Here is a 51,131-nt window from a genome sequence, read left to right on the forward strand (position 1 = left end):
GCGCAAGGCACAGGTGGACGCCGAGTTCGAGCAACTGTCCGAGGAGCCGACGGCCGGTGGCTTCCCTGTGCCGCCGCTCGACCTGCCGCACTACCACGGCGTCCGTCCGGGCGGCTGACGCCGCGAGACTGGCACTGCGAGCCTGACGCTACGAGCCTGCACCTGGCAGGTGTACCTCCGGCAGGGCGCTGGCAGCCGCGCCGGCGCGGGCGCACGCTGGTCGCCATGACTGCGGAGACCTTGCGGAACGCGGCCCGGCTGGGCTCGCGCGGCCGGCTCGTCCTGTTCACCTTGTGCGGCGCGACGTTCATGACCGGCCTGGACTATTCGATCATCACGGTGGCGCTGCCGGAGATCGGCCGGGACCTGGGCTTCGCGAGCGCGGCGGCCCTGCAGTGGGTGGCCACCGCGTGCCTGCTGCCGACCGCCGCGCTGATGCCGCTGTTCGGGCGGGTCTGCGACCTGGTGGGCAGACGCCGGCTGTTCGTCGCCGGGGTGGCGCTGTTCACCGCGTTCTCGCTGCTGGCCGGGCTGGTGCCGAGCCCCGGGCTGCTGGTGGCGGCGCGCGCCGGGCAGGGCGTCGCGGCGGCGATGATCGGCCCGGCCGCGCTGGCGTTGCTGACGAGCGCGTTCCCCGAGGGGCCGCGGCGCACCCGGGCACTGGGGGTCAACGGGGCGCTGCTGTCGCTGGGGTTCGTCGCCGGGACGATCGGCGGCGGCCTCATCACCAGCGGGCTGAACTGGCGGTGGACCATGCTCCTGCTGGCCCTCATCGGCGTCCTGGTGCTGCTCGGCGCGCTGACGGTGGTCCGCGAGCCGGGCGGCCGGACCCGGACCCGGCTGGACGTGCCCGGCGCGCTGCTGGCCGGCGGCGGCCTGTTCGCCCTGGTCTACGGCATCTCGACCGGCGACCAGGCGGGCTGGGCCAGTGGGCCCACCCTCGTGACGCTGTCGGCGGCGGCGCTGCTCCTCGGCGCGTTCCTCGCCGTCGAGACGCGGCATCCGGTGCCGCTCGTCCCGCCGCGTCTGCTGCGCCGGCCGAGCGTCGCGTGGGGCATGGCGGTGGGGGTGGTCACGTTCGGGATGTGCGGCGGGGCGACGCTGCTGCTCAGCATCCACATGCAGGACGTCCTGGGGTTCACGCCGCTGCAGACCGGGCTCGCCTTCCTCGGCGAGGGCGTCGCGGCCCTGGTCGCCGGGACGCTCGCGGCGCGGCTGATCGGCGCCCGGGGCCTGGTGACGGCCATCGTGACCGGCCTGACCGTGCAGGGCGCGGGCACCGCCGCGATGGTGCTCCTGCCCGCCGAGGGCGGGCTGGGCCTGCTGCTGGCGACGTCGGGCGCGATGGGCTTCGGGCACGTCCTGGCGGTGGTGGCGGCCGTCGCCACGATCACCTCCGGCCTGCCGGAGGCCGATCAGGGCGTCGCCGCCGGTCTGGCCCAGTTGCCCACGTTCATCGGCGCGATCGGGGTGGCCGGGCTCAGCGCGGTCGCCGCCGCGCGGAGCGGGGCGCTCGCTGTCACCGGGGTCGCCGAGGCGACGCTGGGCGGGTTGCACTCCGCCTTCCTGATGGCCGGGGCGGTCGCGCTGGCCGGTGCGGTCGCCGCGGGGGTGCTGCTGCGCCGGACGACGGGGTTCTCCCCCGCCGCCTGATCCTCAGGTGACCGCGGAGAGACCCGCCAGCCGTCGCAGGCGGTCATGCGACGGCGAGCCCGTCTCGGCCTGGAAGACCGTCACCCCCTGGCCCTCGTCGTCGGGGGTGCGCAGGAACTCGGCGGTGAGCGTCAGCAGGCCGACGTCCGGATGCCGGTAGTCGCGCGTGATGGACGCGCAGTTGCTCACCGGATGCTCGGCCCACAGCGTGCGGAACTCGGGGCTGAGCGCCGAGAGCTCATCGATCAGCGCGCTCAGCCCTTCGTCGCCGGGGAAGCGGCTCAGCGACCCGGCGAGATAGGCGATGTCGTCGCGGGCCTTGCGCTCCCAGTCGGGGTAGAGCGCGCGGGAGAAGCCCGGTTCGAGGAAGTCGAGGCGGACGAAGTTCGGCCTCCTGACGCCGTCGAAGGGCCAGTGGGGGGCGAGCAGGGCGTGCCCCAGCCGGTTCCACGCCAGGATGTCGCCGCGCCGGCCCACCGCGATGGCGGGCGCCTCGGCGAAGGAGGCGACCATCACGCCGATGCCGGGACGCAGCCGTTCGGGCCGCGCCCGCCGCCGGGCCCGCACGGCGCGCGCCAGCCGGTGCAGGTGGGCCACCTCGTCGTCGTCCAGCCGCAGGACGCGGGCGACGGCGTCGAGCACCTCGTCGGAGACGTTGGGGCTCTGCCCCTGCTCCATCCGCGTGTAGTAGCCGACGCTGACCCCGGCCAGCGGCGCCACCTCCTCCCTGCGCAGCCCGGCCACCCGCCGGTGCCGGACGCCGGAGCTGAGCCCGAGGTCCTCGGGGCGCAGCCGGGCCCTGCGGGATCGGAGGAACTCGCCGAGGGCGGAAGCGGGATACATGCCGTCCAGCCTGCCAGGCCCCCGCCACTGCCGTGGCCGGGGGCCGGGCGCGGCGGGCTATGCGAGGACGGGGAAGTTGGCCCGCAGGACGCCGCGCGGGTCGCGCACCCGCTTGACCTCCCGCAGCCGGGCGAGGTCGGACTCGGTGAAGGCCGCCGCGGCCCGCTCGCCGCGCCCCAGCATCGTGTACGGCTTACGCCCGCTGACCAGCCCGCCCAGCTCGGCCGCGAACCGCTCCTGCCGCTCGCCCACGGCCGCCGACAGCTCGGGGGTGACCGCGAGACCCAGCAGGTAGAGCAGGTACGGCTCGGTCACCGGCCCGCTCGGCCCCGCGTCCGGGCGGGCCGCGGCCAGCGCCCCGCCCAGGTGCCTGAGCTGCAGGGCGAGCACGGGCTCCAGCGGCGTGTCGAGCAGCACCTTCGCCGCCTGGTCGTCGAGGCCGGTGAGCAGTTCGGCGCGGGAGCGGCCGGCGGACGGGTCGGTCGGCTCGTCGGCGATGGAGCCCAGGTCGGCGACGGCCACCGGGCCCCGCTTGTCGGCGATCACGTCGTCGATCGTGTCGAGCTTGGCCAGCAGCGTGCGCGCGTCGCCCTCCTCGCCGAGGAAGGCGACGTCGAGGCCGACCATGGGCGGCGCCTGCGGGAACTGGAACCGGTTGAACCACACCGCCAGCTCGTCGGGCGCCTCCGCGGTGATCTCGCGGAAGGCCTCGAACACCTCGCGGGTGCGGTGCCCCGGCCAGATCATCCGGCCCCCGAACAGGGCGGGCGCCGGATGCAGGTCGAACTCGACGGCCGTGACCAGCGCGAAGTCACCGCCGCCGCCGCGCAGCGCCCAGAACAGGTCGGGGTCGGAGCTCGCGCTCACCGTGGCCTGCTCGCCGTCGGCGCGCACCACGTCGAAGGAGCGCACGCTGTCGGCCGCGAAGCCGTACCGGCGGCTGAACCAGCTCAGGCCGCCCCCGAGGGTGTAGCCGGTCACGCTCACGATCGGGCTGCTGCCCGCCAGCCCGGTCAGGCCGAGCGGCCCGGTCTCGGCCAGCAGCTCGCCCCACTTCACGCCGGCGCCCACCTTGGCCACCCGCTCCGCACCGCGCACCCGCAGCTCACGCAGCCGGCCGGTGCGCAGCAGGATGACGCCCTCGGCGTCGCCGGACGCGCCGTGGCCACCCGCCTGGGCGGTCACCGTCAGGCCCGTGCCGGCCGCGTAGCGGACCAGGGCCGCCACGTCGGCGGCGTCCTCGGCCTCCACCACGGCCGCCACCGGCTGGTGCACCGACACGTTCCACGGCGTGGCCGCCTGCTCGAACCCGGCGTCGCCGGGCAGCAGCACCGGGCCGCGCACCGCGGCGCGCAGATCCGTGTTCGTCATGTCGTACTCCCCCATGTGGTCGTTCATCGGCCCCGGGGTCATCCGGGGCCATCGCTATGACGGATCCAACACGACAGGTGTGACAAGAAATCCCTGGGAATCTTTCCCTTTGCCGCGGTGACCGCCGATGGGGCATCCTGCACCGAATGGAACGTGACCTGATCAGCCTGCATGCCCACGCCGACCACCCCATCTCCGCCCCCATCACCGAGGACGGCCTCGATCGGCTGCTCCAGCGGGCGAAGCTGCCCGCGCGGGCCCGCGTCCTCGATCTCGGCTGCGGCGAGGCGGTCTGGCTGACCAGGGCGCTGGCCCGCTACCCCGACGCGACGGCCGACGGGGTGGACATCTCGAAGGCCGCGCTGGACGTGGCCGCCGAGCGGGCCGGGCGGCTCGGGCTGTCCGACCGGCTGCGCCTGCACCACGCCCCTGCGGCCGGCTTCACCGCCGCCGAGCCGTACGACCTGGTGCTGTGCGTGGGCGCCACGCACGCCTTCGGCGGCCTCGGGCCGACCCTGGGCGCCGTGCGCGAGCATCTGCGGCCGTCCTCCGGGCTGGCCCTCGTCGGCGAGGGCTTCTGGGAGCGCACCCCGTCGCCCGAACTGCTCACCCGCCTGGGCGCCGAGCCCGGCGAGTACGCCGACCTGGCCGAGACGGTGGCCCGCGTGGAGAGCGCCGGGTACGCCACCGTGCACGCGCACACGAGCACGCTGGCCGAGTGGGACGAGTACGAGTGGTCCTGGACCGGCTCGCTCACCCGCTGGGCCCTCGACCACCCGGGCCCGGACGGCGACGCGGCACTGGCCGCCGCCCGCGAACACCGGGACCTGTGGCTGACCGGTTACCGGGGCGTCCTCGGGTTCGTCACCCTCCTGCTGCGCGGCACCGGGGCGCACGGCTGACCGGTCACCGGGGCCTCCCGGGATCGCGGAGGCGCCGGGTGCGGGCTTCGGCGGTCACCAGGTGACGTGCAGGGCCGCCGGGCCCGCGTCGGCCCCGTCGCGGGTCCAGGCGACGTCGTCCGCCGTGCCGATCAGGCGCAGGCCGGGCAGCCCGCGGGCCAGGGCGGCGAGCGCGGCCCGCACCTCCAGGCGGGCCAGCGGCGCGCCGAGGCAGTAGTGCGGACCGTGCCCGAACACCAGCGACGGCCCGGCGGCGCGCCCCGGCAGGAACGCGTCGGGGTCGGCGAAGCGCCGCGGGTCGCGGTGCGCGGCCTCCAGCCGGACCAGCACCGGGTCACCGGCGGCGATCGCGACCCCGGCGAGGTCGAGGCCGGTCTGCGCGAAGCGCGGGAAGGGCTCGCCGGTCAGCCCCGACTGCAGCCGCAGCGCCTCCTCGACGACGGCGTCGAGCCGTTCCCCGGTGCCGGCGGCCTCGGCGGGCCAGTGCCCGTCCCCTTCGACGAGCAGCCGGAGCACGGCCGTGGAGATCGCGTTGCGGGCCGACAGGTGCCCGGCGGACACGATCGTGGCGGCCAGGGCGGCCAGCTCTCCGTCACCGAGCCGCCCGTCCCCGGTGTCGCGCACCGCGATCAGCGAGCTGAGCAGATCGGCCGCCGGAGCCGCCCGCCTGGCCTCGACCAGCGTGGCCGCGTACGCGGTGAGTTCCTCCCAGGCGCGCGCGGCGCGGGCCGTCTCCTCCTCGTCGCCGAACACGAAGTCGGCGCCCCCGGCTCCCGCCAGGTCCCGGAAGCGCTCGCGGTCGCCGGGATCCACGCCGAGCAGTTCGCCGATGACCGTGATCGAGATCGGCGCGGCCAGCCCGGCCACGAGGTCGGCGGGCGGGCCCGAGCGGGCGAGCGCGGCGACGTGATCGTCCGCGACCCGCTCGGCGCGGGCGCGCAGCGCCTCGATCGCGCGCGGGCCGAACGCCTTCGACACCAGCCGCCGCAGCCGCGCGTGCGCCTCGCCGTCCTGGAACAGCGTCTCGTTCCCCGGGTACGCGCCGCCGGGCGGCGCGAGGCCGAAGCGGCGGTCGGACAGGACGGCGACGGCGGCGTCGTAGGAGGTGACGAGCCAGGCGGGGCGGCCGTCCGGGGTCCGCACCCGGGCGACGGGGGTGTTCTCGCGCAGCCGCGCGTACTCGGGCGGCGGGGTGAGCGGGCCGGGCCGGTCGAACGGCAGGATCATGGGTTTCACACGCCTCTCCGGGTCGGCGGGACGGCGGTCGTCCCGGACCTCCAGTGAAGACGTTGCCGCCGCGTCAAGGTCAAGCCGCCGGCCGCGGCCGGGAAAACCGTTTGCCGCGCACGCCTTCATGGCAAGATCATGTCCTGATGAGCGCGAACGCCGAAGTCCCGGCCGGTCCGGTGCCCGTCCCCGAGGTGATCACCGCGCTGGCCCGCGGCGACGAGATCACCCCCGTGTGGCGCAACGAGCTGGGCGGGCTGACGTTCCGCCTCGACGGGCCGGGCGGCGTCACGAGGTACGCCAAGTGGGTGGCCGCCGGCACGCCCGAGATCGACCTGGTCGGCGAGGCCGAGCGGCTGGCCTGGGCGCAGCGGTGGACGGCGGTGCCGCCGCCGCTGGAGCACGGCGTGGACGCCGTCGGCGCGTGGCTGGTGACGGCCGCCGTGCCCGGCGTCTCCGCGGTGGACGCGCGCTGGGCGGCCGACCCGGCCGTCGCGGCGACCGCGATCGGCCGGGGGCTGCGCCTGCTGCACGACGCGCTGCCCGTCACCGGGTGCCCGTTCGACTGGGGGGTGGCGCGGCGGCTGCGCCGGGCCGACGAGCGCATCGCCGACGGCGAGGGCCCTGAGAACTGGGCCCCCGAGCACCGGCACCTCGGCCTGGCCGGGGCGCGGGCCCGCATCGGCGACCCGCCGCCGATCGACCGGCTGGTCGTCTGCCACGGCGACGCGTGCGTGCCGAACACGCTGCTGCACGACGACGGCACGTTCGCCGCGCACGTCGATCTCGGCTCGCTCGGCCTGGCCGACCGGTGGGCGGATCTCGCGGTCGCGGCCTGGAGCACGGAGGGCGACTACGGGCCCGGATACGACGGCCACGTCTACGAGGGGTACGGCATCAAACCGGACGAGGAGCGCCTCGCCTACTACCGGCTGCTGTGGGACCTCGCCTGACGTGGCCGCCGCTCACCCCTCCGCCGGGGTGATGTTGAAGTTGTCGCGGAAGACGTTGTCCGGGTCGTAGCGGCGCTTGAGCGCGCGCAGCCGTCCCAGCGTGGGCTCGGGGTATGCCTCCAGGAGGCGCTCGGGACGCCGGTCGGTCTCGAAGTTGATGTACTGGCCGGAGAAGTGGCCCAGCATCCCGTCCCACAGCTCGTCGAGCGCGCGCCGGCCGGGGCCGAAGGCCACCAGCGAGAAGTTCGCCGAGCGGCCCGCGTACGCGGTGGCGTCCGGGGGCACGTCGGAGGCGGCGCCGCCCACCGAGCGCACCTGGAAGAAGTACACCCGCCCGCTCGCGACCAGCCGCCCGGCCGCGGCGGACAGTTCCGGCGTGAGATGGTCGGCGAGCCCGGACCTGGTCACCGGCTCGCCCTGGGCGTCGTGGACGGCGTGCGGCACGTGCATGATCGCCTCGTACGGCAGGATCTGGATCGAGTGGTCGAGCAGCGGCGCGGCGGCGGCGATCGGCTGCAGGCGCTCGATGATCGTGCCGGCGTCGCCGGAGTCCACGACGGCCATGATCTGGCCGATGAGCGGCTGCCCCGGGCGGGCCTGCCCGATGATGAGCGAGCTGGTCAGGTCACGCGGGGCGGCCTCCATGGCGGCGCCCCAGCGCTGGAGGAAGCCCGCCGTGTCGGTGGCGTCCACCACGAGCTGGGCGAACCCGATGTCGCCCACCTCGTCGGCCTCGAACTCGAACGCGGTCACGATGCCGAAGTTGGCCCCCGCGCCGCGTACGCCCCAGAACAGCTCGGCGTGCTCCCGCTCGTCGGCGCGCACGCGGCTGCCGTCGGCCAGCACCAGGTCCACGGCGCGCAGGTGGTCGATGGTCAGGCCGTGCTCGCGGACGAACCAGCCGATGCCTCCCGAGGTGGCCAGCCCGCCGACGCCGACGCCGCCGTGGTCGCCGGAGGTGAGCGCCCAGCCGTGCGGGGCGAGCGCGGCGGCGACCTCGCTCCAGCGCGCGCCGGGTTCGACGCGGATGCGGCGGGTGTCCTTGTCGAGCACGTCGATGGCGTTGAGTCGGGACACGTCGATGACGATGCCGCCGTTGTTGGTGGAGCGTCCGCTGATGCCGTGCCCACCGCTGCGTACGGCCAGCTTGACCGGCTGCGTACGGGCGTAGCGGACGGCCTGGCCGACCTCGGCCGGCGTGCCGGGGCGCAGGACCAGTCCGGGGGATCCGCCGCGCAGGTACGTGGAGCGGACGCGCGCGAAGGCGGCGTCCCCCGGCTCGACGGCCGACGCCGCGAGGGCGGCGGGGATGGCGTCGTAGTCGATGCCCTCGCGGCGCTGCCGGCGGACGAACAGGCTGCGCGGCGCACCGGGCCGGGTGGTGGGTAGCGCGGCGCGCAGGGCCGGGGCGACCTCCGTGGCGAAGCGGCGCAGGGTCTCGGGGTCGTCGGTGGCGAGGATGAGGGTGCTGAGGGCCTCATGCCGGACGAGCGGGAGCAGGTCGGCCACCCACTGCTCCGGCGGGCCGGTCAGGAAGCCGCCGGGGGCGGCGGTGAAGCGGCCGGTGAGGTGGGCGAGGCGGCTGATCTCGCGCGGGTCGCGCCCGGCCGCGCGGGCGGCCTCGTCGATCAGGGCGTTGGCCGCCGCCAGCTCGTTCCGGAAGGCCGCCGCATCCCTGGGAACCTCAAGGTCGTCCCTGGGAGCCACCTCCGGAGCGTTCCGGGGAGCCACCGCCGGGGCGTTCCGGGGAGTGGCCGCCGGGGCGTTCCGGGGAGCCACCGCCGGGGCGTGGCGGGGAGCGGCTGTCAGCTCGTCGTTGGGGGCGGCCGCTGTCCCGGGGGTCTGAGTGGTGCTCTCGCCGCCCGGCGCGAGCAGCCAGCCGTCGGCCTTGGCGGCGGCCAGGCGCAGCACGCCGGGGTGGGTGTCGCCGGCGACCCAGATCGGGATGTTGTGCGCCGGGGCCGGGCCGCGTTCGGCGCCCGCGACGCGGTGGTGCTCCCCGTCGTAGCGCAGCGGCGCGCGCTCGTGGGTGGCCCAGATGCCGCGGACGACGTCGATCGCCTCGCCCTGCGCGGACGGCGGGCCGGCGGCCGGGGTCAGCTCGACGCGGCCGTCCGAGAGCAGGTCGAGGGCGGCGGCGGCCCGCGCCGCCACGGCGGGGTTGCCGGCCGCGCCCGCGAGCAGCCGGACGCGGGCGGTCCGCGCGGCGATCCAGCTCAGCGCCGTCCACGGGTCGGCCCCGCCGGGCTCGTCGCGCAGGGACACGACGTCGTAGCCGAGTTCCTCGGCGAGCAGCGCCCGCTCGACCACCGCCTCGGGCGCTTCGCCGCCGGGGGTGAGCAGCACCCCGAACCGAAGCGGACGACCGTACCCGGCCGCGAGCTGCCCGGCCGTGGGCTGCCCGGCCGTGGGCTGCTCAGAAAGCGGCTGCTCGGGCATCTCGCTCATCGCCCGGCCTCCGGCGTGCCGGCCCGCTGGGCGCGTTCCCCGGCCACCAGCTCGCGCACCGCGGGCGCGACCTCCTCGCCGAACGTCCGGATGACCGCGCTCTCGTCGGCCATGAGGATGTAGCCGGACAGGCCGTACTCCAGGGCGAGGACCGCGAGCTGCTCCGCCCACTGCGCGGGCGGGCCGGACAGCAGCCGGTCCCCGGATCCGCCGAAACGCCCGGTGATGTTGAGCAGCCGGCGGATCGCGGCGGGCTCCCGGCCGGCCTCGGCCGCGGCCTCGTCGATGATCGCGTTGCTCTCGGCGATCTGGTCCAGGCTCTGCAGGTACGGCAGCGAGGGCAGCCAGCCGTCGGCCTTCGCGCCGGTCAGGCGGAGCATCCTCGGCTTGTACGCGCCCAGCCAGATCCCGACGTCGTGCGCCGGTGCGGGACCCCGCTTGGCCCCGTCGACCTGGTAGTACGTCCCCTCCAGCCGGAACAGCGACCGGTTGCCCGCGTCCCAGACGCCGCGGATGACGTCGATGGCCTCGCTGAGCGCGTCCACGGCCTGCCCGGGGGTGAGCCGCCGGCCGCCCATGGCCTCGATGGCGTCCCAGAAGCCGCCCGCGCCGAGGCCCAGCTCGAACCGGCCGCCGCTGAGCAGGTCGAGGCTGGCCGCGGCCCTGGCCAGGGTGGCCGGCGGGCGGAGCGGGAGGTTGACGACGTTGCCCGACAGGTGGATGCGCTCGGTCCTGGCGGCGACGTACGACAGCAGCGTCCAGGTGTCGAGGAGGGCGGGCTGGTAGGGGTGGTCCTGGAAGGTCGCCAGGTCCAGTCCGGCGGCCTCGGACTCCTGTGCCAGCGCGACGACCTGTGCGGGTGAGGCGTTCGATGGGGTGATGAAGGACCCGAACAGCAGGTCGTGCCCGTAGTCAGGCATGGTGCGCTCCTCCTCCGCCGAAGCGAGGCAGATATGTTGTGGAGCAGACTATCTCCGCCCCAGACGAGTTGCACAACAGCCGATTGCGTACCTAAATTCCATGCGCGTGCAAGGAATTGCGGCTCAGCGCCCGTCGGAGAGCAGTTCCTCGGCCACGTCACACGGGTCCGTGGCCGGCTCGATGTCGCGCACGGCGCAGGCCACCCGGCGCAGGAGCGTCCTGAAGGTGTCGCGCTCGGCCGCGTCGAGCGCGCCGAGCAGGCCGTCCTCGGCCGCGCGCACCCGCCGCTCCAGCTCCCCGAACGTGCGCGTGCCCGCCCCGGTCGCCACGATCCGGCGCTGGCGGCGATCGGCCGGGTTGAGCCGCCGCTCCACCAGCCCGGCCGCCACCAGGTCGTCGAGCAGGTAGGTCAGCACGGTGCGGTCGATGCCCAGGTGGGCGGCCAGGGCGAGCTGCGTCGGGTGCGCGCCGCCGACCACGGCGGCGAGGGTCTGGTAGCCGCGCGGGCCGTGCGGCAGATCGCCGAGCACGGTGACGACCGTGCCCTGGTAGGCGCGCAGCAGCACGCCGAGCGTCCAGCCGAGATCGTCTCCGGCGGGGACGCCGTCCGGCCGCTCGGTAGTCATGCGGGCATCCTATCCGCGGCCTTCGTCACCTCCCCGCCGGAGCCGTCTCAGCCCGGAGCCGTCTCAGCCGGAGCCGTCTCAGCATGTCGGCAGGCGGTGGTGCAGGGCGCGCACCTCCTCGACGTACCGCGGCACCGGGCCCTCCACCGCGACGCCGGGCGCGACGGCCCGGATGGGCAGGGAGCTGAGCGGGCTCGGCGGCGCGCCGCGCTCCGCGCGCCACTGAGCCAGGTGCTCCCTGGAGGTGGCGTAGACGATGCGGCCGAGACCGACCAGGGCGTGCGCGGCGGCGCACATCGGGCAGTGCTCGGCCGAGGTGTACACGGTCGCCGCGGCGCGCTCCCCCGGCGACAGGTTCGCCGCCGCCCACCGGGCGATCGCGAACTCGGGGTGGCAGGTGCGGTCGATCGTGTTCACCCGGTTGCGCTCCTCGAACAGCACCTCGCCCGAGGGGCCCGTGAGCACCGAGCCGAACGGCTCGTCCCCGGCCTCGAGCGCCTCGGCGGCCAGGTCCACGCAGCGGCGCAACCGCCGCAGGTCCGTCTCAGTGATCAAGAGCGGCCCTTCCCCCGGACCCGCCGCCGGGCGGGCCGGCGAGCAGCGTCTTGGAGACGCGGCAGTGCACGCCCTGGACGATGTCCACGACCTGCGTCAGGGAGAAGTCGCCGGCCCCGCTGAGGTAGAGGTAGGCGTCGTCCGCGCTCATCCCGGCCACCTCCCCCAGCAGGTGGACGGCCTGGCGCACGCACTGGCGCATGGCCTCGCCGAGGTCCTCGTCCAGGCCGAGCGTGATCCACGCGTCCGGCGTCTCCACCAGGGGCCAGAGCGTGCCGCCGGCGGGCGGGCGTTCGACGGACAGGCGCACGGTCGCCCGCAGCGAGCCCTCCAGCGCGGTCAGCGCGACCTCGCCGTTGCCCTGGGCGAAGTGCGGATCGCCCACGTAGAACCCGGCGCCCTCGGTCTGCACCGGCAGGTGCAGCGTGCTGCCCGCGGTCAGCTCGCGCAGGTCGAGGTTGCCGCCGAACGGCCCCGGCGGGATCGTGCCGAGCGCCTCCTCGCCCGCCGGGGTGACGCCGCACAGGCCGAGGAACGGCCGGACCTCGATCAGCGCCTGCCCGCCCCGGTGCGCGAAGACCGCGTGCCGCCCGTCGGGGGTCAGCGAGCAGAACCGGCTGACCAGCGGCTTGCCCGGCAGCTCGCCGGGCAGCGCGCCGCGCCCGTGCCGGCTGGAGATCACCCCGTAGGGCACGCGGGGCCGGAGGTCCAGGAACTCCACCCGCAGCCAGTCCCCCGGCCGCGCCTGCCGCACGTGGACGGGGCCGAGCACGAGATGCGGGCCCAGCACCGGGCCGAGCCCGGAGGCGGCGATCTCGGCCGCCTCGTCGAGCACCCCGGCCTCGGGCACGCCGAACGCGCCGAAGTAGGCGACCGGGTCGCGCCCCTGGTCGGGCATCAGCCCCTCCTGCGACACCGTGTCGAAGACGACCACGTCACCGCTGTCCACCTCCAGGACCGGCGCGCTCCGCCCGGTGGGGAGCGCGCCCCAGGAGACCGTGCCGGGGGCGCAGCCCAGGTGGTGCCTCATCGGACGAGCCGCCCGGCCAGGTACTCCCGCCAGCCGCCCGGCTCGATGATCTCGGTGACGCCCGGCAGGCCCGCCGGGTCCGACCGGCAGACCATGCTGAGCGAGCCCCGGCCGTCCTCCAGCTCGATCACGGACAGCTCCAGCTCGGACGGCTCCCTGGGCAGCAGCCGTTCGCGCAGGTCGGCGTAGGAGATCTCGTACGTCTCGCCGGGCACCCCCCAGCCGCCGGAGCCGGCCGGCAGCAGGCCGGGGAAGGTGTCGTGGAAGGAGTAGAACCGGTAGCGCGGCGCGGTGCGCGCCTTCCCGGTGAAGCGGGCCACGGCCAGGGCGTCGTTCAGCTCACCGCCGCTCATCGCCTGACCGTTGACGAACATGGTGACGTGCTGATCCATCAAGGACGCTCCTCAAGCGTGGAGTTGCCGTGCCCGCGCAGCGCGTGCACGCGGACGGCGGTGACGGCGCGTTCGGCGTCGCCGCTGGACAGGTCGTCGAGCAGGGCCCGGTGCTGCGACACCGGCTCGTGGCCGGGCTGCTGGACGTAGTCGTCGGTGGGGTACAGGAACGCCTGGCGTTCCAGGAAGCCCGAGGTGATCGTGGAGAAGGCCGTCCGGTTGATCGCCATGTGCAGGTCGAGGTGGGCCATGGAGAACTGCGGGCCGCCGACGCCGTGCTCCTCGATCGCCCGCGCCAGCGGGTCCAGCAGGGCGTACAGGGGCGCCCAGTTCACCCGGTCCGCCTTCGCCGCCAGCAGGCCGGCGGCCACCTGGTCGAAGGCCACCCGCAGCAGGTGCATCTCCGCCCTGGCCTCGGCGTCGAGCTCGACCACGGTCAGGTGGCCGCGGCGCACCCGCAGGACGAGGCCGTCGCTGGCCAGCCGCTGCAGCGCCTCGCGGATCGGGGTGCGGCTCACGCCGAGGTCGTCGGCGATCTGCTCCTCGACCAGGCGGAAGCCGCCGGCGTACTGGCCGGTGGTGATGCGCTGGCGGAGGTAGCGGTAGACCCGCTCGCGTACGGTCACCGCAGCGGCGCCTTGGCCCGCGCCCTGACCAGGGCCGCGCGGCAGGCGTTGGTCACCCGCTGCATGTACGTGCCGGACATGACGCTCATCCCGGCGCGCAGCGCCAGGCCCTGCAGCGCGGAGGTGCGGTTGTTCAGGTCGAACAGGCGCCCGCCCGGCGCGGCGATCGCCTCGAACGGGAAGGCGAACGGGTGGCGCTCGGAGTCCTCGGTCTCCCCCCAGGTCGTGGTGTTGACGATCAGGTCGGCCGGACGGTCCAGGTCGGCGGGGGCGACGGCGTCGGCGTCGTACTCCCCCGCCCAGGCTGCCAGGGCGGCGGCGTCGCGCGCGCTGCCCGCCAGCCGCGCCCCGGGCCAGGCCCGGCGTACGGCGTGCGCGACGGACCCGGCCGAACCGCCCGCGCCGAGCACCAGCACGGTGGCGGGCTCCCGCCCGGCGAGCAGGGTGTCCATGGCCGCCCAGGCGGCCCAGCCGTTGGTGTTGACGCCGGTCATGCGCGCGCCGTCCCTGACGATCGTGTCGATCACCCCGGTGGCCGCCGCCCCGGGGGTCACCTCGCTGACGAGCCCGGACACCGCCTTCTTCCAAGGGCTCAGCACGAGGGCGAGGTCCCAGTCGGCGGCGACGAGCTCACCCGGCGACGCGTACGCGCGGGCGGAGGCGACCTCGATCCGCGCCCGTTCCATGGCGTCGCGCAGCAGGCTGCCGGACACGGCGTGCGGGGCGGTGGTGCCGATGCCGGCCAGCGCGGCCGTCACCGGGCCGGGCGCGCCGTGCGCCAGGCCGGCCTCCTCCAGGCAGCTCTCGACCGCCCGGCTCAGGTTGTCAGGCACGTTGTCAGGCACGGGGCCGCACCTGCCGTCCGGCCGGGCCGCCCACGATCCGGCCGCGGTCGAAGACGTGGTGGCCGCGCACGTACGTGCCGACGACCGCGCCGGTGACCTTCCTGCCCTCGTACGGCGTGACGCCGTGGGCGGACTTCAGCTCCGTGCCCGTGACCACGCTCTCGGCCGTGGGGTCCACCAGGACGAGGTCGGCGTCGAATCCGGGCGACACCTGGCCCTTGCCCGGCATCGACCAGCGGCGCGCCGGGCCGTAGGAGGTGAGCCGGACGACGTCCTCGACGCTCAGCGTGCCCTCGGCGGCGGCGGTCAGCAGCAGCGGCAGCATGGTCTCCACGCCGACGAACCCGCCGTGCGCCTTCCACACGTCCGGCTCCGCCTGCTCGGCGGCGGTGTGCGGGGCGTGGTCGGTGGCGATGACGTCCACGTCGCCGCCGGCCACGCCCTTCCACAGCGCCGCCACGTCGGCGGCCGGCCGGATCGGCGGGTTGAGCTTGATGAGGTTGCCGTGCGTGTCGTACGCCGAGTCGTCGAAGTGCAGGTGCGCGACCAGCACCTCGACGCTGACCCGGTGCCCCTGGGCGCGCAGGTCGCGGACCCGCTGCAGCCCCGCCCCGGTGGACAGGTGGTGGATGTGCGCCTTGGTCCCGGCCGCGCTCGCCAGCGTGACGAACCGGGTGATGGCCTCGACCTCGACGAACTCGGGCCGGCTCTCCAGGTGGGCGCGCGGGTCGGTGCGGCCCTCGGCCTTGAGCCGGTCGATGAACAGGCGCAGCAGGTGGTCGTTCTCGGCGTGCGCGCCCACCACCAGGCCCGCCGCGGCGGCGGCCTCCAGGCCCTTGAAGATGGCGGCGTCGTCGGGGCAGCGGTTGTCGCCGGTGGTCTGGCCCATGAACAGCTTGAAGCCCATGGCCCCGAGCTCGGCCATTTCGGTCATCTCCGCCGCGTTGTCGTGGCCGAGCATGCCGTACAGGCCGAAGTCCACGTACGCCTTGCCGGAGACGAGGTCCAGCTTCTCCTGGAAGCCGGCCGCGGTCGCGACGGGCGGCACCGTGTTGGGCATGTCCACGACCGTGGTGACCCCGCCCGCGGCGGCGGCCCGGGTGCCGCTGGCGAAGTCCTCCTTCTCGGTCATGCCGGGCTCGCGGAAGTGCACGTGCACGTCCACGAGGCCGGGCAGGACGAGCAGGCCGGTGGCGTCCACCTCGGGCACGCCGCCGCTCGCGAGGCCCTCGCCGACCGCGGCGATCCGCCCGCCGGAGACCGCGACGTCGTGGCGGTGGCGGCCGTCGTGGGAGACGACGGTCCCGCCCTTGATGACGTAGTCCATGCTGTTGTTGCCTCTCAGTTCTTGACGGTGGCGGCCAGGCCGGGGTCTTCCTGGTAGACCTCGCGGATGGGGCCGAGGTCGAAAAGCTGGTCCGCGGTGAGCTTCAGGCCACCGGCGTTGATCGCCTTGACGTTGTCCTCCGCCTGCTGGTCGGTGAGCGCGATGAGCTGCTGGGTGGGCTGCCCGTCGCGGATGAGCTCGTTGCCCGCCTTGCAGCAGTCGAGGGTGGCGGCGGGGTCGAGCTTGAGGTCCTTGCCGTACTCGTCGACGGTCAGGTCGGTGGCGTACTGAGGGTCGGCGAGCACGTCGCGCCAGCCCTTGATCTCGGCCCGCAGGAACGCCTTGACCTGGTCCCTGTCGTTGTCGAGGTGCTCCTGCGTGGTGATGTACGTCTGGCCCACCAGCGGGAACCCGACGTCGGCCAGCAGCATCGTGGTGATGTCGTGCCCCAGGTGCCGCAGGTCGATGACCTGGCTGTTGATGAAGCCGAGGTAGCCGTCGATCTCCCCCTTGGTCATGCCGATGGGGTTGCCCTGCACCGGCACGGTCTTGATGCGGGACTGGTCCAGCCCGGACGCGGCCAGGAACGTGCGCCAGACGGGCTCGCTGGAGGAGGCGCAGCCGATGGTCTTGCCGTACAGGTCCTCGGGGGTCTTGATCGGCTTGTCGGTCATCGACATGACGCAGCCGGCGTAGCGGGTGTAGACCGCGCCGATGATCTTCAAGGGGGCGCCCTTGGCGACCGCGGAGCCGACGATCGGCACCTGCGAGACCCCGGCGAAGGTGCGGCCCAGCACGTCGGACTCGATCGGCGGCGCGGTGGGCCCGCCGGCCACCAGGTCGGCGCCGCTGAAGCCCTCGGCCCGGTAGTAGCCCTTCTTGTCGGCCACGTAGCTGCCGGCGAACTGGGTGTTCTTGATCCAGGCGAGCCGCTGGGAGACGGTGCCGAACCGGGCTCCGCCGCCGGCGGCGGGCGTCTCCTCGCTCCCGCAGCCGGCCAGCAGGAGGGGGGTCGCGGCGGTGGCCAGCAGGAACCGGCGCCGGGAGAAGGTCATGACGTACTCCTAAGACGGGATTGAACCAGGCCCTCGACGAGGGCGAGAAGCTGGTAGACGGCGACGCAGACCACGGTGAGCACGACGACGGAGGCCCACAGGCGGTCGAACTGGAACTCGTTGGCGTCGCGCATCATCTGGCCGCCCAGCCCGGCCCCGGAGGCCAGCCACTGGGCGAGCAGCGCGCCGACGATCGCGGTGGTGACGGAGATGCGCGCGGCGGTGAACCAGGTCGGCACCGCGTGCGGCAGCGCGACCTTGGTGAACGCGGTCCAGGCGGTGCCGCCGTAGGCCCGGCACAGGTCGAGCCCGGCCACGGGCGCGGAGCGCACGCCGTGCAGCATGGTGAGCAGCGCGGGGACGAGCACGATCGCCGCGCCGATGACGGCGGTGCCGGCCTCCTCCCGTCCGAAGACCAGCACGATGATCGGGGCGACGGTCACCATCGGGATGGCCCGCAGCGCGGCCAGCACCGGCAGGAACATGCGCTCGGCGACGTGGGAGAAGTAGAACAGCAGCGCGACCGCGGTGGAGACGCCGAGGCCGGCGGCGAAGCCGAGGGCGGCGTCGGCGAGCGTGCGCCCGAGCAGCGGCCACATCGCGGCCCGGTTGGCCGCCTCCGTCAGGTACGTCCACACGTCCAGGGGCGTCTTGGCCACGAAGGGGCTGACGTCCACGACGGCGATGAACGCGCTCCACACGACGACCACGGCGACGACGGTCCCGGCCAGGACCAGCAGGCCGCCGGCCGCCTTCCGCACCGCGGGCCTCATCGGGCGGCCCCCGTCCACGGGGTGGCCAGGCGTTCCACGGCGGCGACCGCGAGGAAGGCGGCGACCGTCAGCAGGCTCGACACCAGGGTGATCCCCCAGGTGCGGACCACGTCCGCGGACTGCTGGGCGACCATCAGGGCGGCGCCCAGCCCGCGTTCCTGGCCCATGAACTCGCCGATGATCGTGCCGAGCACGGCGGCCGGGACGGCGATCTTCAACGCGGTCAGCAGGCTCGGCAGCGCCGACAGGAGTTGCACCTTGCGCAGCACGGCCAGCCGCCCGCCGCCGTAGGCGCGGATCAGGTCCTCGCTGGTCCGGTCGGACAGGCGCAGCCCGTTCACCGTGCTGACCAGCGTGGTGAAGAAGACCGACACGCCCGCCATGACCACGCAGGCCGTCGGGCCGTTGAAGACGGCGGCCAGGATCGGCGCGACCGCCACCAGCGGGATGCAGGCGGAGGCGATGCCGATCTGCAGGACGAGCTTCTCCAGCCAGGGCAGCACGATCACCAGGGAAGCGCAGGCGACCGCGGCCAGGTTGCCCCACAGGTAGCCGAGCAGGGCCGAGCCGAGCGTGGCCGGCACGTGCGGGGCGTAGAAGGACGCGCCGTCGGCGAACACCCCGGCGACGATCTCCGTGGGCGGCGCGATCGCCGGGCCGAGCAGCCCGAACCCGCCCAGAACCTGCCAGGTCACCACGATGATCGCGGCTCCGGCGAACCTGACGATCATCTCGGCTCTCCCGCGTGGACCGTCTCGCCGAACAGCAGCGCCGACAGGCGGTCCACGTACGCGTGGAACTCCGGCGTGCGCGACAGCTCCGGCGGGCGCGGCCTGGGCAGGTCGATGGACACGACCTCCGTGACGCGGCCGGGCCGGGCGCTCATCACCACGACCGTGTCCGACAGGAACACCGCCTCGGCGATGCTGTGCGTCACCATGAGGGTCGTGGCCGGCCGCTCGGTCCAGATGCGCAGCAGCTCGCCGTTCAGGTTCTGCCTGGTCATGTCGTCCAGCGCGCCGAACGGCTCGTCCAGCAGCAGCACCTTCGGCCTGACGACCAGGGCGCGGGCGATCGCCACCCGCTGGCGCATGCCGCCGGAGAGCTGGTCGGGCCGCGCGTTCTCGAACCCGGACAGGCCGACCAGGTCGATGAGGTCCTGGACGAATCCGTCGCCGGCCGCGCCGCCGCCGATCTCCAGGGGCAGGCGGATGTTCGTCCGCACCGATCGCCACGGCAGCAGCGCGCTGTCCTGGAAGGCGATGCCCAGGTGGTGGCGCCGGCGCATCTCGGCCGGCGTCTCACCGTGCACCAGCACCCCGCCGGAGGTCGGCTCCTCCAGCCCCGCCAGAATCCGCAGGATGGTGCTCTTCCCGCACCCGGACGGCCCCAGCAGGGAGACGAACTCACCTTCGCCGGAGCTGATGTCCACCCCGTCGAGCGCCACCACGTTCCGGCGGCGTGTCGTGAAGGACTTGGTGAGTTTCTCGATGTGGATGCCGGGCGCTCCCGCTGCGTCCATGCGTGCTCCTCGATCTCCTGGATCCGAACTTGGATCCAAAGGCGTGAGACCGAACGTAGGAGCGAGGTGTTACGCGGGTGGAACGGCCGGGGCGGCGTGCGCGTTACCGCTTGCGCACCGCCCCGGCCGGGCATCGGTCAGACGTCGCACCGGACCGCTTCGCCGGGTGTGCGCGGCTCCGGGGCCGATGTCATCAGGTCAGCCGCGCGGGACCCGGCGGATCAGGCGGAGGGCAGGAGGCAGAACTCGTTGCCGTCGGGGTCGGCCAGCACCACGTGGCCGCTCCGGCCCTGGCCGATGTCGACGCGGGTGGCTCCGAGGGAGAGCAGCCGCTCGACCTCCGCCTGCTGATCGCCGTCCGCGGGCGGGGCGAGGTCGAAGTGCAGCCGGTTCTTGCCGGTCTTCGCCGCCACCGGCGGGCCGCCCCAGGTGATCTTGGGGCCGCCGTGCGGCGAGCGGATCGCGGTCTCCTCGTCCTGGTCCCAGACCAGCGGCCAGCCCAGCGCGGCGCTCCAGAAGTACCCGACCGCCTGCGTGCCGTCGGACGAGACGGCCCCGACGAAGCCGCATTCGGCGAGGAACCTGTTGCCCGCCGCGATCACGCACAGCTCGTTGCCCTCGGGGTCGGCGAGCACCACGTGCCCCTCCTCGGGGCGCTGCCCGACGTCGATGTGCCGCCCGCCGAGCGCGAGCACCCGCTCGACCGTGCGCCGCTGCTCCTCCGGGGCGGAACTCGTCAGATCGAAGTGCATCTGGTTCTGGCCGGTCTTCTTCTCCTCGCTCGGGACGAACCGGAGACGGAACCCGGTGTCGTCGGACGGCAGGAGCGTGCTGCCGCCGCTCGGGTCGTCGGCCGCTTCCCAGCCCAGCACTCCGGCCCAGAACCGGGCCAGGCCGTGGGGGTCATTCGCGTCGAAGCAGAGCGCGACGAGCTGAGCGGGCATCCGATGTCTCCTATGTGCTGACTCACCGGCGCGGAGCGGGGCGAACCCTCCCCGGCATATGACCGGAGCCACGCTAGCCCGTCGAGCGAGCGCGACGCCAACGCTTTAAAACCCGCCCGGCCACGGGTTTAAGTGCGAATTCAGCGAAGCTTCAGACCCTTCCACAAGCATGTCTCCGGCCAGTCGCCGGGGGCGGGTGGGCCCCGGGCACACGACGGGCCCCGTTCGACGCCCCGGCCCGTCCGAATCCACGAAAGAAGAACATGCGTATCGGAAACAAGTCCGCCGCCCTGGCGAGCGCGGTGGCGCTCGCCGCCTGTGTCGCCTCGCTCACCGCCGCTCCGGCCGGGGCGGCGGTCGCGGCCGGGCCGTGCGGCAGCGGCTACAAGCTCGTCGGCACCTACGACATCTCCAAGGGCGGCAAGCAGGGCACCCTGGAGGTCCGGTGGAACGCCGGCACCGGCAAGAACTGCGCGCTGGCCTACGGCACCGGTGCGAACTACGGCCGCACCGCGTACAAGGGGGTGCGGATCAAGGTGCACGGCACGTCGGGCTGGGCCGGTTCCGACGCGGGGCAGTACAAGTACTACGCCGGTCCCGTCTACGTCACCGCCAGGGGCAAGTGCATCAGCGTCGCCGGAGACATCAAGGGCTCACAGGGGATCGCCTTCGCGTTCCAGCAGCGCGTTCACTGCGGGTGAACGGCGGGGGATCGTCGGTGACCGTCCGGTGCGCCGCGGTCCCCGTCCGATCGGGAGGGGTGGCCGCCTCCCCCTCCCGGCAGGACCTTGCTGAGCTGCAGCACGCTCATGGCGAACATCAGCGTCCCCAGCGGGACGTGCAGGACCGTCAACCCCGCGATGCCCAGCGCGACCTGCGCCAGGATGAGCACGAAGAAGACGAGGGCGTGCAGGATGGGCCTGGGTGAGCCGCCGCCCGGCCGCCAGGTCAGCACGGCGGCGAGCAGGTGCACCAGGGACACGGCGAACACGGTGTAGGCGGCGGCGCTGTGCAGCGGCTGTCCGCTGGGGGTGGCCAGCAGCAGCCCGGCCGTGACCGGCGCGGCGAACAGCGCCAGGGTCTGCAGGGCGACGGTGATGCGCAGGAACATGTCGGTCGGCTTCCTGAGGGTGAGGGGAACGGGAGGTCAGTGGCGCGGGCCGGCGGGCCAGGAGCGCAGCTTGTCGGGGTTGCGTACCGCCCAGATACGCGTGATCCGGTCGTCCACGACGTCGAACGCCAGCACCACCACGGTGGCGTCGTCGCGCCGTCCCACCAGGCCGGGCCGGCCGTTGACGGTGCGCTCCAGCAGCGTCATGCCGGGGATCCTGGTCACGATGTCGAGGGCGTAGCGCGCGACCTGCTCGGCGCCCTCGACGGGCCGCAGCACGGCGTCGGCCCGGCCGCCGCCGTCGGCGGTCCCGGTGGCGGCGGGGTCGAGCAGGCCGATGAGGGCGTCGATGTCCCCGGCCTCCCACGCCCGCTTGAAGTCGCCGACGATCCGGGCCTGCCGGGCCACCGGGGCGGGCGGAGCCTGGGTGGCGCGCAGGCGGCGGCGGGCGGAGGTGGCCAGTTGCCGGCAGGCCGCGGGGCTGCGGCCGACGATCTCGGCCACCTCGGGGAACGGGTAGCGGAAGACGTCGTGCAGGATGAAGGCGACGCGCTCGGGCGGGGTCATCGACTCCAGCACCACGAGGAAGGCCATGTTGACCGACTCGTCGAGGGTGACCCGGTCGGCCGGGTCGGGTGGTGACTGGCCGGCCCACTCCGCGCGGTCGGGCAGCGGCTCGGGGATCCACTCGCCCACGTAGCGCTCGCGCCGGGCGCGGGCCGAGCGGAGCTGGTCGAGGCAGATGCGGGCGGCGACCCTCGTCAGCCAGGCGGCGGGCGAGCCGACGGCCTCCTGCTGCGGCCGGGACATGGCGTACCAGCGGGTGTAGGTCTCCTGGACGACGTCCTCGGCGTCGGTGAGCGAGCCGAGCAGCCGGTAGGCGAGGTTGCTCAGGTGGCGCCGCTCGCTCACGATCGCGCTCAGGCCCGGATCGGGCCGCGCGTCCGCCGGCTGTGCTGGGCTGGTCATGTGTGGTCGGCTCCCTCGGTCGCTGGCTGTTCTCATCAGTAAGACGAGACAGCCCGCCGAACTGTGAGGCCGGCGCGCTCCGCGCGCCGCACCCGGCCGCCGCACGGGGACGCGCCGTGCCGGCCGGCACGGCGCGTCCGCACAGCTCAGGAGATACTACGACCCTGTACCGCGTCGAGGACGAGCGGGTTCGGCCCGGCGTCGCCGCGCACGCCGAACCCGTAGCGGTAGCCGGCCCTGACCTCGGGGTCCGACAGCTCCGGCAGGTGCTCCAGCGTGGCGGCGGTGACGAGCTCCCAGCCGGAGCCGGTGTCGGCGTACATGGCGGCCCGGTCGCCCACCATCGACAGCGCGAACCGGCCGCCGTCGGGGATGCTCACCCCCTGCTTGACGCCGAAGACGGCCAGGCCGCCCGGCACCTGCGGCCCGCGCACCTCGAAGCCGGCGAACTTCTGGGTGTTGACGTAGAAGGCGGCCACGTCGGTCTTGCCGTCCTTGACCAGGCCCGTGTAGACGGTGTCCATGTCGGCGGAGTCACCCTGGAACTTCTTGACGGTGATCGCCGTGCTGAACGCCGGGTTGCGCGGGGCCACTCCCGACGACAACATCCCGAACCAGCCCGCCGACGGGTGGGAGGCCGACAGCGCGCCGCCGGCGAGGTTCACCTGCGGCAGCTCCTGGTTCTCCGGCTGCACCCGGTGCGTCTGGTAGTCGCCGGCCTGGTCGAAGCCGTCGTTCAGCTCCAGGTTGGCGAAGGCGTCGGGGGCGGGCGGCACGTACCCGGCCTCCGGCGCCAGCCGGAACGTCACCCGGTGCTCCTGCCCCTGGTGGGCGGCGCACACGACCGGGTACTCCTGGTTCGCGGGCGCGAACGCGGTCAGCGCGGTGTCGAAGGAGCGGGCCGCGCCGGAGGCCAGGCCGGCGGTCCGCAGCGCGGCGGGATCGACGCTCACGCCGTCGCACGCGGTCAGCTTGACGTTGCCGGCCATCGGCAGCACGTCCCGGTTGGTGACGGTGAAGGTGACCGTGGAACCGATCCGGCCGCGCTCGGCGGTGGCCGCGCTCACCTCGACGTTGCGCCGCTCCAGGCTGGGCAGCGTGACCGCGGCCAGGCTGAGCCGGTCGATCTCGTACGAGCCCGCCCAGTCGGAGCCGACCGAGCCGCGCACCCACACCTTGACCCGGGAGATCGCCGAGCGCGGGGCCCAGCGGGACAGGTCGAGCGTGAGCCGGTTCCAGCCGAGGGCCGGGTCGATCGCGCCCACCCCTTCGGCCACCGCGCCGTCGCGCCCGTACGCGCGGACCTTGGCGGTGAAGACGTTGCCCGGCTTGAACGTGTCGTCGGCGCTCTCCGGCACCCTGATCGACACCGAGAGCCGGGGCGTGCGCGAGGCGTCCAGCGCCTTGTCGAACAGCACGTCGGCGCCCTTGTACGACTTGGCGTACTGCGACCAGCCCGGCAGGTCGCGATCGAAGCGGACGCGCAGCGCGTGCCCGCCCTCGACGGCCACCCGCTCCACCGCGGCGGCGTTGTCCGAGGGCCGCCAGCCGCCGGTGTCCGACTCGAAGCCGGAGATCACCTTCTCGGCCACCGGCCGGGCGTCGAGCTGCGTCCCGACCACGGCCGGCGGCTTCCTGACCGCCAGCGCGGCCGGGTCGAAGCCGGGGATGACGTCCTTCCAGTCGGAGATCCCGATGACCTTCTTCGCGAACTCGGTGACCTCCTGCGAGCGCCCGGTGTCGATGGCGTCGAACACCTCGTGCAGCGGCTTGCGCTCGCCGGCGTTGGAGGCGGCGCTGTGCTCCTCGTCCCACGTCCACAGGCCCAGCCTGAGGCCGCCCTCCTGCTTGTGGTCGACGTGCCGGTGCAGGATGAAGGAGTCGATGCCGTCGGCGAAGGCGACCTTGTAGTAGGCGTAGGCGTAGGCCGCGGCCTGCAGCTCCAGCTCCTTGGCCGAGTAGTCCTGCGAGTTCAGGCCCTGTTCGGACAGGATCACCCGCCGCCGCTCGCCGCCGTAGGTCAGATGCTCCTGGGCGAGGTAGCGCGGCAGCAGTTCGATGTTCTTGAACGTGATCCGCATCGTGTCGAAGTCGTCCGTGGCGGTCTTGTCGTTCCAGAACGCCGGGTTGAACAGGTTCTCCGGATACGGGTGGTAGGCGATGTGCCAGTCGAAGTCGCCCTGTCGCTTGGTGAGCGCGTTGAGCCCGTCCACGACGTCGCGGCCCTTGTAGGTGTAGCGGGAGTCGGCGTTGGCCGCGCCCGTCCAGAAGTGGGTCAGCGAGGTGTAGACGCGGGCGGCGGCGTCGGCCTTGCGCACCGACTGCCAGGTCAGCCGCATCGCCCGGGTGTACTGCTCCAGGAAGACGTCGCGGTCCTGCGGGCCCATGTTGTACCAGAACTGCTGGGCGTCGATCTCGTTGCCGACGATCCAGCCCCACGCCCTGCCGTAGCGGCCGTCGGCCTGGCTGTAGCGCTGGGCGAAGAACTCCATCGCGGCGGTGAAGTGCGCCTCGCCCTCGGCGGTCTTGGTGTTGAACGCGTACACCGTGCCCTTGCCCAGCTCCGCCTCGGGGTGGATGAGGGTGCGGGCGGCGGAGTTGGGGGCGGTGCTGTTGTAGACGAGCACGATCAGGTTGACCAGTACGCCGTTGTCCGACAGCGGCTTGACCTGGGCGTCCAGGCCGGCGACGGCGCCGCGGTCGAAGTAGAACGTCCGGCCCTGCGAGACGAACTCGATGGTGTTGTCCGGCGCGCCGGGCCCGGCCGTCATGACGGAGTCGAGGGCGAGGTTGATGCCGGCGTGCTGGACGCCGATCTCCTCGGCGTCATCCGTCATCTGCACCTGCAGACCCTTTTTGCCCGACATTTCGGGGTAAGGGGTTTGGCTGGCGGACGCGAAGCTCAGCTTGTCGGCGTAGTGCACCTCGCCCAGCGGGCCGTCCGCGCCCACCGCGAGGAACTTGTCGTAGAGCCGGTCCTGGTCGCCGTCCATGCGCGGCACCTCGACGCGGAACTCCCCCGCCTCGACGGTCGCGACCGGCTGCTCGCCGGTGTGGCTGTCCTGCCAGGTGTCCAGCGCGTACAACTCGGCCGCCGCGGGGGCCGTGCCGGTGAGCGTGATCGTGCTCTCACCCACCTCGACGCCGCTCACCCCGCCGGTCGCCGCGTACGCGGGCGCGCTGACGTACAACGGCATGGCGAGCGGCACGGCGAGTGCCAGGGCGGTCAATAACCGCATTCTCATGTCTTTCTCTTTCTTCTTGGCCGGGGGTTCCGGCCTACTTGGCCCAGTCCTCGTCGCCCCAGGCGTTCTTCTTGATGCCGGCCTCGATGCCGCGCTCCCACCACTTGGCCAGGTCGGTCAGCTCCTCATCCAGCGAGCGCTTGCCGAGCAGGTAGCCGTCGAACACGTCGCGGAACGAGGTGCCCTCCGGGCCGCCGGGCAGGGCGTTCACCCGGAACGGCTTGCCCCACTCGCCCTCCAGCAGCCCGGCCGTCTCGGCCGACGGCTCGACGCCCTCGACGGCGGGCAGGCCGCCGGTCGCGTCCAGCCAGGGCTTGATCGCGGGCGAGCTCATGTACTGCAGGAACTTGACCGCCGCCGCGTACTTCTCGTCCTTGACGGTCGAGGGGATCATGTAGCTGGTGCCGCCGATCGAGGCGCCGTAACGGGCCGGGGCGTCGGACGACAGCGGCGAGCTGGCCTTGGTGATCGTCGGGAACGGCATCGTGCCGAGCTGGAACTTCGCGTCCGTCTTCAGGGCCTCGACGGCGAAGTCGGTGCCCCACGACATGGCGGCCCGGCCCGTGACGAAGTCGCGGTAGCCCACCGTCGCGCCGCCGTCGGCCACGCCCGTCCAGTTGGGCGTGCCGCAGTCGAAGAACTCCTTGTAGAGCTTCAGCGCCTCGGCCACCTCGGGCGTCTTGGTGGTGAGGGTGCCCTCCTTGATCGCCTTGCTCATCGACTTCTCGGTCACGGTCGGCGCCTTGCCGGGCTTGCCGGTGGCGTCGAAGTGGTTCCAGTCGTCGAAGTACTTGTCGATGAGCTGGGTGCTGACCGACTCCCACGTCCAGCCCGCGGCCAGGCCGCCCTTGTCGAGGGCGACGGGGTCGAAGCCGGCGTCCTTCAGCTTCGTGCACGCGCTCCGGAAGTCCTCCCAGGTGGCGGGGGGCTGGTCGATGCCGGCCTTGGCGAAGGCGTCCTTGTTGTAGAACAGGCCGATCGCCACCAGGTTGAACGGGATGTACTCCAGCTTGCCGCTCTCCTTGCTGAGCGCCTTGGAGACTCCGGGGCCGAAGTAGTCCTTCCTGAACACGTCGATCCAGCGCTGGTTGCCCGGCACGTACGGGTTCGGCTTCTGCAGTTCTTCGTCGAGGGCGTGCACCTCGTGCGCCTTGTGCGGCGGCTGGTTGAAGACCAGTTCGGGCGCGGTGCCGGCGGCGAGCTGGGTGGTGATCGTCTGGGAGAACCCGTCGAGGGGCAGCACCTGGGTCTTGACCTCGATGCCGGGCTCGCGCTTCTCGAAGGAGTCGACGAGCGCCTCCCACGCGGGGCCGAAGCTGCTGCCGCTGGAGTTCCACTGGTTGGGGCCGGCCAGGGTGATCGTGACCTTGCCGTCGGCGTCGGCTCCGGACGTGGTGCCGCCGGTGCCCAGCAGGCCGCAGCCCGTCAGCGCGACCAGCATGGCCGAGACCGCCAGCCCGCTCTTGGGGGGTGTTCGCATGGGATCTGGGCCCTTTCTTGTTGGTTGATACGTTTCAATCACGACGAGCTCACTTGCCGGAGACGATGCCGCCCTGGATGCCCGCCAGGAACCACTTGGACAGGAACGTGAACAGCACCACCAGCGGCAGGCTGGCCAGGACGTAACCCGCGAACAGCGGGCCCCACTGCTGCGCGTTCTGGTTGGCGAAGAAGGCCAGCCCCGCGGGGATCGTCCGGTACGCATCGGTCTGCACCGTGAGCAGCGGCCAGAAGTAGTCGTTCCACACGCCGAGCACCGTCATCAGCGCCACCGTGCCGATGACCGGCCGGGCCAGCGGCAGCATGAACCCGGTGAACAGGCGGATCCCGCCCGCCCCGTCCACCCGCGCCGCCTCGAAGATCTCCTCCGGGATCTGGGCCATGTAGGTGCGCATGACGACGATGCCGAAGACCGTGTTCGCGGTGACGTGCGGGACGATCAGCACCAGCCGGCTGTCCAGGATGCCGAGATCGCGCATCAGCACGAACAGCGGGATCAGGCTCGTGATCGACGGCACCATCAGCAGCGCGGCGACCAGCCCGAACAGCACGTTGCGGCCGGGGAAGCGGTAGCGGGCGAACACGAACGCCGCGGCCGGGGCCAGCACCATCGTGCCGACGATGGCCAGCCCCGCCACCACGAACGAGGTGAACAGGTAGGGGCCGACCTGCTCCCAGGCCGCCGCGTAGTTGTCGAGGTGGACCGGCCAGGCGGGCGACCAGTAGCTGGCGAAGAACTGGTCGTTGTCCTTCACCGAGGCGGCGACCATGAACAGGTACGGGAACAGCCCCGCGAACGCCAGCACCGACAGCACGGCGCCGGAGACCAGGTTGATCCTGCGGGTACGGCTCATGCCCATGCTCAGACCTCCTTCTTCCGGCCGGCCAGCAGCGCCACCACGCTCACCACGAGGGTCATGGCGAACAGCACGGTCCCGAGCGTGGCCGCGTAACCCCAGCTCGTGTCCAGGAAGGCCGCGTCGAGCATGCGCAGCACCGGCACCTGCGTGGCGTTGTCGGGGCCGCCCCCGGTCATGATGTGCGCCTGCATGCCGTACTGGAGCACCGAGATCACCGCCAGCACGAACAGCAGCTTCACGTCGCGGAACATCATCGGCAGGTCGATGCTCCAGAAGCGGCGCAGCCGGCCGGCGCCGTCCACCTCGGCGGCCTGGTAGATCTCCACCGGCACGTTCTGCAGCGCCGAGAGGAACACGAGGAACGGCAGGCTCGCCACCCACGGGAAGCCGATCGTCATGAGCGCGACGAGCGCGGTGCTCGGGTCGCCGATCCAGTTGCCCGCCAGCCCGTCCAGGCCCACCGCGCGCAGCAGGCTGTTGATGACGCCGTCGCGCGGGTCGTACATGAACTGCCACAGCAGCACGTTGACCACGGCGGGGAAGGCCAGCGGGAGGATGAGCAGGGTGCGGAACACGAACCGCAGCCGCTCGCTGGACAGCGACATCACCAGTTCGGCCGCCAGCAGCGGGAACACCCACATGAGCGTGACCGCCCACAGGAAGATGATCCCGATGTTGCGGAACGAGGCCCACCACAGGTCGTCGCCGAGCATCGTGCGGTAGTTCTCGAGGCCGACGAAGGGCGAGGCGAAGCCCGGCCGCCACTCGAAGAACGAGTGCACCATGCCGTTCAGCGCGGGGTAGTAGGCGAACGCCGCGAGCAGGGCGAACGTGGGGAGCAGGACGAGATAGACCCCCCACGGGATCCGGCGGCGCGCCTTTGTGCTGGTCACGATGGAACCGCCTCTCAGCTCGCCGTGCGCTGACGCGCTGTGGGCGTCTCGGGCACGGTGGACGTGCGGAAGGCGTACGAGCCCGAGCCGACCCGGTAGACGGCGGCCCCGTCCTCGGACCGGTCGAAGGCCACGCCGCCGGCCTCGGCCGCCGGGCCGCCGCCCTCGGTCACCCGCTCGGGCGGGCCCGGCACGTGCACCTCGGCGCGGGTGTTGGGCGGCACGACGACGTCGAGCGCGAAGCCGTCTGCGGCCAGCCGCCAGGAGATCTCCACCCCGCCGTGCCGGGTGCGGTGCGCGGTCCGCGCCCAGCCGACGCCCCCGCCCGGACGCGGGCGCACGACGATGTCGGCGTATCCCGGCGAGCCCGGGGCCAGGCCGCCGACCGTCCGGTACATCCAGTCGCCGACCGCGCCGTAGGCGTAGTGGTTGAAGGAGTTCATGCCCGGGTCCTGCAGCCCCCGGTGGTGGCTCCAGGAGTCCCAGCGCTCCCACATGGTGGTGGCGTCGCCGTGCACGACCGGGTAGAGCCAGGACGGGAAGGTGTCCTGCGTCAGCAGCCGGTAGGCCACGTCCAGCCGGCCGGTCGAGGTGAGCGCGTCCAGCAGGAACGGGGTGCCGAGGAAGCCGGTCGACAGGTGGCCGCCGCGGGCCTCGATGTCGGCCGCCAGCCGGGCCGCCGCCCTGGGCAGCTCGTGCTCCTCCAGCAGGCCCGCCGTGATGGCCAGCACGTACGCGGTCTGCGTGCCGCTCGCCAGCACGCCGGGCCCCTCGACGAAGGCCGCGCGGAACGCCCGGCGCACCCGCTCGTACAGGTCGAGGCAGGCGCGCTCGTCGGCGTCGCGGCCGAGCGCGGCGGCGAGCCCGGCGAGCTGCCTGGCCGACAGCGCGAAGACGGCCGTGCCGACGAGCCGCTTCGGGGTCTCGGCCCCGATCGACAGCCAGTCGCCGAACCCCTCCTCGGGGAACACCCCGCCGTCGGAGCGTTTGTCCAGGTAGGCCAGCCAGCGCAGCATCGGCTCGAAGCAGGCTTCGACCACCCCCGCGTCGCCGCGCAGCCGGTGCAGCGCCCACGGCAGCATCACCAGCGCGTCGCCCCAGCCGGGCGAGCCCGCCTCCTTGGCGTTGGGCGACAGGCCACGGCCCGACAGCACGTCGGGCACCACGTGCGTGACCGCGCCGTCGTCGCCCTGGACGTCGACCACGTCGGTCAGCCAGCTCCGCAGGAAGGCGGCGGCGTCGTAGTTGAACAGCGCGGTGGGGGCGAACGCCCAGATGTCGCCGGTCCAGCCCAGCCGCTCGTCCCGCTGCGGGCAGTCGGTGGGGACGGCCAGGAAGTTGCCTCGCTGCCCCCACACGATGTTGCTCTGCAGCCGGTCGAGCCGCTCGTCGGAGCAGGCGAACTCGCCCGCGGGCTCCATCGCCGCGTACGCCACCCGGGCCGTGATCGCCTCGGGGGCCCCGCGCAGCCCGGACACCTCGACGTAGCGGAAGCCGTGGAAGGTGAACCTCGGCTCGAACGTCTCGGCCTCGTCCTCGGCGCGGGGCAGGAACTCGTCCGTCGCGCGGGCCGAGCGCAGGTTGGCCAGGTGCAGGCCGCCCTCGTGGTCGAGCACCTCGGCGTGCCGCAGCACCACCGGGCGGTCGCGGCCGGAGCGGCCGGTGAGACGCACCCAGCCGACCAGGTTCTGCCCGAAGTCGGCGATCCACACGCCCGGCCGCGCCTCCCACAGCGCGACCGGCTCCAGCTCCTCCTGCACCCGGATCGGCGGCGCGACGGCCGCGGTCAGCCGGCCCGCGGGCGGGCTCGTGGGCACCGCGGCCGCCCAGCCGGAGTCGTCGAACCCGGGCGCCGTCCAGCCGAGCGGCTCGGCGGCCAGGTCCTGCCGCTCGCCGTTCTGCAGGTCGGCGTAGCGGATCGCGCCCGAGGCGGCCCGCCACTCGGGGTCGGTGCTCACCCGGGTGACGGAGCCGTCGTCGTGCAGGATCTCCAGCTCGGCGCGGAAGGCCAGGCGCCGGCCGTACTGGAAGGAGCCGAACCAGCTGATGTTGCCGGCGTACCAGCCGTCGGCGAGCAGCGCGCCGAGCGCGTTGGGCCCCTCCGACACCAGCGCCGTCACGTCGTAGGTCTGGTACGTGACGCGGTGCCGGTAGTCGGTCCAGCCGGGGGCCAGGTGGTCGGCGCTCACCCTGGTGCCGTTCAGGTGCACCTCGTAGACGCCGAGTGCGGTGGCGTACAGCCTGGCCCGGCGCACGGGCGACGGCACGGCGAACTCGCGCCGCAGGTAGGGGCTGGGCCGGTCGCCGATCGGCTCGCGGCCCAGCGGCGGGTCGCCGTGCAGGCCCACCTCCTCGGCCAGCGGCCAGCCGGCGTCGTCGTAACCGGGCTGCTCGAAGCCCTCGTCCGGCCGGTCGCTGGCCCGCCACCGGCCGCCGGAGGTGACGGTGACCGCGCTCTCCCCGGCGACCGGGACGAGCTGCGGCAGCGCGGGCCGTCCCTCGACCACGACCTCCAGGCGCACGCACACGCCGGTCCCGGTGGCCCGGACGGCCAGCACGTTCTCGCCCGAGGCGACCAGGTCGCCGGCGTCGGCGACGAACGCGCCCTGCCTGATCTCCCCGGCGACCGGCGCGCCGTTGAGGTACGCCTCGACCTCGGGACCGCCACCGCCGATCACCAGCCACGCCGACAGCGGCCTGGCCCCGCCCGCCACGGTGAAGCGCGTCCGGAACGCCCCCGTCTCCGCGGGGGACGGGCCCAGCGGGCCGGCGACCCAGACGCGCGGCACGTTCTCCAGCGACGGCAGCCGCTCGGACCCGGGCACCACCGGCGTGCCGATCCAGCCGGCCGTCCAGCCGGTGGCGTCGCCGAGCCCGGTCTCGAACCAGTGCGCCGGGCTCCAGCCCGTCCACGCGCCGCTCTCGTCGGCCACCTTGACCCGCCACTGGTAGCGGGTGCGGGGCCGCAGCGCCGGGCCCCCGTAGCGGACGTCAAAGGTGGCGGGCGAGTTCACGACTCCGCTGTCCCAGACTGGCTCGGCCCCGTCCGCGGCCGGGTCGCACTCACGGCCCACGATCAGCCGGTACGCGCTCTGCGCCCGCCCGCGGCCGTCCCCGGTGATCCGCCAGGAGAAGTCCGGCGCACCCGCGTCGAGGCCCAGGGGCTCGGCCAGTCCTTGCACGCGCATGTCGGTCACGGCGAGCTGCATGAAGAGGGCTCCAAGGGGAAGAAGTTGAAACATTTCAAGTACAGCGCACCGTAAACAGCCCAAGGTGCTCCCGTCAATGCTTGGGGCTCAGGAGGACACACAGGCGTCGTTTAACTGAAACATTTCAACCGGTAGACTGATCTCCTCTGCCAGGTGACCAGAAGGGCTGCCCACCGGTGACCGACATCCACAAGCCGGCCGAGCGCCGCCGGCTCAGCATGGTCGACGTCGCCGCACATGCCGGCGTGTCCGTGGGAACGGTCTCCAACGCGCTCAACCGGCCCGAACTGGTCGCCGAGCGCACGCTGCGCCGGGTGCGGGCCTCCATCAAGACGCTCGGGTTCGTGCCCAGCGCGCCGGCCCGCCAGTTGCGCGGCGGCTCCGGCCGCTCCGTCGGCGTGATGGTGCGCGACATCGGCAACCCGTTCTTCAGCGAGGTGCTGCCCGGCATCGAGACCCGGCTGTCGCAGGAGCAGTTCCTGCTCGTGCTCTGCAGTTCCAGCGACTCGATCGAGAAGGAGACGCACTACCTGCAGATCCTGGAGCAGCACCGGGTGCCCGGCATCCTCATCACGCCCGCCGGGTCCGACATCTCCCACCTGGTGGAGCTGCGCCGGCGCGGCATCGGCATGGTGCTGCTCGACCGGCCGGGGGCCGACTCCCAGCTCTGCGCGGTCGCGGTCGACAACGTCAGGGGCGGCGAGCTGGCCGGGGCCCATCTGCTGTCGCTCGGCCACCGGCGCATCGCCTTCCTCAACGGGCCGCCGATCGTGCGGCAGTGCGCCGACCGCCGGGAGGGGCTGGTCAAGGCGGTGCGGGCGGCCGGGCTCGACCCCGGCGAGGTGATCACCGAGATCACGCTGTCCGGGCTGACCGCCCACGAGGGCGAGGCGGCACTGGAGCGGCTGCCCCTGCGCAACGGACCCACGGCGCTGTTCTGCGTCAACGACATGGTGGCGCTGGGCGCGCTGCGCGGCCTGGAGCGGCGCGGCGTCGGCGTCCCGCACGACATGGCGATCATGGGCTACGACGACGTGGAGTTCGCGGCGCTGCTGTCGCCGTCGCTGACCTCGGTGCGCCAGCCCAAGCAGCAGCTCGGCCAGGCCGCCGCCGAACTGCTGCTCACCGACGCGCGCGGCGACGCGAACCACTGGCATCAGGAGATCGTCTTCCAGCCGGAGCTCATGGTCAGAGCCTCGACAGCCCCCTAGCGACGTTTCAAAACGACCTGGCGCAGGAAATCGGGTCTTGATCGGCGGCCGACTCCGCTGCATGGTTGAGACGTTTAAATTCCTGGAGGTCTCATGCGCTGGGTCATCCGTCTCGCCACCGTCGTCCTGTTACTCCTCGTGCCCGCCGTCCCCGCCACCGCCACCGCCACCCCGACCACCGACGCCATCACCGACGCCGCCGCCGCGCTGCCGTACCCGACCCGGTCCGACTACCGGATCAAGGGGTTGCAGCCGGACTTCTGGCCCGACAAGAACGAGATCGCCGGCAACAACACCGGCGGCGTCGCCATGAACCTCATCTGGGCCGACTGGGAGCCCAGCGTCAAGGCGCCGCCGTGCGCGGCGGGCGCGCAGGAGTTCGGCGGCCGGTGCTACACCGTCAGCTCCGCCGTGGACGCCGCCATCAAGGACTGGACCGAGCGCGGCCTCGTCGTCACCGCCGTCGTCTACGGCACCCCGGCCTGGGCGCGCCAGGGCCGCGTCTGCACGCCGGCCGCCCCCGGCTTCGAGATCTTCTGCGTGCCGAACGACCCCGCCGACTACGGCCGCTTCGCCGGCATGCTGGCCCAGCGCTACGACGGCCAGCACGGTCACGGCCGCATCGCCGACTTCGTCGTCATGAACGAGGTCAACAGCAACACCTGGTTCGACATCGGCTGCGGCCAGGGCACGGCGTGCGACACGACCGCCTGGCTGAACGCCATCGCGGCGAACTACAACGCCGCCTACGACGCCGTCATGGCCCAGCAGTCCACCGCGAAGGTGCTCACCTCGCTCGACCACTACTTCGGCACCGCCTACGACCAGCCGGCCGTGCACGAGGCCAAGCTGTCGGGCATGACCGTGCTCAAGGGCCTGGCGGCCAGGGCCGGCGGCCGGGCCTGGCGGGTCGCCTACCATCCGTATCCGCCGAACCTGCTGGCGCCGCAGTTCTCCGCCGACGACTTCCCCCGGGTCACCTACGGCAACATCGGCGTCCTGGTGGGCTGGCTGCGCCAGCAGTTCCCCGGCACGCCGTCGGCCTGGCAGGTGCAGCTCACCGAGAGCGGCGTCAACTCGCTGTCGCCGTCGTCGGAGGCCGCGCAGTCGTCCCAGCTCTGCAACACCTTCCGCAACGTGCTCGGCACGCCGGGCATCGAGAGCTACATCTGGCACCGCATGAGCGACCACCCGGACGAGACCGCCGCCGGGCTGGGCGTGGGCCTGCGGCGCAGCGACGGCTCCGCCAAGCCGGCCTGGTCCACGTGGGCGCTGGCCAACCGCTCCGACCTGTCGCCCGCGCAGCTCTCGTGCGGGTTCGAGCTCCTCCCCCACACCCAGTTGCGCCGCGGCTACCACGCGGCCAAGGGGCACGTGGCCAGCTCCCGGCTGCTGCCGCCCGGCTTCAGCCAGGAGCGCGTGTGGAAGCTGCTGCGCAACCCGGCCGCCTCCGGCACCGTGCCGCTCTTCGAGTGCAAGGTCGGCGACCACACCATGCTCACCCGTGACCCCGGCTGCGAGGGCCAGTTCCCGATGGGCCCGGTCGGTCACATCCACACCAGCCAGGTGGCGGGCTCGGTCCCGCTGTACCGCTGCCGCGCCGCGAGCGGCGACCATCTGGTCACCGACCAGGCCGGCTGCGAGGGCCTGACCAACGAGCAGCTCCTCGGTTACGCGCTGTCCTGACCCCGGCAATCGTCCCGCGCCCCGATCTCCGGCGGGAGCGCGGGACGGTCCTGGTCGGCGTCGTGGCGGGCCCGGTAGCGCGTCGGGCTCATGCCGGTGCGCCGCTTGAAGCGGGCGGAGAAGTAGAGCGGGTCGGGGTAGCCGACCTCCCTGGCGACCGCCGCGACGGGCCGGGTCGTCAGGGTCAGCAACTGGCAGGCCAGCGTGAGCCGCTGGGTCTCGACGTACTGCTGCGGGCTGGTGCCCAGGGTGGCGGTGAACAGGTGCGCGAACCGGGAGACCGACAGCCGGGCGATCCGCGCCAGCGCGGCGAGGTCGAGCGGGTCGGCCACGTGCTGGTCGACGTACTCGATGGCGCGCAGCACGCGCACGTCGACGCGGCGGGCGCGCGGGTTCTGGGTGTCGCACCACAGCAGGGCGGACTCCAGGCGGTTCATCGCGAACAACTCGTGCCGCTGCCTGCCGCTGAGGCTGAACGTGGCCGTCTGCCGCAGCTCCTCGGCGATCCGGCGTTCGAACTCCCCCACCGCGTGGATGCGGCCCACGCCGGGCGCCGGCTCCGGCCAGTTCAGCAGCGGCAGCCACTCCGGCCGCGGGTGGAAGTGCGCGAACACGATCTCCCAGCGGCGCAGCCGCGGCTCGACGCCGTAGTCGTGCGGCGTGCCCGGACGCAGGAGCGTGCTCTGCCCCGGCTCGGCCGCGAGCTCGCCCCGGCTGGTGCCGAACCGGCCGCGGCCGGAGACCGTGTGGATCAGCAGCCAGTCCTGGGTGCCGTGCCGCCGGAAGACGGCGTAGCCGTCCGTCTGCTCGAACGCGCCGGCCTGCACGCGGCCGGCCAGGGGCGGGATGAACGAGTCTGGCCGCGTGGCGGCGGGAGCAGTGACGGCAGGATCTTCCATGCGGACAGCAGGGCCTTCCATTGTCGATGGGGAGGTCCTCCCCGACGATCGACTGTATGTCACAGCTTGTTGCGGAATCCGCCTCCGACGCCCGTGCCCGTTACGACCGGCACGGCGTGGTCCACGTGCCGGGACTGCTCCGGCCCGAAGAGGCCGACGCCATCAGATCCGCCTTCACGACGCAGGTCGAGACCGATCGCAGCCTCGGCTGGGACGACCACGTGCCGGACGACGACCCGCTCAGCCGCTACCCGCGCTTCGTGCAGCCCCACCGTCGGCTCGACACCGAGGTGGGCCGGCTCGCCCGGCGCTGGATGCTGGACCCGCGCCTCGTCGGGATCGTCGCGGCGCTGATCGGGCCGCCGCTGGCCGCCCAGTCGATGTTCTACTTCAAGCCGCCGTCGGCGCGTGGCCAGGCGCTGCACCAGGACAACCTGTTCCTGCAGGCCGCGCCGGAGACCTGTCTGGCCGCCTGGATCGCGATCGACGGCTGCGACGCGGCCAACGGCGCGCTCCAGGTGGTGCCCGGCTCCCACACGTACGAGCTGGAGTGCCCGCAGGACGCCGACACCACCGAGTCGTTCACCTCCAAGGCGGTCTCCGTGCCTGCCGGCCTGACAGCGGTGCAGACCGAGATGGCGGCCGGTGACGTGCTGTTCTTCCACGGCAGCCTGGTGCACGGTTCGCGGCCGAACACCACCGCCGACCGGTTCCGGCGCTCGCTCATCTTCCACTACGTCCCGGCGGCCAGCCTGGAGATCGCCCGCTTCTACCAGCCGCTGCTGACTCCCGCCGGGGCGGAGCACACGATCGACGCGGCCGTCGACGGCGGGCCGTGCGGCGCGGGCTGGCAGCCGGTCGCGGCGCACTGAGCCGGACGCCGTCCCCGGCGACGGGCGATCGTGGCCGGGGACGGCGCTCGCGGACGGCCCGTCGCCGAAGGAGCGCCATCACCGCGACCGGGCCGATGGAGGTCCAGGGATATCACGTTTGTGGCGCTGGAATCGGCTGGTAATGCGTCTGTCGCCGGCCCGGCGCGGTCGCGGTGGAGACGTCACGCATTTGTTCTCCGTTCCGGAGCAGGTAACCCAGCGGTTTCGATCAGCAAATAAACCACATCCCGGTATATCAACGGTATGTCGCACGTATTTCCTGGCAGGCCGCTTGACCCGCAGGTGGGAGGCGGTAGGAGGGTTGTCCGATTTCACACTCGCAAGTTCGTGAAATTTACCTATTGCCGGGTATATGAGTATTTAGTTAGATAATGCGACATGAATAAACGTGACGTCCGTACCGGCGATCCCGACCTCGACCGGCTCATGACGGAGTTCCAGTCGGATTCCCGGGAATTCGCGGACGTCATCGGCCTGACCGATGACGTCGTCGGCCAGGCGGCCAGCCGGGACGACAAGGTGCGGGTCCGGGTCTCGCCCTCGGGACAGATGCTCGCCCTGCACATCGACCCCCGGGCGATGCGGCTGGCCTCGCAGGACCTTGCGGAGATCATCATGGACCTGTCTCGGCAGGCGACCGAGGACGCGGCCCGCCGCGTCATGGACGTCGCCCGGCCCTTCCTCCAGCAGGACGAGCGCGGCAGCGAGCCCGGCCGCCGCCGCTGACGAGCGCCTGGGCCAGGAACGGGGCAGGTCCGCTCCTGGCCCAGGCGCCCGTCAGATCCTCGGGATGAGGCTGCGCGTGCCGTGGATGATGAACTTCTGGTACATCTCCTCGGCCGTCAGCCCGTGCTCGGTGCCCGGCAGCGGGTTGTCCCCGTGCTGCGCGTCCAGGGTCATCGAGTACGCGGTCGAGGCCGTCAACCGGGGCAGGAAGTTGCCCGTGTTCAGCACCGTCCCGTTCGGCAGCGTGACGTTCGTGGCGACGGTCCGCAGACCGGGCACCCTGGACATCAGCGCGCCGAGGCCGTCGGCCACCCCATCGAAGACCATGTTGGCCACGAAGTGCTCACGCAGCGTCGTCAGGTTGTGGTCCAGCGACCGCACATCGTTGCCCGACAGGTCGGTCTTGACACCGCCGACGTAGTTCAGCGCCAGGGGCAGCAGCACCTGCCCGCTCGCGTACGCCAGGCTGTCGGCCACGTAGTACGTGAACATCGGCAGCAGCATGAGGACGAAGCGGTTGGCGGTGACCTTGAGCAGGAGCGCCCGCCGCGTCATGATCATCTTGAGCAGCTTCCAGGTGAGCACCTGGTAGCCGATGGTGAACATCATGTCCATCGTCATGATCCAGCACAGCACCCGCAGGGCGTGGTTGATCTTCTCGATCACGTCGGCGTAGGCCCGGCAGGCGTTGGCCATGTCCCGGTACTTCAGGGAGATCCCGAGCACCGCCGGGCCGAACTGCTCGTTCCAGAACGCCTTGAACGCGTCGACCTCGGGAGCGGAGCTCTTCTCCCAGACGATCCCGGCTTGGGCGTTGGCCGCGATGAAGCTCTCGTCGATCGCGTCGGCGATCTCGTCGAGCACGTCGGCGGCCGCGCGGATCTGGTCGGGGTCGCCCTCCAGATAGGAGACGCCGAACAGCACCTCCGGGGCGAGGATCCCGGCGGCCCCGGCGCCGGCCATACCACCGAGGGCGACCTTGGACGCGAGTCCGAGGGCCACGTTCTCCTCCTTCTCAGGCCAGCTCGACCGGCGTGGTCGGCACGGCGACCTCGTCGTCCTCGCGCTTGGCGAACTCGACGAGCTCCTTCACGAAGGCGTTCTCGTCGACCATGCTGGCCCAGTCGGCCGCCTCCACGTTCGTGCTCATCGACACGACCGCGGTGCCGATCGCCTCGTACGCGTCTCGGAGGGTGCCCAGGATCTTGCTCAGGTCCTCGTACGCGCCGTCGAAACCGGGATGCCCGTCCTGCCCCCGCCGGAAGATCTTCGCCGCCTCGTCGGTGCCCGGGTCGCCGAAGTATGGGATCAGCACCTCCATCTCCGTACTGATCCGACCCACTTTGCGGGCGAACGCGACGCCCTGGTCATGGATCTCCCCGCCGCTGCTCTCCATGCTCGCGTGGTCGATCTTCAACGATGGTCACCTCCGTGAACGGTCCCCTATCGCCAGTCTCTGTACTGATCATTACCGGAAGATGACCATGTGATTTCCATTGTGCATTCAGCGATGAATCGAGACCGGAGGGACACGCGGGACCCACGGGACGTCAGCCGGTGACTTCGTCCATGCGCAGGAACTCGGTGATGCGCAGCGGCCTCGGCGGGCGGGCCGCCGTGGCGGGCATGGCCTCGAACGCCTCGTCCCGGCCGACGATGCGCGGGGCGGCGAGCTCCACCTCCCTCCCGCCGATCCGCAGCCGCGCCTGGCCGGCGGCCAGGATGTTGCGCGCCCAGTCCGAGCGCGAGCCGTAGACCAGGACGAACAGGTAGCCGCCGGGGACCGGATAGGCGTCGAGCGGCGTGCGGTACGTCGCACCGGAGACGCGGCCGACGTGGATCAGCACCGGCCACTTCCCACCGGCGATCGCGCGCGGGTTGAACACCCGCTTGTTGATCTGCCCCCACCATCTCGGCATCGGCATCGGGATCTCCTTCCCGCCCCGGCGAGCGGGGCACGGGATCGTTGGCTTACACCCGTAAGGCGGCTTACGCTGGTAAGGCTGACTTACGCCTGTAAGCTTGTCAACCCGTCCCCAGCCCTGGAGCCGCCCGTGTCCGCGTCACCCGAATCCCCGCCGCCGAGGCGACCGCTCAGCAGGGACCGCGTACTGGAGGCCGCGATCCGGGTTGCGGACCGCGGCGGCGTCGAGGCGATCACGATGCGCCGGGTGGCACAGGAGCTGGGCGTGGAGGCGATGTCGCTCTACCACCACGTCCCGAACAAGGACGCGATCCTCGACGGCGTGGTCGACGCGGTGTTCACGGCGATCGAGTTGCCCGCCGAGCGGGCGGACTGGCGCACGGCGGTCGGCGGGCGCGCCCGGTCCGCGCGCGCGGTCCTGGCCCGCCATAGCTGGGCCCTCGGCCTCCTGGACTCCCGCCGCACGCCGGGACCGGCGACGCTGCGCCACCACGACGCCGTCCTCGGCGTCCTGCGCGAGGCCGGGTTCACGCTGGCGATGGCGGCGCACGCCGTCTCGCTCATCGACAGCTACGTCACCGGGTTCGTCCTGCAGGAGGCGAGCCTGCCGCTGACGACGCCGGGGGAGGTCGAGGAGGTGGCCGGCGGCATCCTCGCGAACCTGCCGGCGGACGGGCTGCCGCACCTGAAGGAGATGATCACCGAGCACGCCCTGCGTCCGGGCTACGACCACACGAGCGAGTTCGGCTACGGCCTCGACCTCATCCTGGACGCCCTCGAAGCCCGCCGCAGTACTTGACGAGATACAGCAAGTACTTGCTAAAGTTCGTCAAGTGAACACCGCTGAGCACGTGGAGCTGGCACGCGAGCTGATCCGCCTGGTCGAGACGCGGGTCGTCGATCCGCTGGAGATCCTGCTGGACCAGGGCGACGACCTGGGCGACGACCTGGGCGGCGAGCTGCGGGCGCGGCTGCGCGTCCAGGCCGAGGTCTGGGCCGCGCAACTGCTCGGCCCGGACGACCGGACGGCCGTCATGACGTCCGCGCGGCTGATCGCCGCGCTCTTCCCCGGCGACGGCCCGTTCGACCCGCCGGACGACTGGTGGCGCACCCCCTTCGGACGTGCCGTGGCCCGGCGGGCGGGGCACCCCGGAGCGCGGGCGGTGGGTTTCGCGACCGCGGCGGCGATGCTCGGCATCTCCCGGCAGGGCGTTCACGACCTCGTCAAGCGCGCGAAACTCGACCGGCACCCCGACGGCGGGGTGACGACCGAGTCGATCCGCGCCCGGCTCACCATCCCCAAGGAGCAGCGTGTCGCAGCACGACCGCACCATCACTGACCACACCGTCCCCCTCGCCGTGCGCGACCACGGCGGCGACGGCCCGCCCGTCCTGCTGCTGCACGGCCTGGGCGGCACGCTGGACGCCTGGACGGAGGTCGCACCGGCGCTGACGAAGGCGCACCGGGTGGTCTCCGTGGACCTGCGCGGCCACGGCCTGTCCGGCGACGCCCCCTGGGAGTGGGACGCGGTCCTGGCCGACGTCGAGACGGTGGCAGCCCGCCTGGACCTGGGCGCTCCGGCGATCGTCGGCCATTCGCTGGGCGGGATGCTGGCCGTCCTGTGGGCGACGCGCCACCCGGAGTGCCCGGCCGTCGTCAACCTCGACGGGCTGCGTTCGGCCGAGAACGACCCGGCCAACTATCCCGGCATGGACCCGGCCGCGCTGGAGCGGGAGCTGGCCCAGCTCAAGGCGATCTTCGACGCGCAGGAGGCGGCGATGGGCCGGCCGCTGCCGCCCGAGCAGGCCGCCGCGCTCCCCCCGCGCTCGGTGACCGTCGTGGGCGGTGACAGTTACCTGCGTCCGGGCCCGGAGCTGCTGGCCGCCGTCCGCTACTCGCCGCTGTTCCGTGACACGATCCCGTCGCTGCCCGGGGTGCGCTGCCCGGCGCTGGTGGTGCTGCCCACCCAGGACCCGCCGGGCATGCCGGGCGGCGAGCTCATGGCGGCGCTGCGCCGTGGGGTGCGCCGCGACCTGGCTCCCGTCACCGAGGCGCACCCGCACATCCGGGTCGTCGAGCTGGCGGCCAGCCACAACATGGTGCAGGAACGACCCGGTGAGGTGGCGGGGCTGATCGTGGAGTTCCTCGGCTCGCGGGAGTCCGCCGCGACCCGCTGATCGGGCGAGTTGCCCGGGCCCACGGGCCTCCCGTTCTCCGGTCAGCGGCGGCCCGGGACGAGGTGGGCGGCGCGCAGTTCTTCGGCGGCGAGTGCGGCGTACTGGTGGGCGCCGTACTCGGACAGGTGGGTGTTGTCGCCGTTGATGTCGGTGAGGTAGATCGGCTTGGAGCCCTCGGGGCCGAGGGATTCGACGAGTTGCCGGGTGCGGGCGGTGAGGTCGATCAGCGGGACGTTCTCGGCGGCGGCGACCGCCCTGGTCTCGGCGGGCAGGTTCACGTCACCGTGGATGATGAGGCCGAGGTCGTTGAGCCGGCTGCCCTCGAAGCGGCGCCGCACGATCGAGGTGACCAGCACCGGACGGCCGCCCCGCTCGCGCACCCCGGCCACCATGGCCGACAGGTTGGCCCGGAAGTCCTCGGCGGTGGTGCTCTTGTCGTTGTGCCCGAACTGGATCAGCACCAGATCACCACGCTGGATCTGCTGCTGCAACGCGGGGAAGAACGCCTCACCGTTCAGGAAGCTCACACTGCTCTCCCCGCTGTCGGCGTGGTTGACCACCGACAGGCCACGCCCGAGCAAGGACGGCAGCGCCTGGCCCCACCCGAAGTACGGGTAACCGTCCTGGTCACAGGCGGTGGAATCACCGGCGATGAACAGACGCCGGGGCCGGTGCGCCGGTCGCAGCACGATCTCGGCCACGCGCGGGGCGGGGCCGTCGAAGGTCAGCGTCAGGCCGGGGGTGCCGACCGGGCCGGTGGGCTGGCCCTGGGGTTCGCGGACGTTGACGGTGAAGGCACGCCGGGCGAACGCACCCGCCTCGGTGGCGGTGACCGGCACCATCGAACGCCTCGTCTCGGCGTGCACCGAGGTCTGCGCGGCGGACGCCGCGTCCCCGAGCACCACCGTCACGTCGTAGTCGCCGGTGGGGACGTCGAACGTGCAGACGATCGGCGACTCGCCGGTGCAGTGCGACGCCAGGTCCTCGCCCGGCCGGGACCGCCCGTCAGCGAGGGCGAGTGGACTGATCGTCAAAGGGGCGAGCAGGGCGACGGTGGCGAGCAGGATGCGGTGTCTCACGGGGGGCCTCCTGGGTAAGCGCTTTCCGAAGGGGTGCGGAACTGCGGTTCGACGGAGAGGTGAGGTCGGCTGCCGATCGGCCCGGCGTCGCAACATGTGCGAGATCTGCCGGACATCTGGATTTAAACGGTTTCTGCCGTATTACGCAAGATAGATCGCTCGATTCCATCGACGGTCTCTGTATCCATGCAGGTAAAGAGAGAATCGACGGTCGGGGTGCCTTCTTGGGTCACCAGTTCAGATCGCACGCGTGAAAGCGGTTAAACCTTGCCTTCAGCCTGGTCGCCCACCTGCCCGGCCGCGTCGGCGTCGCCGAGCCCGGCGACCAGCTCGCGCAGCAGGCCGGCGAGCTGGTCGCGGCGCTCCGGCGCGAGGTGGCCCACGAGACGGTCCTCGGCCGTGAGCAGGCCGGAGACGACGCGGTCGAGCAGCGCGCCGCCCGCGTCGGTGAGGGTGACGGCACGCGCGTGGTAGCCCGACCCGGCGGTGGCGCGCTCGACCAGGCCGTCCTTCGCCGCCCGCGCCACCCGCTGGGTGATCGCGCCGCGCGTCACCATGCACGCTTCGGCGAGTTCCCCCGGGCTCATCCGGTACGGCGGCCCGGAGCGGCGCAGCGTCGAGAGCAGGTCGAGGGTGGCCACGTCCACGCCCAGGCTCGCGAGCAGGCGGCGGCGCTCGTCGCCGAAGGTCTTGGCCGCCCACCAGATCCGGGTGATGATCCCGATGGACTCCACCGGGACGCCCGGCAGCTCGCGCCGCCAGGCGTCCTGGATGTCGTCGGCGCGGTCGCGCGGCGGCTCACCGGCCACGTTCGGCCCCGCCGTTCACCTGGACGATCTGCGCGGTCACGTACCCGCCGCCGGGCGAGGCGAGCCAGTGCACGGTCTCCGCGACGTCCTGCGGGGTCCCGGCGCGGCCGGTGTGCGTCTGGCCGACGAGCCGCGCGCGCCGCTCGTCGCTCATGCCGCCGCCGAAGAACTCGGTGTCCTCGACGAACCCGGGCGCGACCACGTTCACCGTGATGCCGCGCGGCCCGAGGGCGGCGGCGAGGTCGAACGCGTACGGGTGCAGGGCCGCCTTCATGGGGCCGTACGAGTTGCCGCCCGAACCGCGCAGGGCGGCGATCGAGGAGACGAACACCACCCGGCCGGACGGGTTCAGCAGATCACGCAGCGCCTCGGTCGGCAGCACGGACGTCAGCACGTTGGCCAGGAAGTTGTCCGTCCACCGCTCCGCGACGCCGCCGCTGCCCTCGGCGTTGCCGCCCGCGTTGTTGACCAGCACGTCGATCGTGCCGAACCGGTCGGCCAGGACGGCACGCACCCGCTCGACCTGCTCGGGGTCACTGAGATCGGCCGGCAGCGCGGTGCCACCGATCTCGGCGGCGGCCTTCTCCAGCACGTCGGCGCGGCGGCCGACGATCACCACCCGGTCGCCGTCGGCCGCGAACCGCGCCGCGATCGCCTTGCCGATGCCGGTGCCGCCGCCGGTCACCACCGTCGTCCTCGCCATCTCGATCCCCTTAACTTTAGGTCTAAAGTCACTCTACCGCCGCCAGGAGCCGATTGACCGGGCGACGGCTCGCCGATTATCTTTGCTCTTAAAGCTAATTTGGCAACAAAGAGGAGATATCGTCATGCCCCATCTCACGGTCCGGGCCATGGAGCCGCAGCTCCAGGGCAACGAATCAGCCCTCATCGCCGCGCTGACCGAGGCGGTGGTCAGCGTGTACGGCGAGTGGGCGCGCGACATCGCGGTGATCCACCTGGACGGCGTGCCCGCCGGACGGTGGGGCCTGCGGGGCGAGCCGGTGGACGAGGCCGCGCCCGCCGTCCTGTTCGGCATCCGCGAGGCGGCGCTCACCCGTCCCGACAGCGGGGAACTCGCCGCCAGGCTGGTGCGCGCGGTCACCGACGCCGTCGCCGGCGTCCTCGGGGCGCACCTGCGTGACGCCGTCACGGTCGAGCTGGTCGCGACCCCGGCCGGCCGCACCGCGATCGGCGGCGTGATCGTCGACGCCTGATCTTCATGACAGCATGATGACGCCATAGCCGTCCGCCCCGGCGCTTGCGATGGCGTCATGATGATGCCATCATGACGCCATGGACCTTGCGCCGTATGTCGATCACCTTCGCCGCGAGCTGGCGCTCGCCGCCGGGGCGGGCGGCGAGGAAACGCGGGCGCTGGCGGAGCGGCTCGCCTCCACGCTCGAATCGGCCACCCGGCTCGCGCTGCTGGAGGCGCTGTCAGCCGCCGCGGACGAGATCACCCACGACCTCGCGCCGGGCTCGGTCGAGGTGCGCCTGCGCGGGCGCGACCCCGCCTTCGTCGTGACGTCACCGCCGAGCATCCACGCGTACGCGGAGGAGGAGGGCGAGCCCCCGCCGCCGCCTCCCCCGCCCCCTGCCCCGGACACCGAGGAGGGCGGCACGTCCCGGATCTCGCTCCGGGTTCCCGAGCACCTGAAACCGCGCATCGAGGAGGCCGCCGCCGGCGACGGGCTGTCGGTCAACGCCTGGCTGGTGCGCGCCGTCTCCGCCGCGCTCGACCCCGGCGACGCGGGCCGCCGCTCCGCACGGCGTCCGGCCCAGCAGAGCGGCAACCGCTACACCGGCTGGGTGCGCTGATGACCACCATCCACGACAGGGGAACCGGCATGCCGACCTTCGACACCCCCGCGCCCATCGTCGTCGTCATCGACGCGGCGAACGCCACCGTCCGGATCAACGCGGGCGAGCGCGCCGACACCGTCGTCGAGGTGCGACCGAGCAGCGAGCACAACGACGCCGACGTGCAGGCGGCCCGGCACACCGAGGTCGACTGCGCCGACGGCGTGCTCACCGTGCGGGCCGGCGTGGCGCAGGCCGGCGCGGGCTTCGGCTGGGGCCTGTCGTTCGACAAGCTCGTCGAGTCGCCGTCGAACTGGGCGCGCGCGCTGCTGCTCGGCTCCGGCTCGGTCGAGGTGACGATCAGCCTGCCGGCCGGCTCCCGCCTCGACGTCAAGGCGGCGGGCGGCCTGCTGTGCCGGGGGCCGCTCGGCGAGGTGGCGGCGACCACGTCCCACGGCGACATCCGCGTCGAGCAGGCGGGCCGGCTGCGGGTGCGCAGCACCTACGGCGACGTCTCGGTCACCCGCGCGTCCGGGCACGCCGAGGTCACCACGACCCACGGCGGCATCCACCTCGGCGAGATCGACGGCACCGCCTCGGTCAAGACCTCCCACGGTGACGTCCGTCTCGGCGAGGTGACCGGCGAGCTACGGCTCAACAGCGCCCACGGCGACATCAGCGTCGACCGCGCGCTGGCCGACGTCACCGCCAGAACCTCCTACGCCGGGCTGGCGATCGGCGAGGTGGTGTCCGGCTCGATCGTCATGGACACCACGGGCGGCGGCCTCGACCTCGGTGTCCGGGAGGGCAGCGCCGCCTGGCTGGACGTCAGCTCCACCTACGGCACCGTCGACGTCTCCCTCGCCGCCGCCGACGCCCCCGGCCCGTCCGGACCGGTCGTCGAGGTGCGGGCGCACACCACACACGGCGACATCGCCATCCACCGTTCCTGACAAGCGAGGAGAATCTCATGGCTGACGCGATCGTCGCCGAGGGCCTGGTCAAGAAGTACGGCGGCGTGACAGCGCTCGACGGCATGGAGCTGAGCGTCCCCGAGGGGACGGTGCTCGGGCTGCTCGGCCCGAACGGCGCAGGGAAGACCACGACCGTGCGAATCCTGACCACCCTGCTCGAACCGGACGCCGGGCGCGCCACGGTGGCCGGCTACGACGTCGTACGCGAGGCCGCCGAACTGCGCGCCCACATCGGCGCCTGCGGCCAGTACGCCGCCGTCGACGACCACCTCACCGGCGCCGAGAACCTGGAGATGATCGGCCGCCTCTACCACCTCGGCGCCGCGCGCAGCCGGCGGCGCGCCCGCGAGTTACTGGACCGCTTCGACCTGACCGACGCGGCCGACCGGCCCGCGCAGGGCTACTCCGGCGGCATGCGACGCCGGCTCGACCTGGCCGGCGCGCTGGTCGCCGACCCGCCCGTGCTCTTCCTCGACGAGCCCACCACCGGGCTCGACCCCCGGGCCAGGATCGGCCTGTGGGACGTCGTCGCCGAACTCGTCGATCGGGGCACGACGGTGCTGCTCACCACCCAGTACCTCGAGGAGGCCGACCGGCTCGCCGACAGCATCGCGGTGGTCGACCACGGCCGGGTGATCGCGCGCGGCACCGCCGACGAGCTGAAGGACCAGGTCGGCGGCGACCGCATCCAGCTCTCCCTGACAGACACGGCCAGCCTGGAGAGCGCCGCCAGGACACTCGCCCCGCTGGCCGTCGGCGAGATGCGGATCGACGCCGCCGCCCTGCGGGTGACGGTCCCGGTGACCGGCGGCGCCGCCGCGCTCACCCGCGCGCTCGGCCACCTGGCGGCCGAGCGGATCACCGTGAACGACGCCGGCCTGCGCCGGCCCACCCTCGACGAGGTGTTCCTCAGCCTGACCGGGCACCGGCCCGACACGAAGATCGAGGAGAGCGTCCGATGAACGCCCTGCACCTGGCCGTCGCCGACGGCATGACGATCGCCAGGCGCAACGCGCTGAAGATCCGCAGAGCCCCCGACCTGCTGGGCGGCGTGGTGATGCTGCCCATCGTGTTCGTGCTGCTGTTCACCTTCGTCTTCGGCAGCATGATCAGCCTGCCCGGCATGTCGTACGGGGAGTACCTGCTTCCCGGGATCTTCGTCATGACGATCGTCTCCAGCGGGCAGATCACCGGCTACACGCTGACTCAAGACCTGCGCAAGGGCGTCTTCGACCGGTTCCGCACCCTGCCGATGTCGCCGTCGGCGGTGCTCACCGGGCAGACCGTCGCCGACGTGATCATGAATCTGACCAGCATCGTCACCATGGCGCTGGTCGGGCTGCTGGTCGGATGGCGCATCCACTCCTCGCCCGTCGAGGCCGCGCTCGGGTTCCTCATGCTGCTGCTGTTCGCGTACGCGTTCTCGTGGGTGACGGCGACGGTCGCGCTGGCCCTGCGCACGCCGGAGGTCTTCAACAACGTGGCCACGATCATGTCGTTCCCGATGGTGTTCCTGTCCAACGCCTTCGTCGACAGCACGCGCCTGCCGGGGCCGCTGCGGCCGATCGCCGAGTGGAACCCGGTCTCGACGCTCGTCCAGGCCGCCCGCGAGCTGTTCGGCAACACCAGCCCCGCCCTCCCCGTGCCCGATGCCTGGCCGCTGCGGCACGCGGTCCCCGTGTCGCTGCTCTGGTCGGTCCTGCTCCTGATCGTGTTCGTGCCGCTGGCCACGCGGCTGTACCGGAAGGCGGCCGGCCGATGAGCGCCGTCTCCGACCTGGATCGCGAGCACGCGGTGGAGCTGGTCCAGCAGGCGTACGCGGCCGGGCGGCTCAGCGCCGCCGAGCTGGACGTGCGGCTCGGGCAGGCGCTCACCGCCGTCTCCTCGCCCGAGCTGGACCAGGTGGTCGCCGACCTGCCGGGCGAGGAGGAGGTCCGGCTCGCCTCCCTCGGCGGGCAGCTCAAACGCACGGGTGACTGGCAGGTGCCGCGCCGGCTGCGGGTCGACTCGGAGTACGGCCGGGTGCGGCTCGACCTGTCCAGGGCGCACGTGCCGTACCCGGTGATCGACATCGAGCTCCACCTCGCCTACGGGGGCGCCACGATCATCCTGCCGGCCGGCGCGAGCGTGAACACCGACGGCGTGCGGGTCCAGTGGGGCCAGGTGGTCTGCAAGGCGGCGGGCCGGCCGGGCCCGGGCGGGCTGCACGTGCGCGTCACCGGCGACCTGCCCTACGGACGACTGGTCATCCGCACCGCACGCGGATGACACGGGGGCTCGGCACGAGCCCGGCGAGCCCGGCCGGTGCGGCACGAGGGCCCGGCACGGACGCTCGTCAATATCGCGTCAGGAATCGCGGACCGCGCGTCCGGATCGTGTAGCGATCCCCGATCGCCCTCCTCGAACGGCTCTAGCGTCTGCCCTGTAGCCCTTCTCCAGGAGGAAGCAGATGTCTGAGCCCCGATTGTGCGTCCCGGTCAAAAGCGGCGCGTGCGCCCTGACCCTGAGGCTGTTCCGCACCGCCGCGGGCCGGCGGACGGCGGTCGCCTTCACCTCGCCGCTCAAGCTGGCCAAGGTGCTCGGGCCGGGGCAGCCGTGGGTGCTGCTCACCGCTCCCGCGCTGCGTTCCATGGTCGCCGAACTGGACGTCGCCGGCATCGTCACCGACCCCGCCGGGACGATGAGACCGCGCGCGGAACAGGTGTCGTGACCCACATCACCGGGGGCGGGCGGCGCGTACGGGAAGCAGCGATGAGTTTTACTGGTTGAGGCGGTCAGTACGGGTATGACCACTGCTTCGTATGAGACCGACGGCCGCGACACCGGCCACGACCGCCTTTCCACCGACAGCCCTGAACGAGGTGCCGTGCCCAGCCCACAGTCCGAGTCACGTGCCAAACCGGCGGGTGCCGCCCAGGGCCGCACGCCGCCCGTGATCCGGCTGCTGGTGCTGGCCACGTTCGTGGTCATCCTCAACGAGACGATCATGATCAACGCGATCCCCCGGCTGATGAGCGCCCTGCACATCACCGAGCAGACCGCGCAGTGGCTCTCGACCGCCTTCATGCTCACCATGGCCGCGGTCATCCCGGTCACCGGATGGTTCCTGCAGCGGGTGCCGACCCGGGTGGCGTACGCGACCGCGATGGGCGCGTTCCTGGCCGGCACGGCGCTGGCCATCGTGGCGCCGTCGTTCGAGGTGCTGCTGGGGGCCCGCATCATCCAGGCGTCCGGGACGGCCGTGATGATGCCGCTACTGATGACCACGCTCATGCAGGTGGTGCCCGCGGAGGACCGGGGCCGGGTGATGGGCAACCTGAGCCTGGCCATCTCGGTCGCGCCCGCGATGGGGCCGACGGCCTCCGGGCTGATCCTCCAGTTCGGGTCCTGGCGGCTGCTGTTCGCCGTGGTGCTGCCCATCGCCGCCCTGATCACCTGGCGCGGCCTGAAGCGGCTGGAGAACGTCGGGGAGACCGAGGTCAGCACCGTCGACTGGTTCAGCGTGGTGACCGCGGCGGCCGGGTTCGGCGGCCTGGTGTACGGGCTCAGCAGGTTCGAGGGCGGGGAGGCCGGCGTCGCCGCCGCGATCGTGGTGGCCGGGCTGGTCTGCATCACGGTCTTCGTCCTGCGCCAGCTCTCGCTGCAGAAGCGCGGCGTGCCGCTGCTGGACCTGCGCACGCTGCGGCACCGCACCTACACGGTCGCGCTGATCATGATGTCGGTGGCGTTCATGTCGATGCTCGGCTCGATGATCCTGCTGCCGCTGTACCTGCAGAGCGTGCGCGGGCTCAGCGCCCTGGAGACCGGGCTGCTGGTGATGCCGGGCGGCCTGGCGATGGGGCTGCTCGGCCCGAGCGTCGGGCGGCTGTTCGACAGGTTCGGCGGCCGGGTGCTGGTGATCCCCGGCGCGATCGGGATCATGCTCGCGCTCGCCGGGTACACGCAGGTCTCGATGACGATGCCGTACTGGCAGATCCTCGCGCTGCACGCGCTGCTGTCGGTGAGCCTGGCCGCGACCTTCACCCCCGTGTTCACCCTCGGGTTGGGGGCCGTCCCGCCGCGGCTCTACTCGCACGGCAGCTCGATCCTGAGCACGTTGCAGCAGGTCGCCGCGGCTTTCGGCACCGCGCTCGTGGTCACCGTGATGAGCGCGCGAGCCACCGTCCTGACCGAGCGGGGTGTCACCGAGACGCTCGCGAACCTCGACGGCATGCGACTGGCCTTCATCATCGGCGCGGTGCTGTCGGTGGCGGTGGTCGGCACGGCCCTGCTGCTGCCCGCCCGCGCGGCGAACGCCGTGGCGCCGCAGGCGCACTAGGAGAACCAGTTCGCGCCGAGTTCCTGGATGCTCCTGCTGCCCCGGGGCACCAGGAGCGCCTCGCTCAGCACCTGGTTGACGTGCTTGGTCTCGTTGACCATGGCGAACAGGAAGAACGAGCCGCCGTCCGCGGTGCGGAAGCCGAAGATCGAGCCGTGGCCCGCGAAGGTGACGTAGAGGCCCTTGTTGACCGCGGGGAACGCCTTGCGGCTGAAGCTGTCCTTCGCCAGGCGGTAGCCGGAGGCGCCCTCCTTCTTCTTGTTGTTCCAGAAGTTCAGGTACTCCTTGGCCACGGCCCGCGCCACGGTCTCGCTGGGCTCGCCGACGTGGCCGCCGGCGTCGAGCCGGGGCCGGGGCAGGCGCTGGCCCCAGTGGATCGGGGTCGCCACGGCCAGCTTGAACGGCTGCCCGGGAGCGCGGAAGAAGCCCAGCACGTGCGGACGGGCGTGGCCCTTGGTGTCCTGGTAGGTCGCCTGGGCGATGAACCAGTCGCCGATCGCCGGCTGCTTGCCGGGCGGGGGCAGGTAGACCGCCGGGGTGCCGGTGAGGTTGATCGGCTTGTGGCCCGGCTTCTCGTCGAAGGTCTCGTGGTTGCGTTCGAGTACGCCCTCGTGCAGCGCCGCCTCGACGAACAGCCCGTCGAGGCGGTCGTTTCGCGTCCACCACTTGCGGGTCTTGAGGGTGGCGTTGTAGCGGCCCACCCACTCCCGCAGGGCCTGCCCCGCCTGGGCGGCGGTCAGCGGCGGGCGGGCGGCGGGCGCGGTCGGGGTCGGGCTCGGGGTCACGCTCGTGCTCGGCGCTGGTGACGGCGCGGCCTGGGCCGTGGTGGTGGCG

At 72.7% G+C, this 51,131-nt stretch carries 51 protein-coding genes; 19 read left to right on the plus strand and 32 right to left on the minus strand.

Going from position 1 to position 51,131, the window contains the following annotated elements; translation table 11 throughout:
- Window positions 1-225 precede the first annotated feature (225 nt).
- Window positions 226-1,653 carry an MFS transporter gene (locus FAF44_RS18720; RefSeq protein WP_237104480.1) on the plus strand — a complete coding sequence of 476 codons (1,428 nt, stop codon included), beginning with the start codon at window positions 226-228 and terminating at the stop codon, window positions 1,651-1,653.
- Window positions 1,654-1,656: 3 nt separating this feature from the next.
- Here FAF44_RS18720 and FAF44_RS18725 read toward each other — a convergent pair whose 3' ends face one another.
- Together FAF44_RS18725 and FAF44_RS18730 are read right to left on the minus strand one after the other, a co-directional pair.
- Entirely contained in the window at window positions 1,657-2,496 is an 840-nt protein-coding gene (locus tag FAF44_RS18725; RefSeq protein WP_237104481.1) for a helix-turn-helix transcriptional regulator, read from the minus strand.
- Window positions 2,497-2,553: 57 nt separating this feature from the next.
- Window positions 2,554-3,867 (minus strand): FAD-binding oxidoreductase, encoded by a 1,314-nt coding sequence (locus FAF44_RS18730; protein ID WP_237104482.1) that lies wholly within the window; start codon window positions 3,865-3,867, stop codon window positions 2,554-2,556.
- Window positions 3,868-4,013: 146 nt separating this feature from the next.
- On the opposite strand from FAF44_RS18730, the gene FAF44_RS18735 reads away from it, so the two are divergent.
- Window positions 4,014-4,769: a cyclopropane-fatty-acyl-phospholipid synthase family protein gene (locus tag FAF44_RS18735; protein WP_237104483.1), complete on the plus strand. Its 756-nt coding sequence runs from the start codon at window positions 4,014-4,016 to the stop codon at window positions 4,767-4,769.
- A gap of 54 nt (window positions 4,770-4,823) precedes the next feature.
- Here the strand turns inward: FAF44_RS18735 and FAF44_RS18740 are convergent, their stop codons facing one another.
- A complete protein-coding gene (locus FAF44_RS18740) occupies window positions 4,824-5,996 on the minus strand; it encodes a cytochrome P450 (RefSeq protein ID WP_237104528.1) in 1,173 nt (390 codons plus the stop codon).
- A gap of 146 nt (window positions 5,997-6,142) precedes the next feature.
- Between FAF44_RS18740 and FAF44_RS18745 the strand changes: the two genes are divergently transcribed.
- Window positions 6,143-6,949, plus strand: coding sequence for an aminoglycoside 3'-phosphotransferase (locus FAF44_RS18745; RefSeq protein ID WP_237104484.1), 807 nt, complete (start codon window positions 6,143-6,145; stop codon window positions 6,947-6,949).
- A 12-nt stretch (window positions 6,950-6,961) separates the two neighbouring features.
- On the opposite strand, the gene FAF44_RS18750 is transcribed toward FAF44_RS18745, so the two are convergent.
- From FAF44_RS18750 to FAF44_RS18810, 14 genes are all read right to left on the minus strand, one after another.
- Window positions 6,962-9,397 (minus strand): LLM class flavin-dependent oxidoreductase, encoded by a 2,436-nt coding sequence (locus FAF44_RS18750; RefSeq protein ID WP_368857764.1) that lies wholly within the window; start codon window positions 9,395-9,397, stop codon window positions 6,962-6,964.
- Entirely contained in the window at window positions 9,394-10,317 is a 924-nt protein-coding gene (locus FAF44_RS56390) for an LLM class flavin-dependent oxidoreductase (protein WP_368857765.1), read from the minus strand. Before FAF44_RS56390 ends, FAF44_RS18750 begins: the two co-directional genes overlap by 4 nt.
- Window positions 10,318-10,440: 123 nt before the next feature.
- Complete coding sequence (locus FAF44_RS18755) at window positions 10,441-10,944, minus strand: MarR family winged helix-turn-helix transcriptional regulator (protein WP_237104485.1); 504 nt, start codon at window positions 10,942-10,944, stop codon at window positions 10,441-10,443.
- Between the two features lie 78 nt (window positions 10,945-11,022).
- Window positions 11,023-11,499 carry a nucleoside deaminase gene (locus FAF44_RS18760; protein ID WP_237104486.1) on the minus strand — a complete coding sequence of 159 codons (477 nt, stop codon included), beginning with the start codon at window positions 11,497-11,499 and terminating at the stop codon, window positions 11,023-11,025.
- Entirely contained in the window at window positions 11,489-12,529 is a 1,041-nt protein-coding gene (locus FAF44_RS18765; protein WP_237104487.1) for an acetamidase/formamidase family protein, read from the minus strand. The genes FAF44_RS18760 and FAF44_RS18765 overlap by 11 nt, the downstream gene beginning before the upstream one ends.
- The gene (locus FAF44_RS18770; protein ID WP_237104488.1) at window positions 12,526-12,921 is read right to left on the minus strand and encodes a gamma-glutamylcyclotransferase; all 396 of its coding nucleotides are present in this window, start codon (window positions 12,919-12,921) and stop codon (window positions 12,526-12,528) included. The genes FAF44_RS18765 and FAF44_RS18770 overlap by 4 nt, the downstream gene beginning before the upstream one ends.
- Window positions 12,921-13,547: a GntR family transcriptional regulator gene (locus FAF44_RS55810; protein ID WP_237104489.1), complete on the minus strand. Its 627-nt coding sequence runs from the start codon at window positions 13,545-13,547 to the stop codon at window positions 12,921-12,923. The genes FAF44_RS18770 and FAF44_RS55810 overlap by 1 nt, the downstream gene beginning before the upstream one ends.
- Entirely contained in the window at window positions 13,544-14,392 is an 849-nt protein-coding gene (locus FAF44_RS55815) for a hypothetical protein (RefSeq protein ID WP_237104490.1), read from the minus strand. Before FAF44_RS55815 ends, FAF44_RS55810 begins: the two co-directional genes overlap by 4 nt.
- Complete coding sequence (allB, locus tag FAF44_RS18785; RefSeq protein ID WP_237104491.1) at window positions 14,385-15,719, minus strand: allantoinase AllB; 1,335 nt, start codon at window positions 15,717-15,719, stop codon at window positions 14,385-14,387. The genes FAF44_RS55815 and allB overlap by 8 nt, the downstream gene beginning before the upstream one ends.
- A gap of 14 nt (window positions 15,720-15,733) precedes the next feature.
- The gene (locus FAF44_RS18790; RefSeq protein ID WP_237104492.1) at window positions 15,734-16,774 is read right to left on the minus strand and encodes an ABC transporter substrate-binding protein; all 1,041 of its coding nucleotides are present in this window, start codon (window positions 16,772-16,774) and stop codon (window positions 15,734-15,736) included.
- The gene (locus FAF44_RS18795; RefSeq protein WP_237104493.1) at window positions 16,771-17,535 is read right to left on the minus strand and encodes an ABC transporter permease; all 765 of its coding nucleotides are present in this window, start codon (window positions 17,533-17,535) and stop codon (window positions 16,771-16,773) included. Before FAF44_RS18795 ends, FAF44_RS18790 begins: the two co-directional genes overlap by 4 nt.
- An 8-nt stretch (window positions 17,536-17,543) precedes the next feature.
- The gene (locus FAF44_RS18800; protein ID WP_237104494.1) at window positions 17,544-18,278 is read right to left on the minus strand and encodes an ABC transporter permease; all 735 of its coding nucleotides are present in this window, start codon (window positions 18,276-18,278) and stop codon (window positions 17,544-17,546) included.
- Complete coding sequence (locus FAF44_RS18805; RefSeq protein WP_237104495.1) at window positions 18,275-19,069, minus strand: ABC transporter ATP-binding protein; 795 nt, start codon at window positions 19,067-19,069, stop codon at window positions 18,275-18,277. The genes FAF44_RS18800 and FAF44_RS18805 overlap by 4 nt, the downstream gene beginning before the upstream one ends.
- A gap of 221 nt (window positions 19,070-19,290) precedes the next feature.
- Window positions 19,291-20,013: a VOC family protein gene (locus FAF44_RS18810; protein ID WP_237104496.1), complete on the minus strand. Its 723-nt coding sequence runs from the start codon at window positions 20,011-20,013 to the stop codon at window positions 19,291-19,293.
- Between the two features lie 263 nt (window positions 20,014-20,276).
- On the opposite strand from FAF44_RS18810, the gene FAF44_RS18815 reads away from it, so the two are divergent.
- A complete protein-coding gene (locus tag FAF44_RS18815; protein WP_237104497.1) occupies window positions 20,277-20,714 on the plus strand; it encodes a hypothetical protein in 438 nt (145 codons plus the stop codon).
- On the opposite strand, the gene FAF44_RS18820 is transcribed toward FAF44_RS18815, so the two are convergent.
- The 7 genes from FAF44_RS18820 to FAF44_RS18850 form a co-directional block, all read right to left on the minus strand.
- Complete coding sequence (locus FAF44_RS18820) at window positions 20,702-21,124, minus strand: hypothetical protein (RefSeq protein WP_237104498.1); 423 nt, start codon at window positions 21,122-21,124, stop codon at window positions 20,702-20,704. The two genes, FAF44_RS18815 and FAF44_RS18820, sit on opposite strands and share 13 nt — an antisense overlap.
- Window positions 21,125-21,160: 36 nt before the next feature.
- Entirely contained in the window at window positions 21,161-22,093 is a 933-nt protein-coding gene (gene sigJ, locus FAF44_RS18825; protein WP_237104499.1) for an RNA polymerase sigma factor SigJ, read from the minus strand.
- Window positions 22,094-22,239: 146 nt separating this feature from the next.
- The gene (locus tag FAF44_RS18830) at window positions 22,240-25,338 is read right to left on the minus strand and encodes a DUF5722 domain-containing protein (protein WP_237104500.1); all 3,099 of its coding nucleotides are present in this window, start codon (window positions 25,336-25,338) and stop codon (window positions 22,240-22,242) included.
- Window positions 25,339-25,372: 34 nt separating this feature from the next.
- Window positions 25,373-26,818, minus strand: coding sequence for an ABC transporter substrate-binding protein (locus FAF44_RS18835; protein ID WP_237104501.1), 1,446 nt, complete (start codon window positions 26,816-26,818; stop codon window positions 25,373-25,375).
- A gap of 49 nt (window positions 26,819-26,867) precedes the next feature.
- Window positions 26,868-27,698 carry a carbohydrate ABC transporter permease gene (locus FAF44_RS18840; protein WP_237104502.1) on the minus strand — a complete coding sequence of 277 codons (831 nt, stop codon included), beginning with the start codon at window positions 27,696-27,698 and terminating at the stop codon, window positions 26,868-26,870.
- Between the two features lie 2 nt (window positions 27,699-27,700).
- Entirely contained in the window at window positions 27,701-28,591 is an 891-nt protein-coding gene (locus FAF44_RS18845; RefSeq protein ID WP_237104503.1) for a carbohydrate ABC transporter permease, read from the minus strand.
- A gap of 14 nt (window positions 28,592-28,605) precedes the next feature.
- On the minus strand, window positions 28,606-31,800 hold the full coding sequence (locus FAF44_RS18850) for an alpha-L-rhamnosidase (RefSeq protein ID WP_237104504.1): 3,195 nt from the start codon (window positions 31,798-31,800) through the stop codon (window positions 28,606-28,608).
- A gap of 176 nt (window positions 31,801-31,976) precedes the next feature.
- Between FAF44_RS18850 and FAF44_RS18855 the strand changes: the two genes are divergently transcribed.
- Together FAF44_RS18855 and FAF44_RS18860 are read left to right on the plus strand one after the other, a co-directional pair.
- Window positions 31,977-33,011 carry a LacI family DNA-binding transcriptional regulator gene (locus FAF44_RS18855; protein WP_237104505.1) on the plus strand — a complete coding sequence of 345 codons (1,035 nt, stop codon included), beginning with the start codon at window positions 31,977-31,979 and terminating at the stop codon, window positions 33,009-33,011.
- A 93-nt stretch (window positions 33,012-33,104) separates the two neighbouring features.
- Complete coding sequence (locus FAF44_RS18860) at window positions 33,105-34,697, plus strand: DUF5722 domain-containing protein (protein ID WP_237104506.1); 1,593 nt, start codon at window positions 33,105-33,107, stop codon at window positions 34,695-34,697.
- Here the strand turns inward: FAF44_RS18860 and FAF44_RS18865 are convergent.
- On the minus strand, window positions 34,682-35,596 hold the full coding sequence (locus tag FAF44_RS18865; RefSeq protein WP_237104507.1) for a helix-turn-helix domain-containing protein: 915 nt from the start codon (window positions 35,594-35,596) through the stop codon (window positions 34,682-34,684). The two genes, FAF44_RS18860 and FAF44_RS18865, sit on opposite strands and share 16 nt — an antisense overlap.
- Before the next feature lie 56 nt (window positions 35,597-35,652).
- Here FAF44_RS18865 and FAF44_RS18870 point away from each other — a divergent pair, with 56 nt between their 5' ends.
- Window positions 35,653-36,468 carry a phytanoyl-CoA dioxygenase family protein gene (locus FAF44_RS18870; protein WP_237104508.1) on the plus strand — a complete coding sequence of 272 codons (816 nt, stop codon included), beginning with the start codon at window positions 35,653-35,655 and terminating at the stop codon, window positions 36,466-36,468.
- 399 nt (window positions 36,469-36,867) lie between these two features.
- Window positions 36,868-37,215 (plus strand): YbaB/EbfC family nucleoid-associated protein, encoded by a 348-nt coding sequence (locus FAF44_RS18875; protein ID WP_237104509.1) that lies wholly within the window; start codon window positions 36,868-36,870, stop codon window positions 37,213-37,215.
- A 51-nt stretch (window positions 37,216-37,266) separates the two neighbouring features.
- Here the strand turns inward: FAF44_RS18875 and FAF44_RS18880 are convergent, their stop codons facing one another.
- The 3 genes from FAF44_RS18880 to FAF44_RS18890 all read right to left on the minus strand — a co-directional run bounded on the left by FAF44_RS18880 (window position 37,267) and on the right by FAF44_RS18890 (window position 39,140).
- A complete protein-coding gene (locus FAF44_RS18880; protein WP_237104510.1) occupies window positions 37,267-38,217 on the minus strand; it encodes a WXG100 family type VII secretion target in 951 nt (316 codons plus the stop codon).
- A gap of 13 nt (window positions 38,218-38,230) precedes the next feature.
- Window positions 38,231-38,632: a hypothetical protein gene (locus FAF44_RS18885; RefSeq protein ID WP_237104511.1), complete on the minus strand. Its 402-nt coding sequence runs from the start codon at window positions 38,630-38,632 to the stop codon at window positions 38,231-38,233.
- A 133-nt stretch (window positions 38,633-38,765) separates the two neighbouring features.
- Window positions 38,766-39,140, minus strand: coding sequence for a nitroreductase family deazaflavin-dependent oxidoreductase (locus FAF44_RS18890; protein ID WP_237104512.1), 375 nt, complete (start codon window positions 39,138-39,140; stop codon window positions 38,766-38,768).
- Between the two features lie 129 nt (window positions 39,141-39,269).
- Here FAF44_RS18890 and FAF44_RS18895 point away from each other — a divergent pair, with 129 nt between their 5' ends.
- The 3 genes from FAF44_RS18895 to FAF44_RS18905 are packed head-to-tail and all read left to right on the plus strand — an operon-like array spanning window position 39,270 to window position 41,317.
- Window positions 39,270-39,938 (plus strand): TetR/AcrR family transcriptional regulator, encoded by a 669-nt coding sequence (locus FAF44_RS18895; RefSeq protein ID WP_237104513.1) that lies wholly within the window; start codon window positions 39,270-39,272, stop codon window positions 39,936-39,938.
- A 34-nt stretch (window positions 39,939-39,972) separates the two neighbouring features.
- Window positions 39,973-40,479: a hypothetical protein gene (locus FAF44_RS18900; protein ID WP_237104514.1), complete on the plus strand. Its 507-nt coding sequence runs from the start codon at window positions 39,973-39,975 to the stop codon at window positions 40,477-40,479.
- Window positions 40,451-41,317, plus strand: coding sequence for an alpha/beta fold hydrolase (locus tag FAF44_RS18905; RefSeq protein WP_237104515.1), 867 nt, complete (start codon window positions 40,451-40,453; stop codon window positions 41,315-41,317). The genes FAF44_RS18900 and FAF44_RS18905 overlap by 29 nt, the downstream gene beginning before the upstream one ends.
- 41 nt (window positions 41,318-41,358) lie before the next feature.
- On the opposite strand, the gene FAF44_RS18910 is transcribed toward FAF44_RS18905, so the two are convergent.
- The 3 genes from FAF44_RS18910 to FAF44_RS18920 all read right to left on the minus strand — a co-directional run bounded on the left by FAF44_RS18910 (window position 41,359) and on the right by FAF44_RS18920 (window position 43,908).
- A complete protein-coding gene (locus FAF44_RS18910; RefSeq protein WP_237104516.1) occupies window positions 41,359-42,396 on the minus strand; it encodes a rhamnogalacturonan acetylesterase in 1,038 nt (345 codons plus the stop codon).
- Between the two features lie 260 nt (window positions 42,397-42,656).
- Window positions 42,657-43,205: a MarR family winged helix-turn-helix transcriptional regulator gene (locus tag FAF44_RS18915; RefSeq protein ID WP_237104517.1), complete on the minus strand. Its 549-nt coding sequence runs from the start codon at window positions 43,203-43,205 to the stop codon at window positions 42,657-42,659.
- Window positions 43,195-43,908: an SDR family NAD(P)-dependent oxidoreductase gene (locus tag FAF44_RS18920; RefSeq protein ID WP_237104518.1), complete on the minus strand. Its 714-nt coding sequence runs from the start codon at window positions 43,906-43,908 to the stop codon at window positions 43,195-43,197. The genes FAF44_RS18915 and FAF44_RS18920 overlap by 11 nt, the downstream gene beginning before the upstream one ends.
- Window positions 43,909-44,032: 124 nt before the next feature.
- Between FAF44_RS18920 and FAF44_RS18925 the strand changes: the two genes are divergently transcribed.
- The 8 genes from FAF44_RS18925 to FAF44_RS18960 all read left to right on the plus strand — a co-directional run bounded on the left by FAF44_RS18925 (window position 44,033) and on the right by FAF44_RS18960 (window position 50,297).
- Window positions 44,033-44,419: a tautomerase family protein gene (locus FAF44_RS18925; protein ID WP_237104519.1), complete on the plus strand. Its 387-nt coding sequence runs from the start codon at window positions 44,033-44,035 to the stop codon at window positions 44,417-44,419.
- 79 nt (window positions 44,420-44,498) lie between these two features.
- Window positions 44,499-45,023 carry a hypothetical protein gene (locus FAF44_RS18930; protein ID WP_237104520.1) on the plus strand — a complete coding sequence of 175 codons (525 nt, stop codon included), beginning with the start codon at window positions 44,499-44,501 and terminating at the stop codon, window positions 45,021-45,023.
- A complete protein-coding gene (locus FAF44_RS18935) occupies window positions 45,023-45,958 on the plus strand; it encodes a DUF4097 family beta strand repeat-containing protein (RefSeq protein ID WP_237104521.1) in 936 nt (311 codons plus the stop codon). The genes FAF44_RS18930 and FAF44_RS18935 overlap by 1 nt, the downstream gene beginning before the upstream one ends.
- A gap of 17 nt (window positions 45,959-45,975) precedes the next feature.
- Window positions 45,976-46,941, plus strand: coding sequence for an ATP-binding cassette domain-containing protein (locus FAF44_RS18940; protein ID WP_237104522.1), 966 nt, complete (start codon window positions 45,976-45,978; stop codon window positions 46,939-46,941).
- The gene (locus tag FAF44_RS18945) at window positions 46,938-47,741 is read left to right on the plus strand and encodes an ABC transporter permease (protein WP_237104523.1); all 804 of its coding nucleotides are present in this window, start codon (window positions 46,938-46,940) and stop codon (window positions 47,739-47,741) included. The genes FAF44_RS18940 and FAF44_RS18945 overlap by 4 nt, the downstream gene beginning before the upstream one ends.
- Window positions 47,738-48,247: a DUF1707 domain-containing protein gene (locus FAF44_RS18950; protein ID WP_237104524.1), complete on the plus strand. Its 510-nt coding sequence runs from the start codon at window positions 47,738-47,740 to the stop codon at window positions 48,245-48,247. The genes FAF44_RS18945 and FAF44_RS18950 overlap by 4 nt, the downstream gene beginning before the upstream one ends.
- Before the next feature lie 181 nt (window positions 48,248-48,428).
- Window positions 48,429-48,689 carry an SAV_915 family protein gene (locus tag FAF44_RS18955; protein ID WP_237104525.1) on the plus strand — a complete coding sequence of 87 codons (261 nt, stop codon included), beginning with the start codon at window positions 48,429-48,431 and terminating at the stop codon, window positions 48,687-48,689.
- Window positions 48,690-48,845: 156 nt separating this feature from the next.
- Window positions 48,846-50,297: an MDR family MFS transporter gene (locus FAF44_RS18960; RefSeq protein WP_237104526.1), complete on the plus strand. Its 1,452-nt coding sequence runs from the start codon at window positions 48,846-48,848 to the stop codon at window positions 50,295-50,297.
- On the opposite strand, the gene FAF44_RS18965 is transcribed toward FAF44_RS18960, so the two are convergent.
- Window positions 50,294-51,131, minus strand: an 838-nt coding sequence (locus FAF44_RS18965; protein WP_237104527.1) for a hypothetical protein, incomplete at its 5' end; no start/stop codon positions are given. The genes FAF44_RS18960 and FAF44_RS18965 overlap by 4 nt on opposite strands.

Source organism: Nonomuraea sp. MG754425 (genome assembly GCF_021699195.1).
Taxonomy (GTDB): Bacteria; Actinomycetota; Actinomycetes; order Streptosporangiales; family Streptosporangiaceae; genus Nonomuraea.

Coding starts and splice junctions, on each gene's coding strand:
- FAF44_RS18725 (WP_237104481.1), bottom strand. CDS start 2,496: ATGTATCCCGCTTCCGCCCTCGGCGAGTTCCTCCGATCCCGCAGGGCC.
- FAF44_RS18870 (WP_237104508.1), top strand. CDS start 35,653: ATGTCACAGCTTGTTGCGGAATCCGCCTCCGACGCCCGTGCCCGTTAC.
- FAF44_RS18735 (WP_237104483.1), top strand. CDS start 4,014: ATGGAACGTGACCTGATCAGCCTGCATGCCCACGCCGACCACCCCATC.
- FAF44_RS18850 (WP_237104504.1), bottom strand. CDS start 31,800: ATGCAGCTCGCCGTGACCGACATGCGCGTGCAAGGACTGGCCGAGCCC.
- FAF44_RS18920 (WP_237104518.1), bottom strand. CDS start 43,908: ATGGCGAGGACGACGGTGGTGACCGGCGGCGGCACCGGCATCGGCAAG.
- sigJ (WP_237104499.1), bottom strand. CDS start 22,093: ATGACCAGCCCAGCACAGCCGGCGGACGCGCGGCCCGATCCGGGCCTG.
- FAF44_RS18770 (WP_237104488.1), bottom strand. CDS start 12,921: ATGGATCAGCACGTCACCATGTTCGTCAACGGTCAGGCGATGAGCGGC.
- FAF44_RS18840 (WP_237104502.1), bottom strand. CDS start 27,698: ATGGGCATGAGCCGTACCCGCAGGATCAACCTGGTCTCCGGCGCCGTG.
- FAF44_RS18790 (WP_237104492.1), bottom strand. CDS start 16,774: ATGACCTTCTCCCGGCGCCGGTTCCTGCTGGCCACCGCCGCGACCCCC.
- FAF44_RS18930 (WP_237104520.1), top strand. CDS start 44,499: ATGGACCTTGCGCCGTATGTCGATCACCTTCGCCGCGAGCTGGCGCTC.
- FAF44_RS18820 (WP_237104498.1), bottom strand. CDS start 21,124: ATGTTCCTGCGCATCACCGTCGCCCTGCAGACCCTGGCGCTGTTCGCC.
- FAF44_RS18925 (WP_237104519.1), top strand. CDS start 44,033: ATGCCCCATCTCACGGTCCGGGCCATGGAGCCGCAGCTCCAGGGCAAC.
- FAF44_RS18945 (WP_237104523.1), top strand. CDS start 46,938: ATGAACGCCCTGCACCTGGCCGTCGCCGACGGCATGACGATCGCCAGG.
- FAF44_RS18750 (WP_368857764.1), bottom strand. CDS start 9,397: ATGAGCGAGATGCCCGAGCAGCCGCTTTCTGAGCAGCCCACGGCCGGG.
- FAF44_RS18860 (WP_237104506.1), top strand. CDS start 33,105: ATGCGCTGGGTCATCCGTCTCGCCACCGTCGTCCTGTTACTCCTCGTG.
- FAF44_RS18755 (WP_237104485.1), bottom strand. CDS start 10,944: ATGACTACCGAGCGGCCGGACGGCGTCCCCGCCGGAGACGATCTCGGC.
- FAF44_RS18730 (WP_237104482.1), bottom strand. CDS start 3,867: ATGACGAACACGGATCTGCGCGCCGCGGTGCGCGGCCCGGTGCTGCTG.
- FAF44_RS18865 (WP_237104507.1), bottom strand. CDS start 35,596: ATGGAAGATCCTGCCGTCACTGCTCCCGCCGCCACGCGGCCAGACTCG.
- FAF44_RS18940 (WP_237104522.1), top strand. CDS start 45,976: ATGGCTGACGCGATCGTCGCCGAGGGCCTGGTCAAGAAGTACGGCGGC.
- FAF44_RS56390 (WP_368857765.1), bottom strand. CDS start 10,317: ATGCCTGACTACGGGCACGACCTGCTGTTCGGGTCCTTCATCACCCCA.
- FAF44_RS18800 (WP_237104494.1), bottom strand. CDS start 18,278: ATGATCGTCAGGTTCGCCGGAGCCGCGATCATCGTGGTGACCTGGCAG.
- FAF44_RS18875 (WP_237104509.1), top strand. CDS start 36,868: ATGAATAAACGTGACGTCCGTACCGGCGATCCCGACCTCGACCGGCTC.
- FAF44_RS18830 (WP_237104500.1), bottom strand. CDS start 25,338: ATGAGAATGCGGTTATTGACCGCCCTGGCACTCGCCGTGCCGCTCGCC.
- FAF44_RS18955 (WP_237104525.1), top strand. CDS start 48,429: ATGTCTGAGCCCCGATTGTGCGTCCCGGTCAAAAGCGGCGCGTGCGCC.
- FAF44_RS18765 (WP_237104487.1), bottom strand. CDS start 12,529: ATGAGGCACCACCTGGGCTGCGCCCCCGGCACGGTCTCCTGGGGCGCG.
- FAF44_RS18810 (WP_237104496.1), bottom strand. CDS start 20,013: ATGCCCGCTCAGCTCGTCGCGCTCTGCTTCGACGCGAATGACCCCCAC.
- allB (WP_237104491.1), bottom strand. CDS start 15,719: ATGGACTACGTCATCAAGGGCGGGACCGTCGTCTCCCACGACGGCCGC.
- FAF44_RS18740 (WP_237104528.1), bottom strand. CDS start 5,996: ATGATCCTGCCGTTCGACCGGCCCGGCCCGCTCACCCCGCCGCCCGAG.
- FAF44_RS18815 (WP_237104497.1), top strand. CDS start 20,277: ATGCGTATCGGAAACAAGTCCGCCGCCCTGGCGAGCGCGGTGGCGCTC.
- FAF44_RS18890 (WP_237104512.1), bottom strand. CDS start 39,140: ATGCCGATGCCGAGATGGTGGGGGCAGATCAACAAGCGGGTGTTCAAC.
- FAF44_RS18950 (WP_237104524.1), top strand. CDS start 47,738: ATGAGCGCCGTCTCCGACCTGGATCGCGAGCACGCGGTGGAGCTGGTC.
- FAF44_RS18745 (WP_237104484.1), top strand. CDS start 6,143: ATGAGCGCGAACGCCGAAGTCCCGGCCGGTCCGGTGCCCGTCCCCGAG.
- FAF44_RS18720 (WP_237104480.1), top strand. CDS start 226: ATGACTGCGGAGACCTTGCGGAACGCGGCCCGGCTGGGCTCGCGCGGC.
- FAF44_RS18805 (WP_237104495.1), bottom strand. CDS start 19,069: ATGGACGCAGCGGGAGCGCCCGGCATCCACATCGAGAAACTCACCAAG.
- FAF44_RS18935 (WP_237104521.1), top strand. CDS start 45,023: ATGACCACCATCCACGACAGGGGAACCGGCATGCCGACCTTCGACACC.
- FAF44_RS18835 (WP_237104501.1), bottom strand. CDS start 26,818: ATGCGAACACCCCCCAAGAGCGGGCTGGCGGTCTCGGCCATGCTGGTC.